Source organism: Bacteroides cellulolyticus (genome assembly GCF_025567135.1).
Lineage (GTDB): Bacteria > Bacteroidota > Bacteroidia > Bacteroidales > Bacteroidaceae > Phocaeicola > Phocaeicola cellulolyticus.
The window spans coordinates 1-57671 of record NZ_JAOQJJ010000002.1 but is presented as its reverse complement, the minus strand read 5'-3'; the positions used below and the strand labels follow the sequence as shown (position 1 = coordinate 57671).

The window sequence follows — 57671 nt, the reverse complement described above, 5'->3', positions numbered from 1 at the left end:
CCCATCAAGTGTGATGCACAATAATAACTGTCAACCCCAGTTTCTGAAACAAGAATCCATCCTTTATCGGAATTACGGAACAGACACGGGAAAGTATATCCTTCGCCCCATCCGTTGCTTCCTGTAGCAGCATCCAATGTATATGGAGTTTCATAACTTGGAGAAGTTCTGGCAAAACCACCCATCGGACCACTCTGAGGGCAAAGGAAAGTTGTAGTTCCATCAGGCATTGTAAACCCTGTAGCCTCATCTTCTATCACGCAACAAAGTGTATTTCCCTTAGGATAAACCGTATAACGAAAAGCCACATCATTGTTTGAGACACTGAATTCCACGTCAAACGCCGTCTTACCATCCTTCATAAACGGTACAATAGCCTTACCTGCACTATATTTAACACTACTTTTCTTTATATTAGGCAGATTATACTCGTTCTCTATTAGAGAAACTTTTACATCTTCACCTATTGACAGCCCTGATGTGAAATCTCCAATATTTGTCTTCATACCAAGAGGAGATGATGCTATGAACAACTCATCATCGTATGTCACACTATATGTGGCCTTACCGTCAGTGTCCGAAACCATCACTACTAATCTTCCGTCCGGACTTGATATTTTTCTTTCTGCTGCACTTACACACATTCCCATACAAATGAGACAACAAAAAAACAAATGTTTTCTCATAATCCTCAATATTTTAAAATTTACAATATTATGTATGATGCCTACCTATTAAAAACTATATATAAAACTGTTATCATTACTAATGCGATTATCTTATTCGCTTATAATCAAAGAAGTCTACATCCACATATCCTCCCTGAGACTTGGTAGCATAATTGAATATGGCATATTTAGTACCCATAAAGAATCGTCTGTAGTCGAATACCATCCTGAAATCACTACCTATCTTTTTCCAATTCTTATTGTCATAGCTATAATAGAAAGAAGCTATATCTTTATTCAATCGGAAATCACCATCGATACGCAAAAACACACAATCTGATTCAAGTTCAACCTTCTCCATTACTTTTCTGTCAATACCGGTCACCTCTTTCTTCTCATCACTCAGACTAACAACTTCCGATTTCATATTAAGATATTTTTTATCACCTTCACATGACAAAGCAAGAATTCCAGCATCACCATTGAATGCGCTGAATCCTGCCACATCGCCATCCTTCATAGCCGAGATATCAAAAGAAACGACGGCTTCACAGCGCGGACCTTCCATACGCTGGGTCAGAGTGTTAGGAGCAAGGAATAAATTATCCACAACCCTGGCAGTCTTCAGTCTGAGGTAACCTGGTCTTTCTTTCAGACTCCAACAAGAATCCACAGGATTATGATTCCATTGCCAGTTCAGTTTAAGACTACCGTCATTAAAGCTGTCACTAACCACCAGTCCTTCTGATTGATATCCCTGTACAGGCTTTTTCATTACTTCCGGCACACGACCGTTTTCATCTCCGAGCATAGGCCATCCGTCAACCCAACGGCAAGGCATCACCGTAAGCACACGGCCCACACCACCTCTATCCTGGAAAATAACTCCGTACCAATTACCCTTACCATCGTCTACTATGGTACCTTGTGCCACATATGGAAATCCTCCAAGAGCATCCTCAAGTATCACACGTTTTTCATATGGTCCGGCTATGTTGTCGGCTCTATAACAAACCTGACGTCGCTTGCCTCCCACAGGCCATGAAATCATTATCAGATAATATTTTCCATCGTGTTTTATAACTCTACTACCTTCAAGAAGTCCGTTCTCTTCACTGTCGCGTTCGAATACTTTTGTATCAAGTCCACCTTCCAGAACACCTGTCAGATCCGGTTTCAACTCACGTAACTGTCCTGTTCCGTAGAATACATATACCCTGCCATCATCATCGAAAAACAACGAAGCATCATGAAAATGCGGGGTACGCGCCAACAAAGTCCATTCCCCTGCAGGATTATCTGTAGTATATACATATCCCTTATAAGGGGTGTCGTTTGGAGAAAAATAGGCATAATACTTTCCATCTCTATATCTTAAAGATGTAGCCCACTGTCCTCTTCCATATACTGTACCACCTTCCAGATTATAAGAAGTCTTATCATCAAGCTTGTCATACAGATAATTAATGATTTTCCAGTTCACCAAATCCTTGGAATGCATTATCGGCGCACCAGGCATAAGATGCATAGTAGTGCTTACCATATAATAATCGTCACCAACACGGATTACGTCCGGATCTGGCACGTCGGCCCATAATACAGGATTTGTGAAAGTTCCATTGCCATTATCACTCGACTGTGCCGCCGATTCACCACCACACATACATCCCAGAGCCAAAATAAAAGAGAATAAAAAATGTTTTTTCATGGATTTATACTGTTTAAATTATTTATTCGTTATAACATAATCACAACTACATTACCTGAAAATGATGAAAAGACAGTACGTTTATATTTTATCCCATCAACAGTAAACCCGGTTACAGCTGTCGCATCATCCAGATTCAACTCCCTGTAATAATTCTTTACGTTATCTACACCGGAAAAATCAATTAACAGACTGCCTAACGTAAGATAACGCATCCCATGGTTACCTGTAAAAAAATTCTCATCAAGTAATTTCCGTGCTTCAGCATTCCTCCCTTGAAATATCAGTTCCCTTACATCACCCAAATACCGACTGGCACCAGATTTATCATTGTTATAAGGTGAACCAGACCAAAATGTTTCTTCATTCAACTGAATCTCTTCATGGTCAATACCACCATAAACCATCGCCCCTATATGGGAATTACCCACGGGAAGTGCTTCCCACCAATTTTTTGCAGGATTAGAATACCATAGTCTGAGATTTTCAGCTCCTATTCCATTTACAAGAGATATTAAAACAAATACTAAAAAAAATCTCATAAGACACAAATCTTAATCTTTAAAACCATCTGATACGAACTGTAAACACATATACAAAGCCGAATGCCAGTATTCCCAATCATGTCCGCCATCTCTCACCCTAAACTGACATCCAATACCGGAATTCCTCATTGCATGGAAAAACTCAATATTTCTATCCAACAAAAAATCATCATCGCCACAATCAATGAACCATTCAACAGTTCTTAATTCTGCTTTAGTCTGATCATTTGCATTTTCTACAAATTTCACACAGCTACGTTCTTTAACAGCCCGTGTCAATATTGCAAGTTTATCATCAGGATTATCATATTTTGCCGCCCCAAACTCAGGTATATCCATAAGGGCACTCATTGCATATACCGATGAAAATTTATCAGGATACCACAGCCCGTAAGCTGTAGCCCCACCTCCCCCCATTGACAAGCCAGCTACCGCCCTGTGCGACTTGTCACTTATAACATTATATTTTTTCTCAACATAAGGAAGCAGTTCCTCAAAGAAGAAACTTTCATATTTCCATCCCGGCATGTTAAAATACCCGTTCCAAAAACCCTTATATATATCACCACCGGCATCCGGCATAATAATAACCATTTCATCTGCCTCACCTGAGTATATTAGTCTGTCGGCCACTTCCTGTAAATGTCCTCGCCACAGCCAGTCACGGTCTGTTTGCGACATTCCATGAAACAAATAAAGCACTGGATATTTCTTATCATCCTGATAAGATGGTGGTAAATAAACAGAGTAATTTCTGGAAGTTTTCAGAATATTACTGAAAATACTATCACTTACTACCTTACTGCGCGAAAACAGCTGCAAGGGTATAATAAAGAGAAAAATAAAAATAATTTTTTTTTCCATAGTTCCATGTTTTTATAATGCAAAAATATTACCATATGAATCGAAATTCAAATTTTTATGTTACAAATATAATAACATACGTTACATCAGTGGGGAAAAGTATTTCCATAGAGTACAAATATATAGCGCCAATATTACACGTCCTAATATAAAAACCTAAAAATCAAGACAATACCCCTATAGAGTAAAGCATAAAAAAATTATATGTAGTAACACACAACAAAACTTATGAAACATCTGTGACACTTATTTATAAAGCATTATAGTATCTTTGCGATTGTAAAGATTACACAACTATATCATTAAACACACGTAAAATTTCAATTAATTTAATCATGAAAAATCAAATCAAATTATTAGCATTAGGCGCATTGGGAGTTATAGCAACTTCGTGTGCAGAAAGCGGATTCAAACCGGAACCGGGAACTCCTGTTTTCAAAGATTTCATTTATACAGGAAACGACGACGTATACACCAATAATCCTTTGAGTGAAGATGAATTCTACAGTCCTATCTTGCAAGGATGTTACCCTGACCCAAGTATCTGCCGTAAGGGAGACGACTATTATCTAGTATGTTCTTCATTCGCCATTAATCCAGGTGTACCTATCTTCCATTCAAAAGATCTTGTAAACTGGAAACAGATAGGTCACGTCTTGGACCGTCCTTCACAGCTTAAGGTAGAAGATACAGGAATAAGCGCAGGTATATATGCACCAACCATAAGATATAATCCAAACAATGATACCTTCTACATGATTACAACTCAATTTGCCGGAGGTATCGGAAACATGGTTGTAAAAACTAAAGATCCTATGCAGGGATGGAGCGACCCAATAAAACTGAACTTCGAAGGTATTGACCCTGACATCTTCTTCGATGACAATGGTAAGGCATACATAGTTCATAACGATGCACCAGAAAAAGCCTTATACGAAGGTCACAGAGTAATAAAGGTTTGGGAATATGATACAGAAAAAGACCAGATTATTCCAGAAACAGACAAGGTTGTTGTAAACGGTGGAGTAGACCTTTCTAAAAAACCTATATGGATAGAAGCTCCACATCTTTATAAAAAAGACGGCAAATACTATCTGATGTGTGCTGAAGGTGGTACTGGCGGATGGCATAGCGAAGTTATATTTATAGCAGATAGTCCTAAAGGTCCGTTCAAACCAGCTCCAAAGAACCCTATACTTTCTCAAAGACATTTGCCAGCTGACAGACCAGAGAAAGTAGACTGGGCTGGACACGCTGATTTAGTAGAAGGACCAGACGGTAAATACTATGGTGTATTCCTGGCAATACGTCCAAATGAAACAAACAGAGTAAATACAGGACGTGAAACATTTATCCTTCCTGTAGACTGGACTGGCACATTCCCTGTTTTTGAAGGTGGTCTGGAACCACTGAAAGCAAAGCTTAAAATGCCTCAAGGTGTAAAAAACATGACAGGAAAAGACGGTTACTTCCCTAACGGAAATTTCACTTTCAGCGACTCATTTACAACAACCCCACTTGATTACCGTTGGGTTGGAGTAAGAGGAGCAAAGGAAGGATTTGTTTCTACTACTACAGAAGGGCTCAGCATAACACCTTATGAGACAAACATAAAAGCTAAAGTTCCTACATCAACATTGTTCTATCGCCAGCAACATATAAACTTTACCGCAACAACAACTCTTTCATACATTCCTCGTACTGAAAAAGATCTTGCAGGTATTACATGCTACCAGAGCGAAAGTTTCAACTATGTGTTCGGTGTAACTAAAAAGGCTGAAGACAACTATTTGGTTTTGCAACGTACAGCAAAAGGTAGTTCTACTACAATTGCTAGTGTAAAAGTTGAAGACACAACACCTATCAAGCTGCAGGTTGAAGCCGAAGGAAACAACTATACATTCAGTTATGCTACAGGAAAAGATGAATTCAAAAATTTGGGAGAAACAGTTTCGGGAGATATTTTGTCGACAAACGTAGCAGGCGGATTTACAGGTGCTATGATAGGGCTTTATGCTACTTCCGGTAATGATGCAACCATACAATAATAAATACTGATTAGCTAATAAATCATTAAAAAAGGTATAGAGTAATGACTTTATACCTTTTTTCGTTTCAAAAGATTAATACATGAACAATACCAGAATTTCTCTTTATATCAACATGTCTGTTATTATAACTCAAGTTTCGGATTTTAAATTTATCTCCACCCAGAAACTCATGCCTGGATTTTCACGGAAGACATATCCAATTTTATCAATTATTCAAAGACTGTTTGTGTCAAGTTCTAAAATTCCAGGAACCCTTTATCGTCTGACAGCTGTCGGACGATTGTCTGACACGTGTCGGAAATTCGTTTGACAGCTGTCAGAAACTCATCCGACACGTGTCAAACGACAAAGAGTTATATCCGTTTGCAACGTACTTTTAGAGATTCTATAAGATATTTACAAATTAAATGAAAACCATAATGTTCCCAAGTTATAAGTTTTGTGATGGACAGTTAACTGACTATTCCGAAATGGAAAAGAAGTACCGCAAGAACGAGAATAATTATTATGCGTTATTGAAGTGATATGTGAAGGATGTGAAAGTGAAATGTGGTATGAATATACTTAGAATTATGACATTATTGTCTTATCGCAATAATATCAATCAACTGGCAGGATTAATAAATCTTTTATTTAACGTCTATAACAAATCTTCTATAAGCAGTAAGAGATGAAACACCATCATCAGTTAAAACTAATATAACATGGAAATTCTTCCCTCTTGCATCATCTGGTATAATGACCTTGCATTTCCCCATATTATCATAATTCAGGCTAACAGTTCTTTTATAGCTTCCTGGTTCATTATACACCATCCACTCATAATGCAAATCATCATTATCAGGATCGAACGAAGAAGATGCATCCAACAATAATGTTTCTCCTGCTGATACCTCAATATTGATATGATTGTAAGTAGAATCATTGTTTATAACAACTATTGGGTGATGATTGGCTTCTGAATATTCAGAAGTAGTTGTCCATATCATCCTTGCAGCAAAATCGTTCAGAATATGTTCCTTCCATTTATTTATAGCATTAACACCTTCTGGTGCACTAGCATACATATAGTATGTATCATACTGTGCTTCACTCTTACCAGATTTTTCTATAAAATCCATACCTCTTACACCTGCAACAGGTTCTTTTGAAAACCTTCCTCCCCATCCACCGTATGAGACACTGTCGGGCACATTTAATCCGTTAGCCAAAACATAAAGGAAAGAAGGTGTATCTCCCTCAGCTGCCCATTTTCTGTCGGGATATATTGCTCCGAACGGTTCTTTTGACTGCACATTCTCTGCTATCCACTCATCAGACGGACCACATCCGTAAACCTGAGTATTGCGTATATACTGTATTTCAGGAAAATGCTTTGCAATCCATGCCCCGGCATCGTCTTGTCCCAACACATCGTATATACGTATCTTAGCAACAAACCTCTTAAACTCCTCAGAAGTTCTACTTTCATGAACTTTCCATATTGCCTGAGCTATGGTATTCATACCACTCCATGCTAAAAGCCACACTGGTCGGGAATCACTCTGCTTATCGACAGCAGAAATAATGAGTTCAGAACCAGGAGAATCCTTTCCTTCGCCTACACCTGCCATGTTCGAAACAGCTTGCCCACGTTTCACAACAGATTTCAGATAATCAGCATCAGTAAAGCCATCGGAATGTTTCCTCAACATGGGCAAAACCATTGAATAACCGTCTATCACTTTTATAATTTCAGCAGTCCAGTCCGGACAATCTATCCATGAGGAGGAACTTATTATTCCCTCAATATCTACAACATCCGAACAAACCAAAAGATGTATCAATGATTGTGTGTCATCAGGATCTGCACCACCCAAATCGGTAGCCACAATCAATCTTTGTTTACATGATGTACTTTGGGCAGAAACTACAAAAGTACAAACTAAAGCAATAAATAAAAATAACAGCTTTTTCATATCCATATTATTTCATGCAGTAAATATAATAAAAATACCGGTCCGATGAAATGCTTGTTCACCTAGAACCGGTATTTAATAATAAACCTACTTTAATTAAAGAATCCCAAACTTATGAACAAGAATAACTTGAAAATACTTATTTATTTAAAGAAATACTCTTAATCGTTATAGGTTTGCCTCCTGTAGACCAAAATCCTACTATATACAGATGAGAAGGATCAAGTTTTATACCTTCAGCATTAGTCATATTCTGCAGATTGACATTTATTACAGTAGAACTACCAAAATCATACATTGCAGGTGATGTCCAATATGAATTTTGGTCAAATAGTCTGAAAGATGCTCCACAATCATTAGGTGAAGCCAATTCTACTCTTATAGAGCTGTACTCATGCAAATCTAGTCCATCAGCATATTGCCATCCTCCAAAACCATATTTTCCTGTAATGAGTGTAGAAGTTTCTTCATCAAACGATCCATCTTCCCATATTGAAGGATTGAAAAACTCTTCTTTTAAAATAAATGGAGAAAGGACTTTTACTGAAACAGAAAGTTCTTTTCGGTCCTGACTGTCTGTTACATATGAAATTGTAAGAGTAGCCTGTCCTTCGGATACAGCTACTATTTTACCTACTCCATCAACCTTAACAACAGAATCATCAGATGAAGCAAGAGTTACTTCGTGTGTAATCATACGTGTAGATCCATCAGAATAGACAGCCTTAACATTTATATATTCAGCATCACCCATAACCAATTCAATATTATCCGGCGTTCCAACGAATTCAAGTCTTTCCAACTCTCCATTAACAACCACACCTTCAGCGTACTCCTTAAACCAATGATACATAGGCCAAGGGCATGCTTCTGGATCATTAAGGAAGGTGTAGTTTCCCAGTTCGCCAGGTATATCTTCAAAAGCAGCCAACATTTCAGAATCTGTAGTAAAGAACAGCCATGAGACATTACCGGACTTATCGGCTATATACTTAAAGTTTGCCCCGAAACCTTTTCCTCCAGCTTCTCCTGTTATACTCTTTCCCCAAGTAGCATCGTATTTCTTCGGGGCCCAATCAATTTCTGTCACCATTATAGGTGCAAATTCTGCAACAGGACCAACCTGTGCATCCCATCCACGCTGAAAAGCTTCATAACCTCCTCCTGTAGAAGAACCAATACCTTCAGAGCTGTCTTCTTCTGCATCACTGCCATACCATCCGGGGTAACAATGTACTGCAAATCCAATATTCTCCCCTTCAATCCTATGAGTAGCATATCCTGCATACGAAGACTGATAGGCTAAACCTGGTACCCATATTATATTATTACTATTATTAGAACGGATTTTATCTACAATAGCCTGAAAATATTCCTTCATATTTGCAAAACAAGCTTCACCACTGCTTCCAAATTTGCCATCCGTACCTTTGATATTTACCGGTTCATTAGCCAATTCAAACATAATACCGGTATTATTCTTCAGTTTACTGTGTTTTGACACAATATCCCACACTTTCAACAAGAATTCTTGATAAGTGTCACCAATCTCTATACCCTCGTAACCCTCACCATTAGGACAGACTCCAGGCGGACGCATAACTACATACATTCCTTTTGATAAAAAATATTCGGCCATAGGAACAAACAGTTCATCTAGATACTTGCGGAAACGTACTTCTGAAAATCTTTCATGCCCTTCATAACGAACAGAAGGTTTATTGGGGTCATCACTCCAGTATGGATCAAGATGCATACGCACAAAATTAAATTTCCAACCGGCATCCAGAATTTCGTCTACCATACGTTTATTATAACTCAAACATCCGTTTACATCATAATTTGACCATCTGTTACTATTGAAAAAAGGACTATATGTCTGGGTAAAGCCATGAAGATTTACAATTTCTCCTTCAGCATTTTTCAGATAACGACCGTCAACATGTAATTCAGGTAGTGTCACTATAGGTTCCGGTTCTGGATCCGGCTCAGGTTCTGGTTTCGGTTCCGGAGTAGGTTCTTCAACAGTTGGCGGTTCTTCTATTAATTCTTTATCACTACAAGAGAAGAGAAATTGTCCTAATATAAAACATGTAATGATAAGCTTTATTCGATATTTCATATTGTTAAATTTATTCAGATCATACAATCGAGTATAACCCCATTCATTGGCTTTCCTCTTAGAGATTCCACATCGAATCAGATTGGATATTCTCGTCTTAGGGTTTTTCCAAGATTTCCATATACACATTCGTATGCGACGTCGTAACCATTCGTCCGTTTCAAGGAGAAGACGTTTCATGTTGGCAAGGTGGTAATAGCCTATCCAACCTCTTATATATTCCTTAAGTTTTTGCTTTCTACGTTCATAACCCATTCCATTGCTACGACCTGTAAGCTCTTTCAAGCGGAGCTTCATCTTGACTTTAGATTTGGAGTGTACGCATAATTCAAATTTACCTTTGGAGTTATAAAAGGAATAACCTAAGTATTTTACACCTTTGACATATGAGACTGTTGTCTTTTCCTTGTTTACTCTCAAATGAAGTTTACCCTCGATAAATCGGGTAATAGATTCCTTAGTTTGTTTCGCCGCACTTTTACTTCGGCAGAATATCATTGAATCATCGGCATACCGAACAAAGAGATGACCTCTTCGCGTTAGTTCCTTGTCGAGTTCATTAAGCATGATATTACTTAATAGGGGACTTAAAGGACCACCTTGAGGAGTGCCTTCGTGGCTCGCCTCAAACATACCATGATTCAGGATTCCGCTGCGGAGATATTTGTGTATAAGACTAACCACTCTTCCATCCTTTATTGTACGGCTCAGTATTTCTATCAGACGACTGTGGCATACGGTATCGAAGAATCGCTCGAGGTCAAGGTCTACTACATATTTGTAACCTGAATTGACGATGTCTTTCGCCCTGCGTAATGCAGCATGACAACCACGTCTCGGACGAAAACCGAAACTACTTCGGCTAAACTGAGCTTCGTAGATGGGGGTCAGTACTTGGGTGATGGCTTGCTGTATCAGTCGGTCTACAACGGTCGGTATTCCTAACTGTCGCATCTTGCCGTTATCCTTAGGAATTTCCACTCTAAGGACAGGATTGGGACGGTAGCTGCCGTCAAGCAAAGAGCGTATCAAGCTTTTCTTGTTGGCGAGGAGCCATGGGAAAAGTTCGTCACATGACATCTTGTCGATACCGCCACACCCTTTGTTTCTGACTACAGTCTTATAAGCCTTATTCAGATTATCGGGTGAAAGAATAGCTTCCAGAAGATGCTCTCTGTCTAATGGTACTTCCACGACATTGTCTTCAACCATCCATATGAAGGTCTGCGCTCCCACATACCATTCAGATTCCGTCTTAGCTCTCTGAGGGCAGCCTAAAACTTCAGTTCCAGTTTTGTGCATTCTCTCCCAAATACGGTAGTTTTCAATTATTATCGTTTAAATAAAGTTCTGTCCTTCACAAACTTATCGACACGTTTGCTACTATGACATCTGCTGACTTCTCACGGCAAGCTTTACTCCGCTGATTTCGATTTTTTTTTTTCACTATTCTCATGCGTCCGTGAGACCTCCTCGGATAAGGGTATTAACTTTCCATCTTATGTCTGCTCCATTTTTTCGCAAGCTCAAGGAAAATCCATCAACAGTTCCGAATAGCTATAGGGCTTTGGTTTGCTTTGCAACCTTACCCACGGTTATATGCCTTATATGAAGTTTCTGTTCGTCAGACCAGATGTTTGCCACCAGCTTCCTTTAGATTCCACCTCGCGATGGACACCCTTGCTTTTGGCTGTATGATTCCCGCTATTAGGGCTCATTGGGGACTTGCACCCGTTAGCTAATACTCATGCTGAGCGTACATAATAATGGGCAGATAAAAATAATACCTGCCCATTAATATAATAGAAGATTGATTAATTTAGAAATTACTCAACATCAGTACCTCTCAATCCATTTACGAAACCTTCATAAGCAGGTTTACGATTGTAATTCAAATCCCACAATCCAACAGGCTCTCCACCTCTCCAACCAGAGTCGGCAGGACTATCTGTTGCACACCACTGAGTAATACCATACTGCTGGTTTACAGGAATAATCTCGAAATACTTACGGATTATAAATGTATAGAACTCTGCCATTTTCTGCTGCTGTTCCAATGTTACATTTTCTGTCTTTATACCTGTACCGAATGCTTTATCAACAATTCCCATATCCAACTCAGAAATCTTGACGAGCTTGCCTGATTCTGCCAGAATTCTGAACATATTAACAATGGCATCTTCTTGTGCCTTTTGATCTGCTTCGTTCAAAATGTAGCTGACATGCATTTGAGTTCCAATACCATCAATCTTAGTAACGCCGTCAGCTTCCCATCTCTTTATCCATTCTACCAAACTCTTGGCTTTCATGTTGCCATCCCACCATGATTCCAAATTAAAGTCATTAATGAAGAGTTTCAAATCAGAAGGATTTCCACCATACTCAGCAAAGTATTTACGAGTCTTTGATTCGAGAATACGTACATAGTCTATGTCACCAAGATAATCTGGCCAATAGAAATTTGCAGTAGGATCACCATTTTCTGCAGACTGAAGGTCATATATACCGTCGTGATCATCATCCGCTCCGGATACGGTTTCATTTGCCAAATCCCAAGCAGTTACATAACCTCCTGTAGCCTCCATCATACCTTTAATCCAATTATCCAAAGCCCATGTAAGAGTATCCTTCTTTTCTTCCGGTGTCAACGGTATAGCATTGGCCGATTTCTCATAATATAAACATACATCATCGAAGTACAAAGTTCCTACGTATGCACCAATATTAAACAATAAACGTGTTGCTCCCTCTCCAGTACAAGCTGTAGAAATAGTAACCTCTTTCCAATCAGTAGTTACCTGTAAAGCAGGGAAATCACCACAACCAATATATCCATTAGGATTTTGGAAGCCAACTCCTATGCTACTTTCTTTAGTTCCTTTTATTTTAAGGCGTAAGAAATAAACTGTTCCATTTGTGAAAGGAGTAGTTACCTCATAGCACAACTGCTTTTCCCACGATTGGGATTCTGAAGGATTTTCAACGACGCAAACACCATCGACTACAGAAGATGTATGACCACCCCATCCGCCTATAGGCGTACCACTGGAATAATCATCCTCTATTACAGAGACAGGAATTGCAACCTCACCGGCATTACTTTCGTAATAAATAGCCAAATCATCAATATAAATTGATCCAGCGTATGCTCCATAATTGAAAAGGAAACGGTCCGCACCGTCTTGAGCTGTAGTTGAAACCAATACTTCAGTCCAGTCTGTAGTAATATTCATAGAAGGGAAATCTCCACGACCACCATAATCTGCGCTATGCTGGAAAGACGCCCCCATACTTCCTTCAACACTACCTTTAACTTTAAAACTCAAATAATAAACTTGACCTCCTTCAAAAGGCAAATCAATAGCAGCTTGAGCTTCCCATGGATTTACAACACTTGGGTTAGTCATTTTTAAACACTTAGAGCCATCAGGTCCTTCATTGACTACTTCAAGAGTTGAATTGTTTCCCCATCCACCAATTGGATTACCATCTTCAAAGTCTGACTGATAAGCATATTTATTCGTAACACTTCCGTCACCTACAACTTCTTTATCAGCTATCAATGAATTCAAATATTTAATATTCTGCTGTGAATGCCATCCTAATGTATGACCATATATTGTCATGCCAGCAGCTTTGGCTTCATTCACAAAATTTGTAACATTATAAAAATTCATAGTGCCATCATCAGAAACGCAGGAAGCATATTTCATTTCATTACCAGCTGTCATTTCATCAAAATTAGATATTGCCAAGCTATGAACTTGTCCACCTGCGACAAAATCATTGGCTCCCAATGCAATACCCAACTTAAAGTTGGGATTTGCAGTACGGTCAACATATGTTTTTAATGCATCATAAGCATTCAGATATTCATATTGTTCAATATTTGCCGGTTTCTCTACTTTAAATTCAGCAATCTGTTCGTCAGCACATGCTGCCATGAGAAGCAACATTGACAATGAACTTATATATAAAGATTTATTCTTCATAACCAGTACATATTTTTATTTAAAGATATTTATTTCTCATTATATGTAGGAGTGAAGGTAACTAATTTGTTTGTGCCACGAGTCTGTGCAACCAATGTATCCTTAGTAGCAACTTGCTTGAAACCATAATCTATACTATAGTCCAGATATATGACATCGCGATCTTTATTACCCCATGAATTTTTCTCTCCGTCTTCCACAAACTTTCCGCTTCCAGAAGCTACAATACCATCACTACCAGAGGTAATTGTACAGTTATCACCATCAAATGTAAGCAGCAAGTCACAAGTAACGGCCGTACCATTTTCATCATTAATAGATACTGGGAAAATTGCGGTATTAAGTGAACGAGAAGTCATTTCGCAAACCTCGTCCTTCTCTACAGATTCCTCGTGACGGACATTTGTGGTTATTGTACCATCAGCGGTTGTTATTTGGTCTATTCCACGACGCAAGTAAAAGCCATGCCATGGATTCATGTATTTCACACAATATAGCACATAGTCCTTGGGCTGTATGTTCCAATAAGCCGAATTAGTGCGTGCTGGCTGGTCTCCTTCTATCGATGGAGTACCAGTAATAATACGGTCAGCACCTTTCTGTCCTGTCATTAAAACAGGAATTACATAATTGTTGGTCAGAGCCTTCGGATCGGCAAAGAAAGCATCTTTGAGTTGTATTTCAACATATCCCCAATGATTGCCACCAAATCTAATCTGATTTCCAAGCATCTCATAATAATCGGCCGGCAAAGGAAGGACCGGAGAACCATCCTCAAAGGTCAGATTATCGCACAGAGAATTGTCTATCTCGACGTCGATAGTAATATCCCTTCCCTCGTATGAACCTCCCATAGTGGCGTAAATTGCACATTTGTGTTCATTATCACGCGAATTATCTACTACCTCATCATTACCGAGGACCAATGTACGCACCGGATACTGATATGCAAAATATACAGAAGTTCCTCCCTCATAATCAGGGAAAGTTCTGTCCGCATTCTTACAGGAAGAGAAAGCAAACGCCATAACCCCCGACATCATCAATAATATAGATTTTCTTGTTTCCATTTTTACTTTCATAATTTTAATTAAACATATATTACTGCCATCCTTTATTCTGCTGGAGATTACTCCATTTCAGTATTTCAGAATAAGGTATAGGACCGTGATACATATAGTCTCTATAATTACGTATCTCTACATCAATTTCCGTATATTTCAAAGAGTTGCCTGTAGCTTGTTCTATACGTATACCTCTAGCAGTCTCGTTAAGCGGTAAATTCCAACGTCGAATGTCCCAAAAACGTTTGTTCTCGAAACATAACTCAATGCGTCTTTCGTTTCTAATAAGCTCTGTCATCCGTGTCTGATCATTCTTAACACTCTCCAGATATGGATCGCCATTATCCGTTCCAACACCTCCACGTACACGTAAAGCCTTTATTACATCGTATGCGCTATAAGTATTTCCACCAGTACCGGTAGGTCCCCAAGCGTCGTTGGCTGCCTCGGCATAAGCCAAAAAGATTTCCGTATATCTAATACGTACCGGGAAATGATACTTAGGGTTAAGAGCACTCGGATTTGGATTACAATCCTCACGTAAAAGCTTGCGCAGATAATATCCAGTACGAGTAGATGTACCTATTTTATTCAGTCCATCATCTGTCTTATTCTCGCTGTCGGCATATAGTCCAGTGATGATTGTTTTACCCTTATAAGTACTACCGTTATATAATATATAATTTGTCAAACGTGGATCACGATTCGCATAAGGGTTTAAAGCGTCATAACCACTGTTAGAAGTATCTGTTATAGGATAACCGTTAGCCATCGGGAAAGCGTCAACCAGATTCTGTGTAGGATTGATTCTACCGCTTCCATATAATGTTGGTGGAAAATTGTTCTTCTCCTGTGTGATACCTATATCCCAATCAGCATCACTATTAGTACGGTTACCTCTCCACAGGATTTCTGCTGTTACGGCACCGGAGCCCATATTGTCAAGCTCATCTGTATTATTGTACCATGTATTTCCACGAGGGTCTATTCCGCTGACACCTCCTATTCTGTTAAGAACTGTAGCAGCATATCCTGCAGCCTCTTCTGATGTAACTCCAGAAGCCTCACGATAGGCAGGACTTGCCGCTAGAAGAGCAACCTGAGCCTTAATACCTTCAGCTATACGTCCTGATATACGTCCACGTTGATAAGTTCCGAACACTAGGTTATAGCCACCCATCTCGGCACCTATTTCCTGATATTTTGAAGGAAGTTCTGCATTACTGCCGATATTTGCGAAGTCAAGCGGCAAGAGTTCTATTGCCTTGTCAAGATCGTCAAAGATATAGTTTACACATTCGCTAAACGAGTTACGTGGCTGGTTGAATTCGGAGTTTTTATCTTCAGGCTCGAACACCATTGGTACACCCAACAGCTGTCCATCGTCAGTCCATCCGGCATGCGCTTGCAGAAGATAGAAATAATTCAATGCGCGCAGAGCATACGCTTCGCCACTCAACTTGTCAATAAACATCCTGTTAGTAGTCTCAGTACTAGACCATTTCACCTTATCCACAATACTTAGGAAAGTATTGATATACTGTATAGTAGCCTTACGAGCCTGCCACTGTTCCATAGGATTGTTGCTTGATGACCAAGCACCAAGTGCCATTTTCGAATAATTACTAGTAAGATCGTTGGTTACAGCATCATCAGTAGCAACATCGCTGACGCTTGAATTATCATATGGCAACATCGCATAACCATATCCCAACAAACCTGAGGCATAGTTAGGATCGGAAAACATTTCTTCCACACCTCTAATGTTCTCCTGAGACGGCTCAAACATATCTTCACAAGCTGAGAGAGATGCAAGAAGCACAGTAGATATAAAAATATATTTCAGTTTCATTTTTATCACTTTTTTTAGAATACTGCTTTTAAACCAATGTTATAGTATCTGCTCTGAGGCGCACTTCCCACATTCAACTCCATGTGTTCGCGTTCCTTAGAGATAGTAAGCAGATTGGCTCCGCCCACAAATGCCGACAGTTCCTTTACGAAAGAGCTGCGCAATATATGCTTAGGTAAATCATATGTAATCTGTATCTTAGCCAGATCGAAACGGTTTGCCTTATACATCCAGAAATCGGATGTACAGAAATTCTGACTTGCATTGAGTGTTGACAAACGTGGGTAAGTAGCGGTAGAAGCTGTAGCCTCTGTCCAACGGTTGCGTACCACTGCAGAATACTTGTCTTCCTGATCCACCCAATAATAAGAACTGTTCTTCAAGCCATAGCTTCCAACTCCACCAGTACCGAGAACAAAAAGAGTGAAATCCTTCCACTTGGCAGTGATGTTTACACCCATAGTAAACGGAGCTCCATACCAGCCACCTTTACCAAGATAAACCTCATCCTTCTCGTCAATAATTTTGTCACCGTTTTGATCGATATATTTAATATCTCCCGGTTTAATCTGTCCTAACTTAGACTGATCATACCAGCTGTCAATATCTTCCTGACTTTGGAACAATCCAGCACTTTGATATCCCCATATACCGTCAATTGGCTTACCTTCACGATAACGGTGAGCGTCGTCATATATTTCATCACGCTTTGTAGCCTTAGTATCATAGTATGTACCTGAAACTCCTAAAGACAAATCTACCTCACCGATACGATGGTTCACATTCACACTAAAATCAAAACCTATACGGCGGTTATTGTTATAATTCAATACTGGCAAAAACGAAGCTACAGGATAACCGGTACTTAAGTATGAAGGATAGAACGTAGGCTTATCGATCAGGTAACCTTCGTTGGACATAATGAAGAAGGAAGCGTCAAGAGTGATAAAACGTTTCCACAATGAAGTATTCAGATTGACAGAAAGTTCCTTACGCTTTATGAAGTCGAGATCGTAGTTCTCACCTTTAGTTGAGTAAGTATATTTACCTGCCGATCCGTCATACCAGCCATAGCCATCAGCCTGAGTCCACAAGCCATCATACAGATAAAATTCAGTATCACCCATCTTAAGATCGATATCTTGATTCAGGATACTACCCGATACGCTAAGCATCATGTCGTCCACAACAGGAGAGTCCTTAAGAAAATCTTCTTCGCTCAGACGCCATCCCAATGTAAGAGAAGGCGACAGGGCATTTCTGTGTCCCGGTGCCAGTTTTGCCGAATGAATCAGAGCAGCGCTGAAGTCTGCATAATAACGCTGACGGAAGTTATATCCTGCCTGTAAAGCCAAGTTAGCATTACTAATACGGTGATATTGCGCAGAACGTGTCTGCTGATAACCATTTGCAATAAGCATAGCAGATACGTTATGATCCTTAGCAAATGTATTCTGATAATTAAACTGAGCATTAAAGGCTATAGTCTGATTATCAGCACTTCCACCAACATTCTGAATACCTGGACGCTCGTCCAAACCTTCTTTGGTAAGCCCTACAATGACATCCTTGCCATTGTAGTTAGACCATGTTGGAACAAATATGGCATAATTATTATCGAACGATGTATTATAAGAAGTTGCATAGTCAACAGCAAACATAGCCTTAAACGACAATCCCTTCAGAAGTTTCTCCAAGCTAACATCCACCCCAGTGTCGAACTGAAACTGACGGCTGGTATATTTACTGCTTCCTGCCGCATATACATCTGCAAAAGCGTTTGTAGGATTGGCTTGCGAACCGCCCAGGAAGTATTTGCCATCGATAATATTACCCGAAGTACTCAATAATTCCCACACAGCGCTCGCATTAGGATCAATCATATCGATAGGTATAAGCGGAGCCGCGTTCTGCGGAAAGTTTGGTCGCATGGTAGAAGCTGCTTCCCAATAATTGCCTTTTGCGCTCTTTGAATTATAGAAAGTAGCGTTAGCATTGATATATGCCTTGATGAAATCATTAATCTTTACGTCCACATTAGTACGTACATTAAAACGATCCACCATATTATTTTCCGCTTCGCCAAAGTTCAGATAGTCACCATTACGATAATAACTGATATTGCTGTAAAAATGAGCTTTTGAACCTCCGCCCTCAATCTCGGCTGTAACCTCTGAACGATTATACATTTTCTTTACATAATCGGAAGAATAATAATTTATGTCCGGATAGCGGTAAGGATTTAATCCTGAAGCATGATTGTAAATTTGTGTATCGGAATACAAAGGGGCCAGATCGTCATTTACACGTGCCTCATTATATAGAGTCATATATTCAGCTGATCCCAAATATTCTGGAAAACTTTTTGCAACATTGAAACCTGTATTAGCTCTAACACTCACACTCAGCCCTTCAGCAGTGCTTCGCTTGGTAGAAATCAGGATAGCTCCTTTGGCAGCTTTACTACCATATAACACTACAGCCTGTGCTCCCTTCAAGAAAGTTATCTGCTCTATCTCTGTAGGCATCACGTTGTTGGCATCACGCGGAACTCCGTCCACAAGGACCAAATAACCAGCATTATCGCCATCCATTCCCCACAGGGAGTTTCCGTTCCATCCACCCACATAGCCTTGCATATTATCCAGACTATAAGTATTATAGTTTTTCCGGGTAAGTTCCTCCATATTGACAACAGAAACTCCTCCAAGAAGATCCTTGCGTGATACTTTCCGGAATGCCACCTGAACCTCGGCGTCATTTCCTGTTGACAATGTGTCAGTATCATTCTCAATCGCACTCTGCGCTCCGGCCAGACAAGGTGCTGCGGTAAGCATAGCAAGAAGAATGAATTTTGTCTGTTTATCTTTCATTGTTCAGTTTTTTATTATTATACATCAGTATTTTTCTGTTAACTCCTTTGATATTCAATTAGCCTTATTGATTTACCGTTTTATTCCCAACCTGGATTCTGTGGAAATTCCGGATAAAGGTAAACATCATCATCAGGAAGAGGGAACCAATAATGCTTGGTACCGAACACTCGTTTAACAAGCAATTTGTGACGATAGTTCGCAACTCTAGCTTCAGCAGGATCATTATTTCTGTAGAAGTTATCATCCTCAAGACGATCAAACTCTACAGCATACTTTTCATTATAAGGAGATTCAGTAAGCAGAAGCCAACGCTGAAGGTCATTGAAACGGAATCCTTCCATTGAAAGTTCCACAGCACGCTCACGGCGAATTTCGTCCATAAACTTATTTCTGTCTGCAGCATACGAGTCTGCTACCTCACCAGCACCACAGCGGTTACGTATTGTATTAATTGCATCCAGAGCAGTTTTTCCAAAATTACTACTCTTTGCTGAAGCTCCTCCTGTAGCAGCACAAGCCTCAGCATACATAAGATAGATATCAGCTAGACGCATATAGGGAAGATAAGTGTGAAGCGCACTTCCCCAATCATATTCTTTATCACCAACATTACATGTATGTGGTACTAATTTTTGGAAAAAATATCCCGTGCGACTACCCATATCATCAGAACGCATATCTCCACCTCCACTCGACAGATTCAGATAAGCGTATGGTTTCTGAGCGTCGTTCAACTTATCTTCAGCAAGCACATAATGAAAACCGTCAAACACAATGTCGTGATAGAAGCGAGGATCACGATTCTTAAACGGGTGAGTAGGATCAAAACCGGAGTTAGGATCATCCAAAGGTAATCCATTACTCATACCGTACATTTCAACTAAATTTGCAGTTGGCAAATGAATAATGACGTCGTGTTCTACTAAACTTGCGACCTTAGGTCCCCACAATTTAGACATATTCCAGTTGGAATTATTACCATCAGCTCCTCCGTCACTTCCCGATGGACCTCTAAATATAGCTTCAACCGAGCCTGGCACCTGCCAATTCTGACGACGCGTATAAAAGATATCAGAATAGCATGTTGTAGCGCCAGCAGCCTTTTCATGGTCATAAACATTCGAATAGTTAAATTCCGCTAAGGCATATTGTGTCTGTCCGCCTTCAACTAGTGCAAGTAACTCTCCGAAAGCCTCTGCTGACTTATGACAATATTCCTCGTCGTAATTATAAGTTTGACTTCCTCCCAACTGAGCACCATTTTTCATTAAAGGACTTCCTGCCCAAAGATAATTTTTGCCTAGATATCCCAATGCCATAATCTTGTTTATACGAAGTTGATTCCTACCTACTGTAGCCTGTCCGGCATTGGTATCATCCCAATCAATCGGTAGTAAATCTGCTGCACGACGAAAATCTTCCGCAGCTTTGTCTGCACACTCCTGATACGACAGACGAGGTAGAGTCAGTTCTTGTGTAGCGTCGAGCACCTGATCAATATATGGAAGACCTCCCCAATATGTCATCATCTCAAAGTGCCACCACGCACGGAAGAAATAAAGCTGTCCAGCAATCAGATTTCTCTCATCTTCTGTTCCCACCATTTTGTCAAGATTAGCTAGACCAATGTTGCACTTACGGATACAGTACCATGCATGTCCCCATAACGAATGATTGAAGCTATTAGTCGATCTCGGATCATTAGTACTCGTCATCAGCCATGTCTGCCCGTTGCTGTACCAGTTACGGAAATTTCCTAAATCAACCTGATTGGTCATGTGTGCATTACCAAGCGAATTGAAAAGCTCATCATCGCCCCAGTTCCAAGAAGTACAATAATTACATTTCTCCTTGTCAGGAATACAGTTATAAATTTCTTCCACAAAACCCTGAAAATTACGAAAATCTTTAAAAGCATCCTCCTTATTTACAGTAGCCTCGGGACTCTTGTCAAGATAATCCTGACAAGAAGTCATACCGCAACCTATCACCATGGAAAAAAGTGCAGTATATATATATGTATATTGTTTTCTCATATATCTGTTTTTTATAGTAGTAAAAGGAGGTAAAATTATTTATACCTCTGAACTACGTATTTTTATAATGTAAACTTAATACCTAAATTATAACGTTTCACTGTAGGATAAGCTCCCAAATATCCAGCTCCTGAGAGATTTGCCTCACGGTCGTCAGGCATACGAGTCCACAACCACAAGTTATTTCCGTTAAGATAAATCTTAAGGTTACTGATACCCAACTTTTGTACCCATCCCTTTGTCCATGTATAAGCTATTTCAACATTTTTCAAACGGATATATGAACCATCATACATATATTGCGTACCGTCATAATAAGTAGGCTTCGAATTCCAGCGAGGAACAACAATATCTGCATTTGGTTCATCTTTTGACCACCATGTTCCTGCATCGTAAACAGTATTTAAGTTATTTTCCAAACTTTTTAAAGCAACATCACGTGTAACATTATTAACGCCATAGAACTGTGCAAAGGCACTAAAGCCTTTCCATTCAAATCCAATCGTAGCATTGTATGTATTTTCAGGCGAACTCGTATATCCATAAGGAACAGAGTCTTTACTGTCTATAACACCATCACCATTATAATCAACAATATAATAGTCTCCAACCAATTTTTGAGAGTCACTTGAATCATGAGCTGGACTACCAAACATCTGATCATAATTTTGGATAAAACCATTGTCAATATAAGAATAATATTGACCAACACCGTGTCCTGCAGCCTTCTGATATGCAGGTCGCAAAGCTTGATCATCCTTCACAAGTACAACATTACGAGCATGAGTCATATTAAAATTACCCCAAAGACGCAATCCATTCGCTAAAACTTTATTTAAACGTAATTCTAATTCATAACCTGTTGTACGGATTTTTCCTTTATTTATTGAAGGAGGTGTTCCGCCAAAATAAGAAGGTATTGAACGATCACTACCAAATACAAATATATTCGAACGAGTATCACGGAAAAATTCAACACTACCTGCCATTAATCCTTCAAAGAAAGAGTAATCTATACCTAAATTCATTTTTTCCACGACTTCCCACTGTATGTCTTCATTGCCAATAGCAGATTCATACCACCAAGTATAAATACTTTCAGCATGGTTCAAATCCAAACGAGTGTGACCCGCATATTTCCATGAATCCATGTACAACCAACGACGTGATTCATCAAATGGATCTCCAAGTTGGTCGGAACCAATCTCACCATACGATGCACGAATCTTCATCATATCAAGAATTTTTTTCTCACGAAGATAACGCATAAAAGGTTCTTCACTGACCATCCATCCTATAGCACCAGAATTAAAGAAAGCAAAACGATTCTCAGGGCTAAACTTTTCTGAACCGTTATACGCACCATTATATTCTACAAAATATCTATTAGCAAAATCATAAGTAACACGAAAAGCCCAGTCTTCACGATAAGTAGGCATCACACTACCTCTTGCATTCTCCTGACGGCTAAATAATCCCATAGCAGTCATATTATGTTTACCAAAAGAACGCGCCCAACTTAACTGTGCCTGATAATACAAATTTCTTATTGTTCTACTGTTATCTACAGATCCAGACTGTGTAATCCAATTTATACCCTGCGACCAATCAAATCCTTGATTGGTATCATATGATTCTCCCCATACAACCTGACCGGTTTCCGGATCAATCCACTTAGTTTGCGCATCATTATATAAATCATTAATTCCACGATTATTCTCAACAAACTCATTATCCCATGATATTGTAGCTCTTGCGACAAGACCTTTTGTTATAAAAGATAAATCCTGCTCCAAAGTAAAGTCTGTATTAATGCGTGTTGTCGTTGTCTGCATTGTTCCACTAATTGCAATATTCTGTACTGAATTTGTTGTATTTGAAACTTTAGGATAAAAACCCCAACTACCATCAGAATATTGAGGCAAAAACACATCAGACGGAATATTATATACACCAGACCATTGCTGACCTATCTGCCATTCAGAATTTCCCGAATTACTCCATGGTGATTTTCTAATACCATTTGAACCAGCCAAATTTACTTTCAACACAGTACTTTTTGTAATATTAAAATCAATATTACTACGTACATTTACACGGTCATATCCATAACCAGAATTATAGCCACGTCCATTATCATAAACTCGGAAAAGGTCGCCTTCATGCACATAATCCGCAGCAGCGAAATATTTTACAAACTTTGTACCACCACTAATGTTAATATTTGCGTTGTATGACATGGTATTATCCTTAAACAAAGCCTTCTGCCAATCTACATTAGGATAGCGTTCCCTTTGCTCAACAGTAGTTTGATTGCGATAATTATTAATAAAAGCTTGAGAACGTATATCAGCCCATGATTGAGGAGCCAACGCTAATTCATGTTCGATGGCAATATTACGGAACATTAGAGCATCATACGAATCATATTTATTAGGTAATTTCGAAGGAGATTTCAAAGTCGCATTAAAACCGACATCAATCTTAGCACTTCCTTCTGTACCTCTCTTGGTAGTAATCAGGATAACTCCATTTGCACCCTTTACACCATATACTGCTGTTGCAGAAGCATCTTTCAAAACAGAAATAGACTGAACAGAAGTAATATCCACTGAACTCATTGGACGCTCAATTCCATCTACCAAAACAAGAGGCTCTTCATTATTATTCCATGAACTAGCACCACGAATTGTAATCTTAGGATCTTCTTCACCAGGCATACCTGTTCCAGCAGTAGTAACAACACCTGGAAGATTACCAGTCAATGCGGCACCAATATCCGAAACACCGGCAGCTCTTTCCAGCACTTTGCCTGTTGTCTGCGTGATAGCACCAACCACAGAAGCCTTTTTCTGCTGTCCATAACCAACAACTACAACTTCCTCAAGCATTTCGGAATCCTCTCGTAATACAACTACTATCATACTGCGTCCATCAACCTTAACGTCTTGTGGAGTCATACCCAAATAAGAAACGGTCAATACTGCATCCTTACTTGGTACTTCCAAAGTAAAATTTCCATCAAAGTCTGCCACAGTACCAACTGTACTCTGACTTTTCAACACAATAGCCGCACCGATTAAAGGTTCGTCATTCGCATCAAGGACTTTTCCCTGTACAACGAAAGTCTGAGCCATCATCGAAACATTGCCAAGCAATAACAGGAAAAAGAACACCTTCATCTGTGTGAGAAAGTGTTTTTTCTTATCAAAAGAAAATTTCTCAATAAACTTTTGTCTTATGTTTTTCATTACTTTAATAATTAAAAATAAAAAATTAAATAGTCGATTCTTAGATTCATCAGTTTTTGCTATCCACTTTCTTCAATAATATTCATACGCATTTTCATTTAAGATTACACATTTAAATTTCATTTAACACATTGCAAATTTACATTATCTTTTTTTGTATTCACAATATTTTTGTTCCAAAACATGTAACCGACGTTACATAACAACCGTAAATGTTACATATGTTTTGCTGCATGTTACATTTAAATAATTGCAGTTATATCTATGTATTTATACAGGCTTACTAGGATATAAAATCCAACTTAAAAATCAACAACAGGTAAAGCCATATTTTTTATGTAATCTGATATAAAAGATACTTTCTTTAAAACAAACTAACCTTTTCAGGATTGATCATCACAATTATTTTACTACTTTTGCCAATAAATAAATTTATAAAATGGCACAAAACTCACGTCAAATACAGTCGCAGGCTCAACAACAAGTACAAACGCTTTCACCGCAACAAGTGTTGCTGGTCAAACTTTTGGAATTGCCAACAGTAGAATTGGAAGAAAGAGTACATGCAGAGATTCTTGACAATCCGGCATTAGAAGAAGGTAGAGATCCATCGGAAATAGCAGAAGACCAGGCTAACGATTATCCTACAGATCCTGATGCTGACCCGGATACTAACTATAACGAAGATGTATCGCTGGGCGACTACCGTACAGAAGATGACATTCCTGACTATAAACTGCAAGAGAACAACCGTTCCGCAGGCGAAACTCCAGAAGAAATTCCTTTATCGGACAATGTTTCTTTCTACGAGACACTGAAAGAGCAGCTTGACATGCAAGAACTGACCGACGAGCAGAAAATGCTTGGAGAGTATATCATAGGTTCACTGGATGATGACGGACTTCTGAGGAAAACCACAGAAGCTATAATGGACGAACTGGCCATATATCAGGGAATATACACCACAGAAGAAGAACTTGAACACATCATATCAATAATACAGGACTTTGACCCTGCCGGAATAGGTGCAAGAAGTCTGAAAGAATGTCTCCTTCTTCAGATAAAGAGAAAAGAGGATTCGCCGCTGAAAAAAATTGAATACGACATAATAGACCAGTATTGCGACGAGTTCACAAAGAAGAACAAGGATAAGATTATACAGAAACTCAATATCACGGAAGATGAATACAATGCTGCCGTGGCCGAACTTGTAAAGTTAAATCCGCGTCCCGGAAGTTCCATGGGAGAAGCTATGGGCAAAAACCTGCATCACATAATCCCGGACTTTATAGTCGAGACAGAAGATGACGGAAATATCATCCTGAGCCTCAACAACAGAAATGTTCCGGAACTCCGACTAAGCAGAACATTTACGGACATGCTGGAAGAACAGACCAAGAACAAAGCCAACCAATCGAAAGAAGCAAAAGACGCATTCATGTTCCTGAAGCAGAAGGTTGATGCAGCCCAAGGATTTATCAATGCCGTAAAGCAAAGACAAAACACCATGCTAAGCACCATGCAGGCAATAATAGACCTGCAGCGCCCGTTCTTTACCGAGGGAGATGAAACCTTGCTGAAACCTATGATACTGAAGGATGTGGCGGAAAGGGCCAAACTGGACATCTCGACTGTATCAAGGGTAAGCAACAGCAAGTATGTGCAAACCAACTTCGGTATCTTCCCGCTCAAGTACTTTTTCAACGACGGATATACCACCGACAACGGTGAGGAACTGTCCGTAAGAGAAATAAAAAGAATTCTGAAAGAAGTGATTGACAACGAAGACAAGGAAAACCCTCTGACGGACGACGAACTGGCAGAAGTCCTTAAAGACAAAGGCTATCCTATAGCACGTCGTACTGTCGCCAAATACCGTACACAGTTAAATATTCCTGTAGCTAGACTAAGAAGATAAAATGGAAGAAAATAATATTCCCAGCGAACTGACATATCACGAGCCTGTGCATTTCACGGAACAGGAAAAAAAGGACCCGCTATATATAGCATCCTATATAGTATCGGCGATATTCTCGCCGTTCATGGTTCCGTTTGTGGCATTTCTGATGATATTTCTATTTACATATCTCAACATAATGCCCATGTCGTACAAACTGTCGATACTCGGACTGGTGTATTGCTTCACCATTCTTTTCCCCATGCTGGGTATATACATTTTCCAGAAAATCAACGGCTGGGGTATAAAAGAGCTGGGACACCGCGAAAACAGGTTCGTCCCGTACGGACTGACAATCCTAAGCTACATAGGCGGTCTGGTGACAATGTACAGGATACACACTCCAAGGTATATGAGCGGAATAGTTCTTGCCGTACTGATATGTATGGTATTGTGTACCATTGTAAACCTAAAGCTCAAAATCAGTACACACGCGGCTAGTAGCGGATTAATGGTCGGGGGACTGCTGTCCTACAGTTTTCTTTTCCAGTTCAATCCGGTATGGTGGCTGTCAGGATTCATATTGCTGGCTGGTATGTTGTGTACAGCCAGAATAATAATGCGCCAACACACTCTTATTGAAGTTTTCGGAGGATTTGTTGTCGGATTATTTTGCGGTGTCACAGGAATTTTGTTTATTTGAAAAGATATACTAACCTTGTAAATTTTAAAACCATGAATTTTCCAACAAACGTAAAGTACACAAACGAACATGAATGGATTCGTTTAGAAGGAGAAGAAGCATATGTAGGTATAACAGACTATGCTCAAACACAATTAGGTGATATTGTATTCGTAGATGTTCCTACAGAAGGAGAAACACTGGAAAAAGGAGAAACATTCGGAAGTATTGAAGTAGTAAAGACCGTTTCCGATTTGTTCCTGCCTGTTGGAGGAGAAATACTTGAAGTAAATCCGGCACTTGAAGAAAATCCTGAACTTGTGAATAAAGACCCTTACGGCGAAGGATGGATTATCAGAATCAAGCCTACAGACGTTTCTGAAGCTGAAGAACTGCTGGATGCAGAAGCATATAAAAAACTTATAAACGAATAATATCAAAACAACAGACATAAACAAAAACAAACAAGTATAAACTATAAGAGAAAAAAGAATGAAACCAATAGTAAGTATCATCATGGGTAGTACTTCTGACCTTCCGGTTATGGAAAAGGCTGCCAAACTGCTTGACGAAATGCAGGTTCCTTTCGAGATTAACGCACTTTCAGCTCACCGTACTCCGGCCGAAGTTGAAGCATTTGCAAAAGGTGCTGCCGACAGAGGACTGAAAGTAATAATAGCTGCTGCCGGTATGGCTGCCGCACTTCCGGGAGTTATTGCTGCCAACACTACACTTCCTGTAATCGGAGTACCTATTAAAGGCTCTGTACTCGATGGTGTTGACGCTTTGTATTCTATCATCCAGATGCCTCCTGGAATACCTGTAGCAACAGTAGCCATCAACGGAGCAATGAACGCTGCAATCCTGGCAGTACAGATGATAGCACTCTCTGACGAGGAATTGGCTAAGAAGTTTGCCGCTTACAAGGAAGGACTGAAAAACAAGATTGTAAAGGCAAACGAAGAACTGAAAGAAGTTAAATACGCATACAAGACTAATTAAATGGATTACTTCAACTATTCACGCCGAAAGGCAAACGAAGTATATGTTGGCGCCACTCCTATGGGTGGCGCTAATCCTATACGCATACAGAGCATGACCAATACCGTAACGATGGATACAGAGGCTTGTGTGGAACAGGCTAAACGAATCATCGATGCCGGTGGAGAGTATGTACGCCTCACCACTCAGGGTGTACGCGAGGCTGAAAACATGAAGAATATAAACATCGGACTGCGCTCGCAAGGTTACAATACCCCTCTCGTGGCAGATGTACACTTCAATCCGAACGTGGCGGATGTAGCTGCACTTTATGCCGAAAAGGTACGTATCAATCCGGGTAACTATGTCGATCCTGCCCGTACTTTCAAAAGCCTGGAATACACTGACGAGGAATATGCACAGGAGATACAGAAAATCCGCGAGCGTTTTGTCAAATTCCTGAACATCTGCAAGGAAAATCACACAGCAATCCGCATCGGGGTGAACCACGGGTCACTGTCGGACCGTATCATGTCACGCTATGGCGATACTCCTGAAGGCATGGTTGAATCATGTATGGAGTTCCTTCGTATCTGTATAGAAGAGAATTTCAGCAATGTAGTAATCTCCATCAAGGCTTCCAACACTGTTGTCATGGTAAAGACCGTCAGACTGCTTGCCGAACAGATGGAAAAGGAAGGCATGGCATTCCCTCTGCATCTTGGTGTGACTGAAGCAGGAGACGGAGAGGACGGACGTATCAAGTCAGCTCTCGGAATAGGCGCACTCCTTGCCGACGGACTTGGCGACACCATACGCGTATCGCTCAGCGAAGCTCCTGAAGCTGAAATTCCTGTTGCACGCAAACTGGTGGACTACATCATCAAACGCGAAAACCATCCTTATATCCCTGGAGCCGAAGCAGACGATTTCTGCTACACCAACCCTTCAAGACGCAAGACAAACGCCGTAGGCAACATTGGCGGCGACAACCTCCCTGTAGTTGTTTCCGTACGCCTGAACGGCAACATGGACATGAACGAACAGTTCAAGCCTGATTACGTATATTGCGGACAGGCTCTGCCTGAAAACAGGAGAAAGGACATTGGCTATATAGTTGACGCAAACGTTTGGAATGGCGAAGAAGGCACTTATCCTGCATTCAACACCCAGCAGATTATAGGTCTGCACCAAATCCAATCGGACATCAAATTCCTGTTTACCACTTATATGGGCCTCAACGAAGAGGTAACAGCATGTCTGCGTCTGCATCCGGAAGTTGTAATCATTGCACAGAGCAATCATCCTAACAGACTGGGCGAATACCGTGGTCTTGTTCATCAGCTCACAAGACAAGGCCTGAAAAACCCTGTAGTGTTCTTCCAGATGTATGAAGAAAATTCTGTTGAGGACTTGCAGATTAAATCAGCAGCCGACATGGGAGCATTAATATTCGACGGACTGACTGACGGTATCTTGCTTTACAACAACTCCTCGGCCATAGCAGATACGAAACTTGACGAAACAGCATTTGGAATTCTTCAGGCCGGCAGAGTACGTACTTCCAAAACCGAATATATATCTTGTCCGGGATGCGGAAGAACTCTTTACGACCTTGAATCGACAATCGCACGCATCAAGGCCGCGACTTCACATCTGAAAGGCCTGAAAATAGGAATTATGGGATGTATAGTAAACGGTCCCGGAGAAATGGCTGATGCCGACTATGGTTATGTAGGGGCAGGACGCGGCAAAATCAGTCTGTACAAGCGTAAGGAATGTATAGAAAAGAATATTCCTGAAGAACAGGCTGTAGAAAAACTGATAGAACTGATAAAAGCCAACGGAGATTTCCACGAGAAATAAAAGAAATCACCATATTACACAATAGGGAGGGAGACAGACGCGTCTTCTTCCCTTTTTTTGTTTTTAACCGCATAGAAAATATACACTTACATCATATTTGTAACATAAGCAAAAACATTTGTAACATCATATTTCAAATAATAGGAGAAATATCTTTTTCTTTGTAAACGCTTTAATGGCAGCAACAAATAACAAGATAGTAAAACCTAAAATTATGAAACGAAAAACAACAATCACTCTGGCAGTGGGAATACTGTCATCACTATTCCGGTTATCCGGACAAAATCCTATTATACAAACCTGTTATACGCCGGATCCGGCTCCGTATGTACATGGCGATACGGTCTATCTGTTTACAGACCATGACGAAGACGACGCACAATATTTCAAGATGAAAGACTGGCTGCTTTTTTCTACTACAGATATGGTAAACTGGACATTCCGCGGAGTGCCTTTGTCAACGGCAACATTCAAATGGGCAAAACAGGGAGACAACGCATGGGCTTCGCAGGCTATAGAACGGGACGGAAAATGGTATTGGTATGTAGCAGCTGAAGACACGACCAAACATTTGCATGGCATAGGCGTTGCCGTGGCAGACCGTCCTGAAGGCCCATACAAGGATGCTATTGGCAAACCACTGGTTCCGGGAGGCTTTGGATATATTGACCCGTCGGTATTTATAGACGATGACGGACAGGCATATCTGTTCTGGGGAAACAACGGATTATGGTATGCCAAACTGGGACGCGACATGGTGTCATTAGAGAGTGAAATAATAAAAGTCAACACGGATGACGAGTCTGCCTTCGGCCCTAAAGTATTGAAACACGACTGGCAACTGAACAAAAAAATCATGAAAACAGGATACGAAGAAGGCCCTTGGGTTTATAAACGTGGAGACACTTATTATATAGAATATGCAGCAGGAGGAGTACCGGAACACATGGCATATTCTACGGCAAAAAGCATTGCCGGACCATGGAAATACGGTGGACGCGTTATGGAGGAAGCAAACAACAGTTTTACCATACACGGCGGTTCTATAGAATTCAAGGGACGTAACTTTATGTTTTATCATGACGGACGTCTGCCAAACGGAGGAGGTTTCCGCCGCGCTTCTTGTGTGGAAGAATTCAAATTCAACGCTGACGGTTCAATACCGCACATTCCTTTTACAAAAGAAGGAGTGAAAAAGCCTGTTAAAAACCTTAACCCGTATGAACGTGTTGAAGCAGAGACTATGGCAGACAGCTACGGTCTGAAAACAGACCGTCAGGATGGTAAAGACCATTGGCTGACACGTATCTATAACGGTTCATGGCAGCGTATTCGCAGTGTTGATTTCGAAAATGGAGCCAAATCAATAACTGTATGTGTACGAGGCAAGGCAGGCGGAACAATAGAAATTAGAGTTGACGACAAGCCCGTATCCATTATCAGCGTAACTACAAACAAAGAATGGCACAACATCTCTGCACCGGTAGAGAAAGTTACCGGAGTACATGACGTTACAATATTATATCGCGGAGGCGATGAAGAACTCTTTGAGTTCGACTGGTGGAAAATGGATCAGAAATAACCCGAAAAAAATACTTCTCTGCCAGTTTTTATCGAACTGACAGAGAAGTATCATAAAAATAATATATCAGATTTTTACCCTTACTTTGATACTGACAGAATTTTAGCATATTCAGCCTTATTCTGAAGTACTTTTACGGCACTTTCAAGGTCGTCATCGTCTTTCAGACGTTCCATCGCCGCACCACGCTGATAGAAATATCTTGTTATAATCTCCTGAGAGAGATATTCGCTTATCTGTTTCTTGAATGTCTCAAGGTCGCGGTCCAGATTATGGTTAAGTTTCTTTTCAAGAGCTGCAAATTCCTCTTTGGCTCCATCCATATATCCCTCAAATTCTGCCATTTCCTTCAAGGATTTAAGCATCTTCTCACTCTGGCGGTCATATGTAAAATCACGCGATTTCACCAGTGTTTTGAATTTTTCATAATCATCATCTGTCAGCTTGAAGTCTGCAACAGAAGCCGGCGCCTGATGAGTCCAGCAGTACTGTGTGGCATAATCGAATATAATATCCTCGTTCATAAGATAGAATATAATATTAGGGAACTTCTGGGCCTTTACTTCTATATCAGGACGTATTCCTCCACCATCGCGCACCTCTCGGCCGATAGCTGTATGGAATACATTTGTAAGGCTGTCAGGTGTACGTGCCACCGAGCCGTCTGCATTCTTCTTTGAATAGTCGATAGCCTGGATACATCTACCACTAGGTATATAGTACTTGGATGTAGTAACCTTCAAAGTACCGTTATAAGGAAGCGGACGTGTAGTCTGAACAAGTCCCTTACCGTATGTACGGCTACCTACAATCACTGCACGGTCAAGATCCTGAAGCGAACCGCTGAGAATTTCGGATGCAGAGGCAGAAGAGCCGTTCACCAGAACGACCAATGGGATTTCGGTGTCAACCGGTTCAAAACGTGTCTTGAAAGAATTTTCCGCCTGTTTGATTTTACCCTTGGTATAAACCACTTCCTGACCTTTCGGTACGAACAGACCGACAATATCAACAGCCTCGGACAACGAACCGCCACCATTATCTCTCAAATCTATGATAAGTGATTTCGCGCCTTGCTGTTTGAGTTCGATAAATGCTTTCTTGAAATCTTTAGAACAATTGTCCGTGAAACTTTGAAGAGCAATATATCCTATACTGTCGCGCACCATTCCATGATATGGTACCGGATTTGTACGTATATTCCTGCGGGTAATCTTGAATTCCATTTCAGTACTGTCGTTCTGCATAGGGCGGAGGACTTTAAGCACAAACGAGGTTCCCGGCTCACCGCGCAAAGCTTCACTGACCTTACTTGAGAACTCCTGTGGTTTCATGTCTCCGCGAAGCATCGGCTTTCCTCCTACTTCCAGTATTATATCACCTGCCTTCACTCCCGATTCGGCAGCAGGCATACCCTCAGTAGGCTCAACTACTACAATACGGTCGTTTGCCTCATAATATCTGATTGCTGCGCCAATACCTCCGTACTTTCCGGTAATCATCTCCTTCAGACTACTGACTTCTTCCTCTGGATAATACTCTGTATAAGGGTCTGTAAGTGCCAGCATGCCGTTAACACCGTTCTGAATCATCTTTTCCACATCAACAGTATCAACATAAAACATATCCAATTCCTTGAATATAGAATTGAACAAATCAAGATTCTTTGCTATCTTGAAGTTTCTGTCATCCCCCTTGAAACTTAACAATCCCAGACCTACCAATATGGCAAACGCGGCTATAATAGTCTTCTTAGTATTCATATCTTTATATATTGTTTATTTTATAATGTATTTCAAAATATTATTGCAAAGAAAAGCATTATTCTGCTTAGAGCAACAGAAAATGTCCAATATTTAACTTAATTTCGTCAAGGAAAGGGAGATACGCTTCTCTCAGATGCAATATCACACAAGAATTTTAGGGTAAAACAAAATATTTTCATCTTTTTTTTGCCAAAGGTATTGCATAATTCAAAACAAGCTAGTATCTTTGCACCGCAATCGAGAAAACAACCTTCTTCAGTAGCTCAGTCGGTTAGAGCATCTGACTGTTAATCAGAGGGTCGTTGGTTCAAGTCCAACCTGAAGAGCGAAAATCGAGATTGCAAAATTCTTCAGTAGCTCAGTCGGTTAGAGCATCTGACTGTTAATCAGAGGGTCGTTGGTTCAAGTCCAACCTGAAGAGCAAAAAAATCAACACATATCTTATCATTCTTCAGTAGCTCAGTCGGTTAGAGCATCTGACTGTTAATCAGAGGGTCGTTGGTTCAAGTCCAACCTGAAGAGCAAAAAGGTTCGCTTAACAGTGAACCTTTTTTGTTATATATCAGAAACGCTTGATCAAGAAACTGAAATCTGTTCTGAGATAAATACCAGCCAAAAAGCTGATAGAGTTCGGAACATGAGAGAACTTCACTTCCAAATTTCCATCATCACCTGAAAGCGTAGTCTTAGTATTAGCTGCGAAAGTGTTATACACATCGGCATGTACTCCTAAAGCAAACCCCTTTCCTATCCTGTGTGAATACTCCAGACTCAAATATGCCATTTTAGGATCTTTATACACCTGACCAGGATTACACATTGATACCGCGCCAAACAAAGGATCGCCCATAAGAGAGACAAAATCATGACACTGCCAATAAGCGGCATGCAAACGGAAATTCTTAAAATCGGCAACTGCCTTACCATAAAAGCCATATCCATTATCAGATGGGAATATGTCCCCTTTCTGCTGCGAGTAGTATGCGGCATCGGCTTCTATGTTAAGTCTGTTAAAACAAGGGAATGGTGTCTTGACGTCAACCCCAACACCTGCCGCTGCATTAAACCATGTTTTTACACCACGAGATGTTGCAGACGTATTAATCTCTCCACCCTGATGCTTAAAAATCAACTGGACGGGTAAATACCAATGTACCCTATCTAAAGAAGAGTTGGCTTTTACCCTCGACGATACACCAAAAGTGAATTCTTCCTGACGATTATCGCCCTGAAATATAAAGCTCTCCCAGTTCACCCACATATCCATATTAAAACATCTGGTATTCCATAAAAACTGCACACCAGCTTCCGGATCGGACGTCATAACCATTTCCTTATTATACAATGGTTCAATAAGACCATGATTGTTACTACCGTAAATATTTCCAAGGACCAAAGAAATGCCAGGAAGAGGCTTATAATGAACACGGAAGAACGGAACTGCATGAAAGGCACTCTGAGTATCGCCGGTATCATAACCGGGAAGATTGGCATAATGTGTATTAGGATATTTACTTTCTCCCCAGTATCTCAACATGTATGCACCCGCCTCTATCTTCAGATTTCTCAGCGGCTGATATGAAACAGAAGGTAAAATCCATAGTCCAGGCAATGTATATCCCTTCACGAGTTCTCCTTTATACTCATTATTACGAAAGAAATTCAAGTTTCTGAAACGCAACCTTAACTCATGCAATTCGCTTGCAGAGAATGTAGTATCTTCAGCATAGACAAGCTCATTCATTCCCTGAGAGAGGACATTCCCAATTGACAGAAAAACAAAAGCCACAAACACTGTAATGCAGCCGGTTATTGATGTTTTCATCGTAAACAAAGAATTAATATTTGCAGTTGAACATATTTTATGGTACAAAATTAAAAAGTAAATCATTCTGTTATCTATTTTGCCCATAAATATTTATACCCTCATAATTAATCGCATGACTCAAGAATTACAAGGACAATCTCACTAGGAGTGAAAAGCCTTACATCCTTACGCGAAGTTCCCAATCCATTACTTATTATTACGGGAATGCCTGATGTATTCGTCTTTTTTCCGGTAAGAAAACGATTGCCATATTTTGAGAATTTAGCCGGACTCCATTTATTGAACAGACTAACCTGTCCGCCATGTGTATGCCCAGCCAAAGCAAGATCTGTATTTGAGATATCTACATCTTCCACATAGTCTGGCGTATGAGTCAACATTATGACAAAATCATCTGGACGCAACGACAATGTAGGCGAAACGCCATTATGTTCAAGATCAAACGGGTTTCTGATTCCACAAATCATTATCCTGCCACACTCTCTTGCTATAGTGTCAACCTTATGTTCCAAAAGTACGACTCCTGTCTTATCCATAGCCTTGCGCACCAGTGAATCATTCTCCCCTCGCTCATGATTACCCATCACTGCATATATGCCATAAGGCATCTTAACACTGGATATAGCATCAAACAACTCGCCAACATCTCCACCGTTCCGGCCTCTATAATCTCCGCCGAGCAGCAACACATCCGCATCCAATGAAGTGAGCGCCTTGACCAATGAAGGGAGACGTTTCCTGCCGAAGCGACTCTCATAATGAAAGTCTGTAGCAAAAGCTACCCTGAATCCATCAAAACACGGAGGAACATCTTTACTGGAAATATGATACGTCTTTATACGGCCTATACCTTTGTATTTGGAAAATGAAGCAGTGGCGCACGAAGTAAGAGCAGCCGATACGATGAGCGACAGAACGAGATGTATCAGTAATTTACGCATATATGAACATTTCGATTGGTTATATACGCAAAAGTAGCATTTTATGTACTAACTTTGCGAGCGGTTTCAGAAAAAAATTGTTATGGTAAAGACTAATTCCGTAAAAGCATGGTTTCTGGCAGCACGCCCCAAAACATTGACAGGGGCTGCCATTCCGGTAATGTTGGGATGCGCTTTGGCTTACACATACGGACATTTCAACATTGTGCCTGCTATATTATGTTTCCTATTCGCATTCCTGATGCAGATAGACGCAAATTTCATAAACGACCTCTTTGACTTTCTAAAAGGAACAGACAGAGAAGACCGCTTAGGCCCGGAACGTGCCTGCGCACAAGGCTGGATATCACCAAAGGCAATGAAAGCCGGAATAGGTGTGACTACAGTACTGGCAGGAATAACAGGCCTGTCGCTACTGAATTTCGGAGGATGGGAATTGATACCGGTAGGAATAGCATGTATGGTATTCGCCTTTTTATACACCGCAGGACCTTACCCTCTGGCATATCACGGATGGGGAGATGTACTTGTACTGATTTTCTTCGGCTTCGTTCCTGTCGGATGCACTTATTACGTTATGGCTCATGACTGGAACACGTCTGTAACCATTGCGTCAATCGCGTGCGGACTCATCATTGACACATTATTGATGATAAACAATTTCCGCGACAGGGAGCAGGACGCCGTGAGCGGTAAGAAAACAATCGTAGTGAGACTTGGCGCCAGAGCGGGACTGATTCTTTATTTTCTGCTCGGACTGGCAGCTTGCTGGCTATGTTTCTATTTTCTGAGCATAGGGAAAATATATGCAGTACTGTTACCACAATTTTATCTGGTAATGCATATCATGACAACGATAAGAATGGCAAAGATAGGAAAAGGAAAAGCCCTTAACACGATTTTAGGTGAGACATCAAGAAATATGCTTATTTTCGGTATAATGCTTACATTGGGATTAATCTTATAATACCACATCAGTCAGTATAAATTGAGAGCCCGTTCGGTGAAAGTTCACTAAACGGGCTCTCAATTTATTTTAATATGAATGAGATACTAATGTTTCTCTATCAGCACTGTGGCATATGCGGATATACCTTCTTCACGCCCTGTAAATCCCAACTTTTCTGTAGTTGTGGCCTTTATAGAAACATCGTCAACATCTATCCCCATAACCTTAGCCAACACTTCCTGCATTTCCGGTATCCTGGCTTTCAGTTTAGGACGTTCGGCGCATACTGTAGCATCAATATTACCGACTGTATAGCCTTTTTCTTCTATCAGCTTTACAGTACGGGCAAGAAGTATCTTGCTGTCGATATCCTTGAACTCTCCGGAATTATCCGGAAAATGAAATCCTATGTCACGCATGTTTGCCGCTCCAAGAAGAGCATCACAGATGGCATGTATAAGCACATCGGCATCCGAATGTCCCAACAAGCCAAACTCATGTTCCAGCTTTATTCCACCAAGCCATAGCTCCCTGTCGGGAACAAGACGGTGAACATCAAAACCAAATCCTACTCTTATCTTCATCGTATATAAAAATCAAGTACTTTTTCGTTTTCAAGATAACCTTCCAGATGATTGTCAATACTTACTGGCCCCACTCCTACCGGAGTTCCTGTAAACAGCAGGTCACCAATCTTCAATGTGCAGAACTGACTGACATACGCAATAATCTTATCCACACCGAAAAGCATATCGCGTGTATGGCCTGTCTGAACAGTCTTTCCATCTATGTCAAGATGAAAATGTATATCCTGTATATCCTTGAACTTTTCTATATCCACCCAATCGCCTATGGCAGCGGAATTATCAAATCCCTTGCATAATTCCCAAGGCTTTCCTTCGGCACGGAACTTTCTCTGCAAGTCGCGGGCAGTAAAGTCTATACCTACCGTAACAGCATCATAATATCTATGGGCGAAACGTTCGGAAATATTCTTTCCAAGCCTGTTTATACGTACCACCAACTCTGTTTCGTAGTCTATCTGTTGTGAAAAGTCTGGAATAAAAAACGGTTTGCTATCTTTTAGAATAGCAGAATCCGGCTTCATGAAAATCACCGGCTCCTGCGGAAGAGACTCGTCGGCATGGAGCTCCTTGCAGTGAAGGGAATAATTCATTCCTATGGCTATAATCTTCATATTATGATTATTTTAATTCTTCATTTAAACGATTAAACATAACGGCCAGATGTGCATATAGAGATGTGTTCTGCACAACGATGTCTTCGGGCACACGTATTCTGAACGGAGTAAAATTCCATACAGCCTTTATACCTTCGCCTACCATATAGTCTGTTATTTCCTGAGCTATACTGATAGGTACTGTCAATATACCGATATTTACATTGGACTGCTTGATTATTTCCGGAAACTTATCAGTGTGATAAACCGGTATGCCGGCTATAAAAGTGCCTACTTTCTTGGAATCAACATCGAATGCCCCAACAATTTCAAGCCCGAAATGCGAAAGACCTGTATCCTGAAGCAAAGCTGCTCCAAGACTACCTACGCCAAACAGATAAGCTTTATGCAGATTTGTAAATCCTAGAAAATCCTCCAATACACTGACCAGACAATCTATATCATAACCGACACGTGTACGCCCCGATACAGCCACATACGACAAGTCCTTGGCAACTTGCGAAGAGTCAATATTTATCTGTCTTGATATTTGTGTGGACGACACATATTTCTCCCCTTGGCTTTTCATAAGTTTTGCACAAGACAAATACCAAGGCAAACGTCGGAGTGTCGGTTCCGGTATTTTATCCGATATTTTATGAACTGGCGATGTCATGACATAAATAAAACTAAACTGTTAATTGCAAAATTAGTCTATTTATTTGGAAACGCACACATAATAAAGAAAAAGTTTATACCTTTGGTTGAATTTAAACATTTACAGAAAATGAAAAGCAACGACTGGAAGGAAAGATTGAACATTGTATATTCCACAAATCCTGACTTCAATTATCAGACAGAAGAGAATGAAGAGAGTGAAACAATTGAGAAGAACAAGCAGAAACTCAGAGTTTCAATAGAGAAAAAAGGACGCGGCGGAAAAACCGTAACACTGATAACCGGATTTGTAGGCAAGGATGATGATCTTAAAGAACTTGGAAAGATATTGAAAACAAAATGCGGAGTTGGCGGATCAACAAAAGACGGAGAGATAATCATTCAGGGGGATTTCAAACAAAGAATAATTGAACTACTAAAAGCAGAAGGATATACACAAACCAAGTGATACCAACAAAAAAACGCTGCCGACAATCGGACAGCGTTTTTTAGAATGAATGAAAAACAAGTGAATGTGATTTTTTTCTTAGAATAGAATTATTTTCTTAAACAATAGATTAAAGGGATACGGGTTATTTAATATATAAAACAAATAAACAAATACTTTTTCATTAACTTCGATGCAAATATATTAATATTTTCTTTATATACAAAAACTATATCCATATTTTTTAAAATATTTAATAACATCCCTCTAAAACGGCAATAAAATACATACTGTACATATCTACATATATAAAATAAATAATAAACGAAGGCTGTACTCAAAGAATAAATTTGTACTTTTGCCCATATTATATTAAGAATAAAAAAGATATGGCACTAATTAAACCGGTAAGAGGCTTTACACCACAAATAGGAAAAAATTGCTATCTGGCAGATAATGCCACTATCATAGGCGATGTTAAAATGGGGGATGACTGTAGCATATGGTTCAATACTGTACTAAGAGGTGATGTCAACTCTATACGTATCGGAAACAGGGTAAATATACAGGACGGAACCGTACTGCATACTCTTTACGAGAAATCCGTTGTTGAAATAGGTGATGACGTATCAATTGGCCACAATGTTACCTTGCACGGAGCATGCGTTAAGAACAATGCTCTGATTGGAATGGGTTCTACACTTCTGGACAACGCTGTGGTTGGTGAAGGAGCAATAGTTGCTGCGGGTGCACTTGTACTGGCAAATACAGTAATAGAGCCACATACTCTTTGGGGCGGAGTGCCTGCAAAATTCATAAAAAAAGTTGATCCTGAACAAAGTAGAGAATTAAACCAAAAGATAGCAAACGGATATCTGATGTATGCTTCATGGTTTAAAGACGAAGAAGAGAAGAGCAAATAATAAATTCAAAACAGATAATTATTACAGATGAAAGAATTTTTCAACCTATTGACAAGATTTGTCTCTCCATATAAAAGATTTGTTGTATGGGCTATAATATTGAATGTGCTTTCTGCAATATTCAATGTGTTTTCATTTTCACTGCTAATACCAATACTTAATATATTGTTCAAGACAGACGGAGGAAACAAAGTATATACTTTCATGGAATGGGGAAGCGCACCATTGAAGGATACTGCCGTAAACAATTTCTACTATTATGTGTCAAAACTGATAGAGATATACGGATCATCGACAACTCTCTTATGGTTGGGACTGTTTCTTGCCGGAATGACACTTTTGAAAACTGCATGTTATTTCGGATCATCTGCAGTAATGATTCCATTGAGAACAGGAGTAGTACGCGACATAAGGACATTGGTATATTCAAAAATAATGTATCTTCCACTAAACTTCTTCTCATCAGAAAAAAAAGGTGATATCATAGCCAGAATGAGTGGCGACGTAAGTGAAATAGAGAACTCTATCACCAGTTCGCTGGATATGTTACTTAAAAATCCAATTCTTATAATATCATATTTCACGACACTGTTCATCACAAGCTGGCAACTTACAGTATTCACCCTTCTGGTTCTTCCTACAATGGGATGGGTAATGGGACAAGTCGGTCGAAAACTTAAAAGACAATCGCTCGATGCTCAAGAGAAATGGAGCGAAACAATGTCGCAGTTGGAAGAAACACTTGGCGGACTGAGAATAATCAAGGCTTTCGTTGCTGAAGAAAAAATGATAAATCGCTTCAACAAATGCAGCAACGAATTCAGACAGGCTACTAACAAAGTCGCTATAAGACAATCGCTTGCACATCCTATGAGTGAATTTCTGGGTACAATACTTATAGTCATAGTACTATGGTTTGGAGGTTCGCTTATACTGGGGGAAAAATCTACAATAGACGCTCCTACTTTTATATTCTATATGGTAATTCTGTATAGTGTGATAAATCCGCTGAAAGATTTTTCAAAAGCAGGATACAGCATACCTAAAGGATTGGCTTCTATGGAGAGAGTTGATAAAATCCTTAAAGCAGAAAACAATATCATAGAAAAAAAGGATGCCTCTCATATCACAGAGTTGAAGAACGACATAACTTTCGACAATGTATCGTTCAGTTATGGAGATAATGAGGTATTGCATGAAATAAACCTGAAAATAAAGAAGGGTGAGACAATTGCATTAGTAGGACAAAGCGGATCAGGTAAATCAACTCTGGTAGATTTAATTCCACGCTTCCATGATGTACAAAAGGGAAAAGTCCTGATTGACGGTGTTGACGTAAAAGATCTTGTAGTAAAAGATTTACGTTCACTGATAGGGAATGTTAATCAGGAAGCCATTCTGTTTAACGATTCATTCTACAACAATATAACATTCGGCGTAGAAAATGCTACCATGGAACAGGTTATAGAAGCAGCCAAGATAGCGAATGCACATGATTTCATTATGGAAACAGAAGAAGGATACGACACAAATATTGGAGACAGAGGATGCCGTTTGTCTGGTGGACAAAGACAAAGAATCTCAATAGCAAGAGCTATACTTAAAAATCCACCGATACTAATATTGGACGAAGCGACATCTGCCCTGGATACAGAAAGCGAAAGACTCGTACAGGAAGCTCTGGAAAGATTAATGAAGACGCGTACAACTATAGCCATAGCACATAGATTGTCAACCATCAAGAATGCAAATACAATATATGTGTTATACGAAGGAAGAATAGTGGAAAGCGGAAAACACGAAGAATTATTGAAGAAAAACGGATATTACAAAAGGCTTAACGACATGCAGGCTTTATAAAGCGAAAGCTTTTATACATAAAAACGATAATAAAAGAAAATGAAAATAGTTGTTGACAATAAAATTCCTTATATAAAGGATACATTGGCAAAAATTACTAAAGATGTTGAATATCTGCCCGGAAATGAAATAACAGCAGAAAAAATTAAAGATGCAGATGCGCTTATAATCCGCACACGAACCAAATGCAACAGACAGCTGCTACAGGACAGCAAAGTAAAATTTATTGGTACAGCAACAATAGGATTTGACCATATTGATACTGATTATTGCAAAGAAGCGGGAATTACATGGAAAAATTGCCCTGGTTGCAATGCCGGTGCAGTAGAACAATATGTTCATGCCGCTTTGGAACTTTTACATAAAGAAAAAGGACTGGTGCTCGAAAAAGCTTGTATCGGAATTGTAGGCGTGGGACATGTCGGCAACAGAATAAGATCACTTGCCCAAAGAATGGGAATGAAAGTCTTGCTAAATGACCCTCCAAGGGAAGATAAAGGCGAAAAAGGCTTCGTAAGCCTGAATACCATAGCCAGAGAATGCGACATAATAACTTTTCATACTCCATTGATAACAGAAGGAAAGTATAAAACATATCATCTGGCAGACAAATCTTTCTTCGACAGTCTCAATAAAAAACCTGTAATAATAAATACATCCAGAGGAGAGGTTGTAGAAACAGACTCTATTCTAAATGCAATAAACAAAGGTGAAGTGTCTGAAGCAATAATTGATGTTTGGGAAAATGAGCCGCACATCAACCTCGAATTGTTGAATAAAGTATATATCGGAACGCCGCACATTGCAGGATATTCGGCAAACGGTAAATTCAATGCAACACAAATGACGCTTAAATCGTTAACCGATTTTTTCGGAATTGATATGGATATAGACATCAAACTGCCTGATACTTCCGACAATAGTGGAACTGTTGAAAATAAGAATGATATACTTCTTAAGTACAATCCTAAAAATGATTATAACTTATTACTTTCATGCCCTGAAGATTTCGAAAAAATAAGAGGAAATTATAATCTAAGAAAAGAATAACTAACGCATAAATTCATATTTTCACAGTATAATTCATGCACAAATGGCATGTTTTTGTGCAAAAAAATGCATTTATTTCACTGAATATTTGGTGAAAACAAGAAATATTTATTCCTTTGCAGCAAATATTTAATCAATAAATCAATTTTATAAACTTAAAAAATTAAAATTATGTCTGAAATTGCATCAAAAGTACAGAAAATTATCGTTGATAAATTAGGTGTAGAAGAATCAGAAGTTGTACCAACAGCTAGCTTTACTAACGACCTAGGTGCTGACTCTTTGGATACAGTTGAATTGATCATGGAATTCGAAAAAGAATTCGGTATCTCTATTCCAGATGATCAGGCAGAAAAGATCCAGACTGTAGGTGACGCTATCTCTTACATCGAATCTAACAAATAATCAATCTCTGTTTATGGAATTAAAGAGAGTAGTAGTAACAGGTCTTGGCGCATTGACTCCACTTGGAAACACTGTTCCTGAATTCTGGAACAACCTTATCAATGGAGTAAGTGGGGCAGGACCTATTACTCACTTTGATGCTTCAAAGTTTAAAACACAGTTTGCATGCGAAGTTAAGAACTTCAATGCTGCAGATTATATCGACCGTAAAGAAGCCCGCAAGATGGACCTTTACACTCAATATGCAGTGGCAGCTGCAAAAGAAGCTGTAACTGATGCTGCTATTGATGTCGAAAAAGAAGATTTGAACAAAATTGGTGTTATTTTAGGTGTAGGTATCGGTGGTATCCGTACTTTTGAAGAAGAAGTTGGCGGATACGAACAGACTAAAGATACTATCGGACCTAAATTCAGCCCATTCTTTATACCTAAAATGATTGCCGACATCGCATCTGGACAGATTTCCATCATGTACGGCTTTCATGGACCTAATTTCACAACTACATCGGCATGTGCATCATCATCAAATGCAATTGCAGATGCTTTCAACTATCTTCGTCTAGGAAAAGCTAATATCATAGTTACCGGTGGAGCTGAAGCAGCTATTTTTGCAGCTGGTGTAGGCGGTTTCAACGCAATGCACGCGCTTTCAACACGCAATGACGATCCGACTCGTGCATCACGTCCGTTCAGCGCAAGCCGTGACGGTTTCGTAATGGGAGAAGGTGCCGGAATTTTAGTTCTTGAAGAACTGGAACATGCCAAAGCTCGTGGAGCAAAGATTTATGCTGAATTAGCAGGTGTAGGAGCTTCAGCAGATGCTCACCATCTTACAGCTTCACATCCTGAAGGACTCGGTGCTAAACTTGTTATGGTCAATGCACTGGAAGATGCAGGAATGCAGCCTGAAGATATCGACTACATCAACGTACACGGAACTTCAACTCCTGTTGGTGATGTTTCTGAAGTTAAAGCTATCAAGGAAGTGTTCGGCGAACATGCATATAAGCTTAACATCAGCTCTACAAAATCTATGACAGGTCACTTGCTTGGAGCAACCGGTGGTGTTGAAGCTATTGCTAGCGTATTATCTGTTAAGAATGATATTGTACCTCCAACAATCAACCATGAAGAAGGAGATAACGATGAAAACATCGACTACAATCTTAACTTCACATTCAACCATGCACAAAAACGTACTGTACGTGCTGCATTAAGCAATACATTTGGTTTTGGTGGTCACAATGCATGTGTAATCGTTAAAAAATACACTGAATAAACTGTGTCAATAGAAAATATTACAGATAGAATAAGACTCTTTTTCCGAAAGGAAAAGGAGCCTTATTTTCGTTTTTATAAGATACTGGGATTTTATCCTCACAACATTGAAATATACAAACAGGCATTACTACACAAATCGTCTTCTGTAAAGACTCAAGGCAGGCTTATAAACAACGAAAGACTGGAGTTTCTGGGAGATGCTATTCTTGATGCAGTAGTGGCTGACATTGTGTATAAGAAATTTGAGGGTAAAAGAGAAGGATTTCTTACTAATACCAGATCGAAAATCGTACAAAGGGAGACCCTGAATAACATTGCGATTAATATAGGATTGGATAAACTCATAAAGTATTCTTCAAAACAATCATCGCACAACAGCTACATGAGCGGTAATGCTTTTGAGGCTCTTGTTGGAGCTATATATTTGGACCGTGGATACAAGGCATGCATGAAATTCATGGAAAAACGTATAATAGGCCAATATATCAATCTTGAGAAAATCTCCAGGAAAGAAGTTAACTTCAAATCAAAACTCATAGAATGGAGTCAGAAAAACAAATTTGAAATAGAGTTCCGACTTATCGGACAGTCATTAGACGAAAGCCAGAACCCTATTTTTGAGACCCAGATTTTAGTTGAAAACATTTCCGGAGGAACCGGTAAGGGATACTCTAAAAAAGAGTCACAGCAAGAAGCTGCACATGCCACAATGACAATGATTAAAAAGGATTCTGTATTCATTGATGCCATTTTTGCTGCCAAGAATGAAAGAGAAAACTCAAATAATAATCTAGAGCAAAATAATGCAGTTGAAAATACAGCAATCGAAGAAGAATACAAATTTGAATCTATGGCCGAAAAATTTGACGATGAGGAGAGAATAATATCAGAGGCCGAAGAAGCCGCTTTTTCTGAGTCTGAAGACTCTAATTCAGTCAAGTCTGAATAAATTATAATCGTCAGAAAACAAAGCATAAAAAAAGCGTGAATTACATTTGGTTTAGCCTTTGTAATTCACGCTTTAAATTTATCTATTCAGATGATTGATTATTCAGCACGCAAAGTGAAACGTTTGAAATCAATAATTGCCAATTCTGGATCTGCAGCTTTCAAAGTATCTGCAACTGTCTTCTTAGGATCCATGATGCTTTCCTGATTCAAAAGACAAACTTCTTTCAGGAATTTGCCCAAACGACCTTTAGCAATATTTTCAATCATAGCCTGTGGCAAGTTTGCAGCCTTTTCTGCAGAAACTGTAGCTTTGATTTCTTTAGCTTTTGCTATATCTTCAGCAGTGATCCATCCCTTAGCCATGTTGCTTTCCATGTGCTCTTCGCTATCAACATGAGCAGGATTGATACCGGCTTTCTTCAAAGCAGCTTCAACAGCTTTCTGTACCTGTTCTGCTTTTGTTTTTTCAATAGCAACATTGATTTCTTCCTGTTTTACTGATTCAGGAACACCAGCTTCGTCAATTGCTATAGGATTCATAGCTGCAATCTGCATACAGATTTCATGAGCAACCTGCTGATTGCAAGGCTTGTTGAAAGCAACCATAGTACAAAGCTGATTCTTGTTCATGTGGTTGTAAACAGCTGTACAAGCGCCAGAAACGAAGAAATAGCCATCCAATTCAGTTTTTTCACCAGTAACACCGCTGCGTTCTACAATTGCATCACCGATTGTAGCATTACCCATAGGAAGAGCCTTGATTTCATCGATAGTCTTGCATTTGTTTTCAACAGCAGCATCAAGAATAGCCTGAGTCAAAGCAACGAAATCTGCATTCTTAGCAACGAAGTCAGTTTCGCACTTCAAAGCTATCATTGCAGCATAATCACCAGTTGATTTAGCCAAAACGCAACCTTCAGAAGTTTCACGGTCAGAACGTTTTGCAGCAACTGCCTGTCCTTTTTTACGAATAATTTCCATTGCCTTGTCGAAATCGCCTTCTGCGTCGTTCAAAGCATTTTTACAGTCCATCATACCAGCTCCAGTCATTTTACGAAGCTTGGTAATATCCGCCATACTTACAGCCATAATAATTTCTTTTTATTAAGAGTTAATAATATCGTTATAAAACAAAATTGAGAATTGAGAATTGAGAATCTGAGCAAATATGTTCCATTCCCAATTTTCAATTCTCAATTTATATATTTGTCTTATTCAAGAATTAAGCTTCATCTTCCTTTACGAAAGCAGCAGCTTTAGCTGCATTGATAGCATCTTCTTCTGCCTTATCCATGCGAGCTCTTGCAGCTTTTTTCTTAGGAGCCTTTGGAGCAGCAGCTTCACCTGCAGCATCCATATCTACTTTTTCAGCTTTTCTTTCTTCCAAACCTTCAGCCATTGCAGCACAACAAGCATCAAGAATTACTTCTACAGACTTAGTTGCGTCATCGTTTGCTGGGATTACATAATCAACATTTGAAGGATCAGAGTTAGTATCTACTATTGCAAAGACAGGAATACCAAGACGGTTAGCTTCACGTACTGCGATATTTTCCTTCAAAACGTCGATAACAAACAATGCAGATGGCAGACGAGTCAAATCAGCGATAGAACCAAGGTTCTTTTCAAGTTTAGCACGCTGACGAGAGATCTGAAGGATTTCTCTCTTTGACAAGTTTGAGTAAGTTCCATCGTTAGTAAGTTTGTCGATAGTTGCCATCTTCTTAACAGCCTTACGGATTGTTGGGAAGTTAGTCAACATACCACCTGGCCAACGTTCGATAACGTATGGCATATTTACAGAAGCAGCTTTCTCAGCTACTACCTGTTTAGCTTGTTTTTTAGTAGCAACAAAAAGGACTTTCTTTCCTGATTTTGCGATCTGCTTCAAAGCATCAGCAGCTTCTTCAACTTTTACAACGGTTTTGTTAAGGTCGATGATATGGATACCGTTGCGTTCCATAAAAATATAAGGAGCCATTGCTGGGTTCCACTTTCTCTTCAAATGTCCGAAGTGGCAGCCTGCTTCCAATAATGTATCAAAATTTACTCTTGACATTGTTTTTAAATTTAATCGTTTACTTTCTTTTTTGTTTAAATTGAACCAACTGTCCGGTAGTTTCTCCGCAAACAATTGTAGGGAAAATCCTGACAGTTTAGATACTAAACGCTTTTACATTTAAGTTTTTGAGTTTCTAAGTTCTTGAGTTTAGTCTGAAGTTTCGCAAACCGATTACTTGCAACAAACTTACAAACTTAAAAACTAACAAACTCAATCGCTTAACGTTTACTGAACTGGAATCTTCTACGTGCTTTCGGACGTCCTGGTTTCTTACGTTCAACAGAACGAGAGTCACGAGTCATGAAGCCTTCTGCACGAAGAGCCTTCTTGTCGTCTGCGTTGATTTTAACAAGTGCACGAGCGATAGCCAAACGCAAAGCCTGTGACTGTCCTGTAAAACCACCACCACACAAATTTACTTTAATATCATATTTTTCAGCCACCTGAAGAAGGTTAAGAGGCTGTTTAACTACATACTGCAGAATAGTTGATGGAAAGTACTCTGCAAGGTCTCTCTTGTTAATAGTAATCTTTCCTGTACCTTCGCTAACGAAAACGCGAGCAATTGCGCTTTTACGTCTGCCTAATGCATTTACTACTTCCATTCTTTATTATTTAAGTGTGTTAATATCAATAACTTTAGGAGTCTGAGCTTCGTGTTTGTGTTCAGCACCCTCATAAACATACAAGTTGCCTAGTAACTTAGCTCCCAGACGGTTTTTAGGAAGCATACCTTTAACAACTTTCTTCATTAATTTTTCAGCGCCATTAGGTTTAGCCATCAAGCGAGCAGGAGTGATTTCGCGCTGACCACCAGGATAACCTGTGTAGCTCAAATACACTTTGTCATTCCACTTATTACCTGTAAATTTAACTTTGTCTGCATTGATGATAATAACGTTATCACCGCAGTCCACATGAGGAGTAAAGTTTGGTTTGTACTTTCCTCTCAACAGTTTCGCAACTTTTGCACCGAGACGTCCTACGACCTGGTCGGTAGCATCAACTACAACCCATTCTTTTGTTGCAGTTTCCTTGTTTGCAGAAATGGTCTTGTAACTTAAAGTATCCACTCTTAAATCTTTTTTAAAATGTTAACTACTAAAAAACGAATCCGTCACACTCCATCCGTCCCGGACAAAGAAGAATAAAGTGCTCAGAATCTTAAATTTATCACTATTTGATAATAATCGGCTTGCAAAGGTACAACTTTTCTTGAAACAGACAAAGTTTTTCCATATTTTTCTATTATAATCAGTTGATACTATGTAAAAAAGGCTACTATCGTAATAAAACGACAGTAGCCCGTTTATATATTTTAGTACTATATTTATCGATTACCTAATAATGTTCTCAGGATATTTTTCCGGCATAGTAACCTTTTTCCAGGTTTCATAGCACCATGAATCTATTATATTTCCGTTAATATCCTCTTTCAGAAAATATTTCACAACCATTATTCCATTTTCCTTCATTTCGTATTCCATCACATTCTTTTTTCCGTTCAGCTGCGGAAGATGGAGATTTCTTTCAACAATTTCTGTATATGATTTTTCAGAATCCACCTCATATGTCCCTTCACCTATTATAATAGCTCCATGAGGCATCATAACCATATTAGTAAACCGTCCGTCGTCCGAAAGAATTTTAAATGAATTACTTGTTTTAAGCTCACCGGCTACATCCGGAGAATTAGAACGATAAAAACACATCTGCCATACGCCATTAAGACTTACAGGAACTTTTTCAGCCTTTTGCGCCAACGCATTACCCGATGCCACCAGCAACAATAATGCCAATAATAAGAAACTGCGCATTTTCATAACACTATATATTTAAGTTTATTAATAGGTTTCTACAAATATAACAAAAATAATTATTAGACACACAGATTAGCATCATTTTTTTTATTATCAGGCCTTAATCTTAATACATATTACAAAAAAGGCTGTACGGAATTATCCATACAGCCTATAATTTCTATATTCTCGAATATTAGAATTCTGCATTTCTCGGAGTACGAGGGAAAGGTATAACGTCACGTATATTCGACATACCTGTCACGAACAACAACAAGCGCTCGAAACCAAGTCCAAATCCAGAGTGAGGACAAGTTCCATACTTACGAGTATCAAGATACCACCACATATCCTTCATAGGAATACCAAGTTCCTGAATACGTGTAAGCAGCTTGTCATAGTCAGCCTCACGTTCAGATCCACCAATAATCTCACCAATCTTAGGGAAGAGCACATCCATAGCACGTACAGTTTTTCCGTCTTCATTCTGTTTCATATAGAATGCCTTGATTTCCTTAGGATAGTCTGTCAGGATTACCGGCTTGTTGAAATGTTCTTCCACCAGATAACGTTCATGTTCAGAAGCCAGGTCAGCTCCCCAGAATACAGGGAATTCAAATTTATGGCCTTTTGCTACAGCATCTTCAAGAATCTTGATACCTTCTGTATATGGAAGACGTACAAAGCTATCTTTCAATACGCCCTGCAGACGGTCTATCAATCCCTTATCGAACATATCGTTCAGGAATTTGACATCATCATAGCAGTTATCCAAAGCCCACTGCACACAATATTTAATGAACTCTTCAGCCAAGTCCATATTATCATTGATGTCATTGAAAGCCACTTCAGGTTCAATCATCCAGAACTCAGCCAAGTGACGAGGAGTATTTGAGTTCTCAGCACGGAAAGTAGGACCGAAAGTATAGATTGCGCCAAGTGAAGTTGCAGCCAATTCACCTTCCAACTGACCAGACACAGTCAAACTAGCCTGCTTGCCGAAGAAGTCATTATCATAAACTATAGAACCGTTTTCATCTTTCTTCAGATCATACAGATTCATGGTAGTAACCTGGAACATCTGTCCCGCACCCTCACAGTCAGAAGCAGTAATGATAGGAGTATGGAAATAGAAGAAACCACGGTCATGGAAGAACTTATGAATAGCAATAGCCATATTGTGGCGAATACGGAACACTGCGCCAAAAGTATTTGTACGCGGACGCAAGTGAGCTATCTCACGAAGGAACTCCATTGAGTGTCCTTTCTTCTGAAGAGGATAAGTATTGTCACATACACCCAACACTTCTATTTCGCGAGCCTGAATTTCAGCAGCCTGTCCTGCACCTACAGATTCCACTAATTCACCGTTTACGCTGATACATGCGCCTGTAGTAATCTGTTTGAGCATTTCTTCATCGAAGTTAGCCAAATCAACAACTACCTGCACATTATTTATAGTAGAACCGTCATTCAAGGCGATAAAGTTTACCTGTTTACTACCGCGGCGGGTACGAACCCAGCCTTTAACGTTGACCATACTGCCAAATTCGCGTGATTTCAGCACGTCAACAATTTTTGTTCTACGAATCATTTCCATCATTTAATAATTTATATTATTCAAAAGACCCCATACGGAGCATATTTACTTCGTTTTCAGTCAAGAATCTCCAGTCTCCACGACGCAATCCCTTCTTTGTAAGTCCGGCAAAATAAACTCTGTCAAGCTTAATTACCTTATATCCCAAATGTTCGAATATACGGCGTACGATACGATTCTTTCCTGAGTGGATTTCTATACCGACCTGTGATTTATCATTGTCAGAAGCATAACTTACAGCATCAGCATGTATTTCTCCATCCTCTAGAGTTATACCCTGAACTATCTGGTCAAGATCAGCTTTTGTAACATTCTTATCGCAATATACATGATAAATTTTCTTTTTCAGATATTTTGGATGAGTAAGTTTCGAAGCCATCTCACCATCATTGGTAAGCAGAAGAACACCAGTTGTATTACGGTCAAGTCTTCCCACCGGATAAATACGTTCCTTACATGCATTCTTCACATAATCCATCACAGTCTTACGTTCCTGCGGATCATCCGCTGTAGTAACGCAATCCTTTGGTTTGTTAAGCAGCAGATACACCTTTCTTTCAATGGTTACCGGCTGGTCATGGAATTTAACCTCATCATTACGATGCACTTTAGTACCAAGTTCTGTCACCACTACACCATTTACAGAAACCACTCCTGCTGTGATAAACTCATCAGCCTCACGACGTGAGCATATACCGGCATTAGCCAGGAACTTGTTCAAGCGGATAGGTTCATTAGGATCAGTAAGAACATCCTTATACTCTATCTGCTTCTTCATGCTATATTTTGCATTCGGGTTATAGTCATTGGTACGCTGACGGAAACCTCCCTGACGGTTGTTACCATATCCGCCACCCTGCTGACGATATCCACCCTGCTGTCCCTGACGAGAACGGAATGAACGCTGTTCACCACCATCATTGTTAAATCTAGGAGTAAACTGACGCTGCTGACGATCACCGCCGTTGTTATTAAAACGTGGTGCGCCGTAAGAACGTTCTCCTCCTTCATTGTTTCCATATGGGCGATTGCCATAAGGACGTTGCTGACGGCCATAATTGTTATTGCCATAACCTCCACGCTGCTGACGGTCAGCACCATTATTATTGTTGTTAAATCGAGGGTTGAACGAAGAGCGGTTCTGACGTTGCTCACCACCTTCAAATCCATTGTTAGGACGACGTCCGTAATTTCCACCCTCATAACGATTGTTTCTGTTATAACCTTCTCTGTTGTTGTAAGATTTTCTACCATCGCGGCCAGACTGGTTTTCACCGTTTTGTCTGAATTCTCTTTCTGTCATAATAATTAAATCAAAAAAAATTAATACTCTTACCCTCTCGGGCCAAAAATGTCTCTATAAATCAAATATAAAATTAAATACCAGTATAATTATGTGGAGTTATTGCGCGAAGTTCCTTCTTTATATCTTCACTCACCTCCAATGTTTCTATGAAATTCTTTATTGAAGCCTCGTTTATAGCCTGGTTAGTACGTGTAAGAGCCTTCAGCGCCTCATACGGATTAGGATAAGCCTCACGGCGAAGAATTGTCTGAATAGCCTCAGCAACCACACTCCAGCAGTTATCCAAGTCCTCATAAATCTTATGCTCGTTCAACAACAGCTTGCCAAGTCCTTTCAGCGAACTCTGTATCGCAATAATAGTATGACCGAAAGGAACACCGATATTACGCAAAACAGTAGAGTCTGTCAAGTCACGCTGCAATCTTGAAACAGGAAGTTTTGACGACAAATGTTCGAAGATAGCATTAGCCATACCCAAGTTACCCTCAGCATTTTCAAAGTCTATCGGATTAACCTTATGAGGCATTGCGCTTGAGCCTACTTCACCGGCTTTGATTTTCTGCTTGAAATACTCCATTGAGATATACTGCCAGAAGTCGCGGTTCATATCAATCATTATAGTATTGATACGTTTCATCGCATCAAATATTGCCCCCAGATTGTCATAGTTCGAAATCTGAGTAGTATATTCCTCACGTTCCAATCCCAACTTTTCTGCAACAAACTTATTACCGAATTCTTTCCAGTCAAACTCAGGATATGCCACATGGTGAGCATTATAATTACCAGTAGCCCCACCGAACTTGGCAGTAATGGCACAAGCTTTCAGTATATCCAGCTGACGGCGCAATCTGTACACAAACACCATAATCTCTTTACCCAATCTTGTAGGCGAAGCTGGCTGTCCGTGAGTCTTTGCAAGCATAGGAATATCCTTCCATTCCTCAGCATATGCGGCAAGTTGGTCAATAAGTTTCTGTATTTGCGGATAATATTCCTTCTCCAGAGCCTCTTTTATAGACAAAGGCACAGAAGTATTATTGATATCCTGCGAAGTCAATCCGAAATGGATGAACTCTTTATATTTTTCCAATCCCCCAAGCTTGTCGAACTGTTCCTTGATGAAATATTCTACAGCTTTCACGTCATGGTTAGTAACGCTTTCTATTTCTTTGATACGCTGAGCGTCAGCCTCTGAGAAATTACGGTAAATATTACGCAATGATTCGAAACGCGCATGATCGAAACACTTCAACTGTGGCAACGGAAGTTCACACAAAGTAATAAAATACTCTATTTCCACCTGCACACGATACTTGATCAGCGCATACTCAGAAAAATATTCAGCCAAAGCTCCCGCCTTGGTCCTATATCTGCCGTCGATAGGAGAAACAGCAGTGAGTAAGTCAAGCTCCAACATTGTTTTTCAGTTTTTTCTAAATTAATGATCATTAAAACTTCGCAAAAGTAATGCTTTTTCCCGACTTAACCACCCTAAAAATGAAAACTTTAGTAATTATTACACAAAACTACGGAAATAAAGCGTACCTTTGCAGCCGAAAAATATAAAATCAAAAAGACAATGGAACTTCCAAACGACCCGATGATGCTTTTTAGCCTCATCAACATGAAACTCAGAGACTTTTATCCATCACTCGACTCTCTTTGTGATGATCTGAGCCTTAACAAGGACGAAATAATATCACGTCTTAAAGATGCCGGCTTCGAATACAACGAAGAGCTGAACAAATTCTGGTAATTTCCTCACCAGAATTTTTTTGAACAAAAAAATGAACGCCTGCCGAACATGCGGCACCTACAATAGGCAAACCGTCTTCACTTGAAGTAACCGTACCGGCCACTTGCGAGACTTGTGCGTTCACCACACCTACCCACACGACGAGGCAGGAGATTAATAGCATCAATTTCCTTCTCATAAAAATCTCTCTTGAATTTTAATTTTACAAATAGTTTAGTTTTCTCTAGTTAATCACAAAAATATGTATTTTCCCGAATATTTTTTCATTTTTCAAGAGAAAAGCCCGCAATCTTAGCTTTTAGACACAACATTTGACGTTTTTCTTCTAAAAAAGCATTTTCATAGCATATAATAGTATTTCTTTCACATAAAACACTGATTTAGCGCTCAAATTGTTATAAACATAAAAAGATTTACAGAGATTTGGGTATTTTTATGCTGAATATATACAAATAATAACACTTTGAGAGAGGAAATGCCCGCATGGTTAAAATGTCAGCATGCGATTATTTCATGTATATGTTAACATAAGATACCAAAATATTATACAATGCATGATTTTGCAATCATAGTAATGAAAGCATTCTTAACTTCATTGTTCGGGAAGTCTATTAGAAAGAGGTTTACAAACTCTTCATATCCTATCTTTTTTAAAATGGTGTGTATTCCACTTTTTTATACATATTCCGCGAGTTTATTAATTCCGATATTCAGTTCTTTAGCAATATCTTCATCGGATAGCCCTTGTTTCCTTAAAAGGCTTATCATATTTCCCAGCATTTTATTTTTAGAAATTAGTTCTTGGCTCTTGCTCTCAAGTTCCTGGCTCTTGCTCTCAAGTTCTTGGCTTTTGCTCTCAAGTTCCTGGCTTTTGCTTTCAAGTTCCTGGCTTTTGCTTTCAAGTTCCTGGCTTTTGCTTTCAAGTTCCTGGTTCTTAAGCTCCAGCTCCTTATTCTTCATCATTATCGTAGTATCACGTGATTCTATTTCCGAAAGAATCTCATCCTCAACATCCATATCCCTTCTCACATCCGGTTCGACAGCAGCCTTTATCAGCCTGTCAACCACAAGCTGTTCCTCTATTTCCAGTCCTCTTTCATCTATCTCCATGATATGTTCATTGTCTTTCAGACGGTAAGTCTGGTCGAAAACCTGAAGTAATCTTTCAAGTCTGTTCCTTACCTTTCCTTTAAGATACGGAATCTGAATTATGATACTGTCGTGTGTAAGACTCTCTATAAACGGGTCAGGAACACCGTTCTCTATAGGATTTGAGTTATAGTCCAGATACTTCCTGCGTACATACACCACAGGTTCCTGCAAATCGCCCAACTTATGTCCCAATATATAAATCGACACTATAGGAAGTCCATACCCTTTAGGGTTTATATCCTTGTCCGGTACATTCTTTTTATCGATGTACTGGCTTCCCAAATACTGTCTGAAGCGTAATGTCTCAGTCACCAGCCACGTTTTCTGCAATTCTATCAGAATAAGCTGCTGCGTGCCGTCTTCATTCTTTATTGTGGCGGCAAAGTCAATTCTCATCATCGAGATTTTCCTTTGTGTCACACCCGTATATTCATGAGGACGCATTTCAAGATGGATAATTTCCTTCTGAAGCAAAGCGGAAAGCATAATCTTTGCCACCCTGTCATCCTCCATCATATATTTGAACACCGAATCATATATAGGATTTGCTATCAGTACCATAAGTAACTCCTTTCTTTATATTTGAGACTGCGTAAAGATACACTTTTTTCGTGAAAACACAAAACCGTAAAAATTCCAATGTCAAAAATGAAACTTCTATTGTTACAAACCGGTTTTGACAATAAATTAGGAGCCGTGGAGGATAAGTGAATTGATAAAAGGAACGCGAAACTTTACTATGCATTACTCAAACTTCCAGTCAGAAATTGTACCTGTCTCTGAAGAAAAACTTGCTCCTATTTTGAAAATTTTACGTCCATCCAAAATATATTCACGAGCATAACCTTTATTCTCAATCTGCTCAATGGCTTCAACCGCTGTACCGTCAAGTTTGAATTCAAATATATATACGTACTGCGGAGTTTCTACTATACAATCTACTCGCCCTTGGCTCTGCTGTTTTTCTGTGTAAACTGTATAAACACTAATCAGTTTCATAATAAGATAAAAGGTATAGTGAAAATATCTTTCCTTTTCCCTTTCATTATCTTTTCTTCTCATGGAATAAGGAATGCTCGAAAGAAACGAAGTGAACAGTGGTTCCAACTTCTCTGTATTCCCGGCACGCATAGCATCAAGAACGTCAAAAATCCATCCTGTAATTCTTTCACCCGGCTGGAGGTAAGAAGTTGCAATCATAGTAATGAAACCATTTTTAACTTCATTGTTCGGGAAGTCTAGAAGGAAGCGGTTCCCAAACTCTTCATATCCTTTTATCGTAAGGTATCCACTCTGGTAAATCATTGGCAAAGGCATTTCCATATCAGCCTTATAATCAATAAACTCTTCCTGACGATAATACTTTCCAGTTAATTCATTTATATTTTCATTAAAATGGTTCATTAATCTGATTAGATACGTAGGCGTTCCTGTCTTGAACCAATAATCCTCCAGACGTTTACTGTCCATTGCGTTCAATAGGCTGAAAGGATTATATATATCAGTCATTTCATCACTGAAATGATAGCCGTCATATTGTTCTTTAAGCCTGGTCAACATATGATTATAGTCAAATTTATATTTCTGCGCCATTTCATAAACAGGCTCTTGAAAATAAGTTTCAAGTTCTTTTTGTGTAATGCCACACAATGTTTCGTATCTGGCATCCATACTGATATCCTTAGGCTGATTAAAACCGCTGAAAACGCTGACTTGCGAGAATTTTGTCACCCCTGTTAAAAAAACGAACTGCAAATGT

Annotated in this window: 44 protein-coding genes, 3 tRNA genes and 1 pseudogene (1 of these 48 running past the window's edge); 19 read left to right on the top strand and 29 right to left on the bottom strand. The window is 39.5% G+C overall.

The features are described 5' to 3' along the window. The 4 genes from OCV82_RS03325 to OCV82_RS03310 form a co-directional block, all read right to left on the bottom strand. A protein-coding gene (locus tag OCV82_RS03325; RefSeq protein ID WP_394802644.1) for a glycoside hydrolase family 97 protein crosses the window boundary here: on the bottom strand, window positions 1-650 show its start. Its footprint begins 1270 nt before the window's first position; the window shows 650 of its 1920 coding nt (coding positions 1-650); the start codon lies at window positions 648-650; the stop codon falls past the left edge of the window. A gap of 124 nt (window positions 651-774) precedes the next feature. Beyond that, on the bottom strand, window positions 775-2376 hold the full coding sequence (locus tag OCV82_RS03320; RefSeq protein WP_154043117.1) for a glycoside hydrolase family 43 protein: 1602 nt from the start codon (window positions 2374-2376) through the stop codon (window positions 775-777). A 29-nt stretch (window positions 2377-2405) separates the two neighbouring features. Continuing rightward, window positions 2406-2918, bottom strand: a complete 513-nt coding sequence (locus OCV82_RS03315) for a glycoside hydrolase family 95 protein (RefSeq protein ID WP_154043116.1) — start codon at window positions 2916-2918, stop codon at window positions 2406-2408. 12 nt (window positions 2919-2930) lie between these two features. Continuing rightward, on the bottom strand, window positions 2931-3785 hold the full coding sequence (locus tag OCV82_RS03310) for an alpha/beta hydrolase (RefSeq protein WP_154043115.1): 855 nt from the start codon (window positions 3783-3785) through the stop codon (window positions 2931-2933). 335 nt (window positions 3786-4120) lie between these two features. On the opposite strand from OCV82_RS03310, the gene OCV82_RS03305 reads away from it, so the two are divergent. Then, window positions 4121-5833, top strand: coding sequence for a glycoside hydrolase family 43 protein (locus tag OCV82_RS03305; RefSeq protein WP_154043114.1), 1713 nt, complete (start codon window positions 4121-4123; stop codon window positions 5831-5833). A gap of 632 nt (window positions 5834-6465) precedes the next feature. On the opposite strand, the gene OCV82_RS03300 is transcribed toward OCV82_RS03305, so the two are convergent. The 9 genes and pseudogenes from OCV82_RS03300 to OCV82_RS03260 form a co-directional block, all read right to left on the bottom strand. After that, a complete protein-coding gene (locus OCV82_RS03300) occupies window positions 6466-7794 on the bottom strand; it encodes a nucleoside hydrolase-like domain-containing protein (protein WP_154043113.1) in 1329 nt (442 codons plus the stop codon). A gap of 139 nt (window positions 7795-7933) precedes the next feature. After that, window positions 7934-9916, bottom strand: coding sequence for a cellulase family glycosylhydrolase (locus tag OCV82_RS03295; protein ID WP_154043350.1), 1983 nt, complete (start codon window positions 9914-9916; stop codon window positions 7934-7936). Between the two features lie 27 nt (window positions 9917-9943). Further along, window positions 9944-11230: pseudogene (ltrA, locus tag OCV82_RS03290) on the bottom strand (group II intron reverse transcriptase/maturase); the annotation flags it as partial. A 512-nt stretch (window positions 11231-11742) separates the two neighbouring features. Continuing rightward, window positions 11743-13908 (bottom strand): endo-1,4-beta-xylanase, encoded by a 2166-nt coding sequence (locus OCV82_RS03285; protein ID WP_154043112.1) that lies wholly within the window; start codon window positions 13906-13908, stop codon window positions 11743-11745. A 29-nt stretch (window positions 13909-13937) separates the two neighbouring features. Then, a complete protein-coding gene (locus tag OCV82_RS03280; protein WP_154043111.1) occupies window positions 13938-14978 on the bottom strand; it encodes a DUF5627 domain-containing protein in 1041 nt (346 codons plus the stop codon). 31 nt (window positions 14979-15009) lie between these two features. Further along, entirely contained in the window at window positions 15010-16824 is a 1815-nt protein-coding gene (locus tag OCV82_RS03275; RefSeq protein WP_154043110.1) for a RagB/SusD family nutrient uptake outer membrane protein, read from the bottom strand. A gap of 14 nt (window positions 16825-16838) precedes the next feature. Beyond that, a complete protein-coding gene (locus OCV82_RS03270; protein ID WP_154043109.1) occupies window positions 16839-19697 on the bottom strand; it encodes a SusC/RagA family TonB-linked outer membrane protein in 2859 nt (952 codons plus the stop codon). A gap of 80 nt (window positions 19698-19777) precedes the next feature. After that, window positions 19778-21736 (bottom strand): RagB/SusD family nutrient uptake outer membrane protein, encoded by a 1959-nt coding sequence (locus OCV82_RS03265; RefSeq protein WP_154043108.1) that lies wholly within the window; start codon window positions 21734-21736, stop codon window positions 19778-19780. Window positions 21737-21798: 62 nt separating this feature from the next. Continuing rightward, a complete protein-coding gene (locus OCV82_RS03260) occupies window positions 21799-24987 on the bottom strand; it encodes a SusC/RagA family TonB-linked outer membrane protein (protein WP_375338153.1) in 3189 nt (1062 codons plus the stop codon). Window positions 24988-25426: 439 nt separating this feature from the next. Here OCV82_RS03260 and rpoN point away from each other — a divergent pair, with 439 nt between their 5' ends. The 6 genes from rpoN to OCV82_RS03230 all read left to right on the top strand — a co-directional run bounded on the left by rpoN (window position 25427) and on the right by OCV82_RS03230 (window position 31995). Further along, a complete protein-coding gene (rpoN, locus tag OCV82_RS03255; protein WP_154043107.1) occupies window positions 25427-26905 on the top strand; it encodes an RNA polymerase factor sigma-54 in 1479 nt (492 codons plus the stop codon). Window position 26906: 1 nt separating this feature from the next. After that, window positions 26907-27587 carry a phosphatase PAP2 family protein gene (locus OCV82_RS03250; RefSeq protein ID WP_235338996.1) on the top strand — a complete coding sequence of 227 codons (681 nt, stop codon included), beginning with the start codon at window positions 26907-26909 and terminating at the stop codon, window positions 27585-27587. Window positions 27588-27619: 32 nt separating this feature from the next. Continuing rightward, window positions 27620-28000: a glycine cleavage system protein GcvH gene (gene gcvH, locus OCV82_RS03245; protein ID WP_154043106.1), complete on the top strand. Its 381-nt coding sequence runs from the start codon at window positions 27620-27622 to the stop codon at window positions 27998-28000. 58 nt (window positions 28001-28058) lie between these two features. Continuing rightward, window positions 28059-28568 carry a 5-(carboxyamino)imidazole ribonucleotide mutase gene (purE, locus tag OCV82_RS03240; RefSeq protein WP_154043105.1) on the top strand — a complete coding sequence of 170 codons (510 nt, stop codon included), beginning with the start codon at window positions 28059-28061 and terminating at the stop codon, window positions 28566-28568. Then, a complete protein-coding gene (locus OCV82_RS03235) occupies window positions 28569-30413 on the top strand; it encodes a 4-hydroxy-3-methylbut-2-en-1-yl diphosphate synthase (RefSeq protein ID WP_154043104.1) in 1845 nt (614 codons plus the stop codon). Window positions 30414-30627: 214 nt separating this feature from the next. Next, window positions 30628-31995, top strand: a complete 1368-nt coding sequence (locus OCV82_RS03230; RefSeq protein WP_154043103.1) for a glycoside hydrolase family 43 protein — start codon at window positions 30628-30630, stop codon at window positions 31993-31995. A gap of 80 nt (window positions 31996-32075) precedes the next feature. On the opposite strand, the gene OCV82_RS03225 is transcribed toward OCV82_RS03230, so the two are convergent. Beyond that, complete coding sequence (locus OCV82_RS03225) at window positions 32076-33758, bottom strand: S41 family peptidase (RefSeq protein ID WP_154043102.1); 1683 nt, start codon at window positions 33756-33758, stop codon at window positions 32076-32078. A 255-nt stretch (window positions 33759-34013) separates the two neighbouring features. Between OCV82_RS03225 and OCV82_RS03220 the strand changes: the two genes are divergently transcribed. From OCV82_RS03220 to OCV82_RS03210, 3 genes are all read left to right on the top strand, one after another. Beyond that, window positions 34014-34087, top strand: a tRNA-Asn gene (locus OCV82_RS03220). Between the two features lie 21 nt (window positions 34088-34108). Continuing rightward, a tRNA-Asn gene (locus tag OCV82_RS03215) sits at window positions 34109-34182 on the top strand. A gap of 27 nt (window positions 34183-34209) precedes the next feature. Continuing rightward, window positions 34210-34283, top strand: a tRNA-Asn gene (locus OCV82_RS03210). Between the two features lie 40 nt (window positions 34284-34323). Here the strand turns inward: OCV82_RS03210 and OCV82_RS03205 are convergent. After that, a complete protein-coding gene (locus tag OCV82_RS03205) occupies window positions 34324-35586 on the bottom strand; it encodes a hypothetical protein (RefSeq protein ID WP_154043101.1) in 1263 nt (420 codons plus the stop codon). Window positions 35587-35693: 107 nt separating this feature from the next. Further along, the gene (locus tag OCV82_RS03200) at window positions 35694-36530 is read right to left on the bottom strand and encodes a metallophosphoesterase (RefSeq protein ID WP_154043100.1); all 837 of its coding nucleotides are present in this window, start codon (window positions 36528-36530) and stop codon (window positions 35694-35696) included. A gap of 82 nt (window positions 36531-36612) precedes the next feature. Here OCV82_RS03200 and OCV82_RS03195 point away from each other — a divergent pair, with 82 nt between their 5' ends. Then, complete coding sequence (locus OCV82_RS03195) at window positions 36613-37497, top strand: 1,4-dihydroxy-2-naphthoate polyprenyltransferase (protein WP_394802641.1); 885 nt, start codon at window positions 36613-36615, stop codon at window positions 37495-37497. A gap of 86 nt (window positions 37498-37583) precedes the next feature. On the opposite strand, the gene ispF is transcribed toward OCV82_RS03195, so the two are convergent. From ispF to OCV82_RS03180, 3 genes are read right to left on the bottom strand one after another with little or no spacing between them, the layout of a single operon-like run. Further along, window positions 37584-38063, bottom strand: a complete 480-nt coding sequence (gene ispF / locus OCV82_RS03190; RefSeq protein WP_154043098.1) for a 2-C-methyl-D-erythritol 2,4-cyclodiphosphate synthase — start codon at window positions 38061-38063, stop codon at window positions 37584-37586. Then, entirely contained in the window at window positions 38060-38677 is a 618-nt protein-coding gene (locus OCV82_RS03185; protein ID WP_154043097.1) for a fumarylacetoacetate hydrolase family protein, read from the bottom strand. Before OCV82_RS03185 ends, ispF begins: the two co-directional genes overlap by 4 nt. Window positions 38678-38684: 7 nt before the next feature. Then, window positions 38685-39335, bottom strand: coding sequence for a redox-sensing transcriptional repressor Rex (locus tag OCV82_RS03180; RefSeq protein WP_154043096.1), 651 nt, complete (start codon window positions 39333-39335; stop codon window positions 38685-38687). 111 nt (window positions 39336-39446) lie between these two features. Here OCV82_RS03180 and OCV82_RS03175 point away from each other — a divergent pair, with 111 nt between their 5' ends. The 7 genes from OCV82_RS03175 to rnc all read left to right on the top strand — a co-directional run bounded on the left by OCV82_RS03175 (window position 39447) and on the right by rnc (window position 46232). After that, the gene (locus OCV82_RS03175; RefSeq protein WP_154043095.1) at window positions 39447-39785 is read left to right on the top strand and encodes a translation initiation factor; all 339 of its coding nucleotides are present in this window, start codon (window positions 39447-39449) and stop codon (window positions 39783-39785) included. Between the two features lie 368 nt (window positions 39786-40153). Then, window positions 40154-40687: a gamma carbonic anhydrase family protein gene (locus OCV82_RS03170; RefSeq protein WP_154043094.1), complete on the top strand. Its 534-nt coding sequence runs from the start codon at window positions 40154-40156 to the stop codon at window positions 40685-40687. Between the two features lie 27 nt (window positions 40688-40714). Continuing rightward, window positions 40715-42547: an ABC transporter ATP-binding protein gene (locus OCV82_RS03165; RefSeq protein ID WP_154043093.1), complete on the top strand. Its 1833-nt coding sequence runs from the start codon at window positions 40715-40717 to the stop codon at window positions 42545-42547. Between the two features lie 39 nt (window positions 42548-42586). Beyond that, on the top strand, window positions 42587-43597 hold the full coding sequence (pdxB, locus tag OCV82_RS03160) for a 4-phosphoerythronate dehydrogenase PdxB (protein ID WP_154043092.1): 1011 nt from the start codon (window positions 42587-42589) through the stop codon (window positions 43595-43597). A 171-nt stretch (window positions 43598-43768) separates the two neighbouring features. Then, complete coding sequence (locus tag OCV82_RS03155) at window positions 43769-44002, top strand: acyl carrier protein (protein WP_154043091.1); 234 nt, start codon at window positions 43769-43771, stop codon at window positions 44000-44002. 13 nt (window positions 44003-44015) lie between these two features. After that, window positions 44016-45281: a beta-ketoacyl-ACP synthase II gene (fabF, locus tag OCV82_RS03150; protein WP_154043090.1), complete on the top strand. Its 1266-nt coding sequence runs from the start codon at window positions 44016-44018 to the stop codon at window positions 45279-45281. Window positions 45282-45284: 3 nt separating this feature from the next. Beyond that, window positions 45285-46232, top strand: a complete 948-nt coding sequence (gene rnc / locus OCV82_RS03145; RefSeq protein ID WP_394802640.1) for a ribonuclease III — start codon at window positions 45285-45287, stop codon at window positions 46230-46232. A 98-nt stretch (window positions 46233-46330) separates the two neighbouring features. Here the strand turns inward: rnc and tsf are convergent, their stop codons facing one another. The 8 genes from tsf to purB all read right to left on the bottom strand — a co-directional run bounded on the left by tsf (window position 46331) and on the right by purB (window position 54418). After that, window positions 46331-47323, bottom strand: a complete 993-nt coding sequence (tsf, locus tag OCV82_RS03140) for a translation elongation factor Ts (RefSeq protein WP_154043089.1) — start codon at window positions 47321-47323, stop codon at window positions 46331-46333. A 133-nt stretch (window positions 47324-47456) separates the two neighbouring features. Beyond that, complete coding sequence (gene rpsB, locus OCV82_RS03135) at window positions 47457-48293, bottom strand: 30S ribosomal protein S2 (protein ID WP_154043088.1); 837 nt, start codon at window positions 48291-48293, stop codon at window positions 47457-47459. A 221-nt stretch (window positions 48294-48514) separates the two neighbouring features. Next, window positions 48515-48901: a 30S ribosomal protein S9 gene (rpsI, locus tag OCV82_RS03130; protein ID WP_154043087.1), complete on the bottom strand. Its 387-nt coding sequence runs from the start codon at window positions 48899-48901 to the stop codon at window positions 48515-48517. Between the two features lie 6 nt (window positions 48902-48907). Next, a complete protein-coding gene (rplM, locus tag OCV82_RS03125; protein WP_154043086.1) occupies window positions 48908-49369 on the bottom strand; it encodes a 50S ribosomal protein L13 in 462 nt (153 codons plus the stop codon). A gap of 264 nt (window positions 49370-49633) precedes the next feature. After that, a complete protein-coding gene (locus OCV82_RS03120; RefSeq protein ID WP_154043085.1) occupies window positions 49634-50119 on the bottom strand; it encodes a DUF4488 domain-containing protein in 486 nt (161 codons plus the stop codon). Window positions 50120-50291: 172 nt separating this feature from the next. Further along, on the bottom strand, window positions 50292-51695 hold the full coding sequence (gene asnS, locus OCV82_RS03115) for an asparagine--tRNA ligase (protein ID WP_154043346.1): 1404 nt from the start codon (window positions 51693-51695) through the stop codon (window positions 50292-50294). A 16-nt stretch (window positions 51696-51711) separates the two neighbouring features. After that, window positions 51712-53001 carry a pseudouridine synthase gene (locus OCV82_RS03110; protein ID WP_394802643.1) on the bottom strand — a complete coding sequence of 430 codons (1290 nt, stop codon included), beginning with the start codon at window positions 52999-53001 and terminating at the stop codon, window positions 51712-51714. Between the two features lie 70 nt (window positions 53002-53071). Next, window positions 53072-54418: an adenylosuccinate lyase gene (purB, locus tag OCV82_RS03105; RefSeq protein WP_154043345.1), complete on the bottom strand. Its 1347-nt coding sequence runs from the start codon at window positions 54416-54418 to the stop codon at window positions 53072-53074. 165 nt (window positions 54419-54583) lie between these two features. Here purB and OCV82_RS03100 point away from each other — a divergent pair, with 165 nt between their 5' ends. Further along, the gene (locus OCV82_RS03100; protein WP_154043083.1) at window positions 54584-54760 is read left to right on the top strand and encodes a DUF4250 domain-containing protein; all 177 of its coding nucleotides are present in this window, start codon (window positions 54584-54586) and stop codon (window positions 54758-54760) included. Window positions 54761-55435: 675 nt separating this feature from the next. On the opposite strand, the gene OCV82_RS03095 is transcribed toward OCV82_RS03100, so the two are convergent. Both OCV82_RS03095 and OCV82_RS03090 read right to left on the bottom strand, forming a co-directional pair. Next, on the bottom strand, window positions 55436-56473 hold the full coding sequence (locus OCV82_RS03095; RefSeq protein WP_154043082.1) for a hypothetical protein: 1038 nt from the start codon (window positions 56471-56473) through the stop codon (window positions 55436-55438). A 183-nt stretch (window positions 56474-56656) separates the two neighbouring features. Further along, window positions 56657-57671 (bottom strand): PD-(D/E)XK nuclease domain-containing protein (locus OCV82_RS03090; RefSeq protein WP_154043081.1); only part of this gene is annotated, 1015 nt, incomplete at its 5' end.

What these genes read in the sequence shown, in the direction of transcription:
- OCV82_RS03225 (WP_154043102.1), bottom strand. Translation starts at nt 33,758, where the DNA reads ATGAATACTAAGAAGACTATTATAGCCGCGTTTGCCATATTGGTAGGT.
- OCV82_RS03230 (WP_154043103.1), top strand. Translation starts at nt 30,628, where the DNA reads ATGAAACGAAAAACAACAATCACTCTGGCAGTGGGAATACTGTCATCA.
- OCV82_RS03320 (WP_154043117.1), bottom strand. Translation starts at nt 2,376, where the DNA reads ATGAAAAAACATTTTTTATTCTCTTTTATTTTGGCTCTGGGATGTATG.
- OCV82_RS03250 (WP_235338996.1), top strand. Translation starts at nt 26,907, where the DNA reads ATGGAAGAAAATAATATTCCCAGCGAACTGACATATCACGAGCCTGTG.
- OCV82_RS03235 (WP_154043104.1), top strand. Translation starts at nt 28,569, where the DNA reads ATGGATTACTTCAACTATTCACGCCGAAAGGCAAACGAAGTATATGTT.
- rpsB (WP_154043088.1), bottom strand. Translation starts at nt 48,293, where the DNA reads ATGTCAAGAGTAAATTTTGATACATTATTGGAAGCAGGCTGCCACTTC.
- OCV82_RS03285 (WP_154043112.1), bottom strand. Translation starts at nt 13,908, where the DNA reads ATGAAGAATAAATCTTTATATATAAGTTCATTGTCAATGTTGCTTCTC.
- OCV82_RS03300 (WP_154043113.1), bottom strand. Translation starts at nt 7,794, where the DNA reads ATGAAAAAGCTGTTATTTTTATTTATTGCTTTAGTTTGTACTTTTGTA.
- OCV82_RS03180 (WP_154043096.1), bottom strand. Translation starts at nt 39,335, where the DNA reads ATGACATCGCCAGTTCATAAAATATCGGATAAAATACCGGAACCGACA.
- pdxB (WP_154043092.1), top strand. Translation starts at nt 42,587, where the DNA reads ATGAAAATAGTTGTTGACAATAAAATTCCTTATATAAAGGATACATTG.
- purE (WP_154043105.1), top strand. Translation starts at nt 28,059, where the DNA reads ATGAAACCAATAGTAAGTATCATCATGGGTAGTACTTCTGACCTTCCG.
- OCV82_RS03100 (WP_154043083.1), top strand. Translation starts at nt 54,584, where the DNA reads ATGGAACTTCCAAACGACCCGATGATGCTTTTTAGCCTCATCAACATG.
- OCV82_RS03270 (WP_154043109.1), bottom strand. Translation starts at nt 19,697, where the DNA reads ATGAAAGATAAACAGACAAAATTCATTCTTCTTGCTATGCTTACCGCA.
- asnS (WP_154043346.1), bottom strand. Translation starts at nt 51,695, where the DNA reads ATGGAAATGATTCGTAGAACAAAAATTGTTGACGTGCTGAAATCACGC.
- OCV82_RS03275 (WP_154043110.1), bottom strand. Translation starts at nt 16,824, where the DNA reads ATGAAACTGAAATATATTTTTATATCTACTGTGCTTCTTGCATCTCTC.
- tsf (WP_154043089.1), bottom strand. Translation starts at nt 47,323, where the DNA reads ATGGCTGTAAGTATGGCGGATATTACCAAGCTTCGTAAAATGACTGGA.
- rpsI (WP_154043087.1), bottom strand. Translation starts at nt 48,901, where the DNA reads ATGGAAGTAGTAAATGCATTAGGCAGACGTAAAAGCGCAATTGCTCGC.
- gcvH (WP_154043106.1), top strand. Translation starts at nt 27,620, where the DNA reads ATGAATTTTCCAACAAACGTAAAGTACACAAACGAACATGAATGGATT.
- rpoN (WP_154043107.1), top strand. Translation starts at nt 25,427, where the DNA reads ATGGCACAAAACTCACGTCAAATACAGTCGCAGGCTCAACAACAAGTA.
- OCV82_RS03310 (WP_154043115.1), bottom strand. Translation starts at nt 3,785, where the DNA reads ATGGAAAAAAAAATTATTTTTATTTTTCTCTTTATTATACCCTTGCAG.
- OCV82_RS03120 (WP_154043085.1), bottom strand. Translation starts at nt 50,119, where the DNA reads ATGAAAATGCGCAGTTTCTTATTATTGGCATTATTGTTGCTGGTGGCA.
- OCV82_RS03170 (WP_154043094.1), top strand. Translation starts at nt 40,154, where the DNA reads ATGGCACTAATTAAACCGGTAAGAGGCTTTACACCACAAATAGGAAAA.
- OCV82_RS03295 (WP_154043350.1), bottom strand. Translation starts at nt 9,916, where the DNA reads ATGAAATATCGAATAAAGCTTATCATTACATGTTTTATATTAGGACAA.
- OCV82_RS03200 (WP_154043100.1), bottom strand. Translation starts at nt 36,530, where the DNA reads ATGCGTAAATTACTGATACATCTCGTTCTGTCGCTCATCGTATCGGCT.
- OCV82_RS03195 (WP_394802641.1), top strand. Translation starts at nt 36,613, where the DNA reads ATGGTAAAGACTAATTCCGTAAAAGCATGGTTTCTGGCAGCACGCCCC.
- fabF (WP_154043090.1), top strand. Translation starts at nt 44,016, where the DNA reads ATGGAATTAAAGAGAGTAGTAGTAACAGGTCTTGGCGCATTGACTCCA.
- OCV82_RS03265 (WP_154043108.1), bottom strand. Translation starts at nt 21,736, where the DNA reads ATGAGAAAACAATATACATATATATATACTGCACTTTTTTCCATGGTG.
- OCV82_RS03165 (WP_154043093.1), top strand. Translation starts at nt 40,715, where the DNA reads ATGAAAGAATTTTTCAACCTATTGACAAGATTTGTCTCTCCATATAAA.
- OCV82_RS03260 (WP_375338153.1), bottom strand. Translation starts at nt 24,987, where the DNA reads ATGAAAAACATAAGACAAAAGTTTATTGAGAAATTTTCTTTTGATAAG.
- OCV82_RS03280 (WP_154043111.1), bottom strand. Translation starts at nt 14,978, where the DNA reads ATGGAAACAAGAAAATCTATATTATTGATGATGTCGGGGGTTATGGCG.
- OCV82_RS03305 (WP_154043114.1), top strand. Translation starts at nt 4,121, where the DNA reads ATGAAAAATCAAATCAAATTATTAGCATTAGGCGCATTGGGAGTTATA.
- OCV82_RS03095 (WP_154043082.1), bottom strand. Translation starts at nt 56,473, where the DNA reads ATGGTACTGATAGCAAATCCTATATATGATTCGGTGTTCAAATATATG.
- OCV82_RS03315 (WP_154043116.1), bottom strand. Translation starts at nt 2,918, where the DNA reads ATGAGATTTTTTTTAGTATTTGTTTTAATATCTCTTGTAAATGGAATA.
- OCV82_RS03175 (WP_154043095.1), top strand. Translation starts at nt 39,447, where the DNA reads ATGAAAAGCAACGACTGGAAGGAAAGATTGAACATTGTATATTCCACA.
- OCV82_RS03185 (WP_154043097.1), bottom strand. Translation starts at nt 38,677, where the DNA reads ATGAAGATTATAGCCATAGGAATGAATTATTCCCTTCACTGCAAGGAG.
- OCV82_RS03155 (WP_154043091.1), top strand. Translation starts at nt 43,769, where the DNA reads ATGTCTGAAATTGCATCAAAAGTACAGAAAATTATCGTTGATAAATTA.
- ispF (WP_154043098.1), bottom strand. Translation starts at nt 38,063, where the DNA reads ATGAAGATAAGAGTAGGATTTGGTTTTGATGTTCACCGTCTTGTTCCC.
- OCV82_RS03205 (WP_154043101.1), bottom strand. Translation starts at nt 35,586, where the DNA reads ATGAAAACATCAATAACCGGCTGCATTACAGTGTTTGTGGCTTTTGTT.